Source organism: Pseudomonas sp. LF020, assembly GCF_053456425.1.
In genome coordinates, this window is the sequence record NZ_JBRFIX010000007.1 from 113,667 (window position 1) to 170,934 (window position 57,268).

51 protein-coding genes and 1 pseudogene (2 of these 52 only partly in view) are annotated in these 57,268 nt (G+C 59.4%); 16 read left to right on the forward strand and 36 right to left on the reverse strand.

Annotation, left to right across the window (positions count from 1 at the left end; all coding sequences use genetic code 11):
* Positions 1-123, reverse strand: the 5' end (the start) of a protein-coding gene (locus ACU680_RS17720; RefSeq protein ID WP_448180103.1) for an ATP-binding protein. It extends 2,694 nt beyond the left edge of the window; only the first 123 of its 2,817 coding nucleotides appear in the window; the start codon lies at positions 121-123; the stop codon falls past the left edge of the window.
* Positions 124-257: 134 nt separating this feature from the next.
* Positions 258-689: a helix-turn-helix domain-containing protein gene (locus tag ACU680_RS17725; protein ID WP_367085107.1), complete on the reverse strand. Its 432-nt coding sequence runs from the start codon at positions 687-689 to the stop codon at positions 258-260.
* A 181-nt stretch (positions 690-870) separates the two neighbouring features.
* On the opposite strand from ACU680_RS17725, the gene ACU680_RS17730 reads away from it, so the two are divergent.
* The 5 genes from ACU680_RS17730 to ycaC all read left to right on the forward strand — a co-directional run bounded on the left by ACU680_RS17730 (position 871) and on the right by ycaC (position 5,591).
* Entirely contained in the window at positions 871-1,794 is a 924-nt protein-coding gene (locus ACU680_RS17730; protein WP_448180104.1) for a LysR family transcriptional regulator, read from the forward strand.
* A 201-nt stretch (positions 1,795-1,995) separates the two neighbouring features.
* Complete coding sequence (locus ACU680_RS17735) at positions 1,996-2,412, forward strand: DoxX family protein (RefSeq protein WP_367085105.1); 417 nt, start codon at positions 1,996-1,998, stop codon at positions 2,410-2,412.
* The gene (locus ACU680_RS17740; protein ID WP_400763312.1) at positions 2,405-3,031 is read left to right on the forward strand and encodes an antibiotic biosynthesis monooxygenase; all 627 of its coding nucleotides are present in this window, start codon (positions 2,405-2,407) and stop codon (positions 3,029-3,031) included. Before ACU680_RS17735 ends, ACU680_RS17740 begins: the two co-directional genes overlap by 8 nt.
* A 30-nt stretch (positions 3,032-3,061) precedes the next feature.
* Complete coding sequence (locus tag ACU680_RS17745; protein ID WP_448180105.1) at positions 3,062-4,900, forward strand: amidohydrolase; 1,839 nt, start codon at positions 3,062-3,064, stop codon at positions 4,898-4,900.
* 67 nt (positions 4,901-4,967) lie between these two features.
* Positions 4,968-5,591, forward strand: a complete 624-nt coding sequence (gene ycaC / locus ACU680_RS17750) for an isochorismate family cysteine hydrolase YcaC (RefSeq protein ID WP_103520016.1) — start codon at positions 4,968-4,970, stop codon at positions 5,589-5,591.
* 199 nt (positions 5,592-5,790) lie between these two features.
* Here the strand turns inward: ycaC and ACU680_RS17755 are convergent, their stop codons facing one another.
* Both ACU680_RS17755 and ACU680_RS17760 read right to left on the reverse strand, forming a co-directional pair.
* The gene (locus ACU680_RS17755; protein WP_448180106.1) at positions 5,791-7,146 is read right to left on the reverse strand and encodes a mechanosensitive ion channel domain-containing protein; all 1,356 of its coding nucleotides are present in this window, start codon (positions 7,144-7,146) and stop codon (positions 5,791-5,793) included.
* A gap of 177 nt (positions 7,147-7,323) precedes the next feature.
* Positions 7,324-8,340, reverse strand: coding sequence for an alpha/beta hydrolase (locus ACU680_RS17760; protein WP_448180107.1), 1,017 nt, complete (start codon positions 8,338-8,340; stop codon positions 7,324-7,326).
* Between the two features lie 129 nt (positions 8,341-8,469).
* Here ACU680_RS17760 and ACU680_RS17765 point away from each other — a divergent pair, with 129 nt between their 5' ends.
* Both ACU680_RS17765 and ACU680_RS17770 read left to right on the forward strand, forming a co-directional pair.
* Positions 8,470-9,372 (forward strand): LysR family transcriptional regulator, encoded by a 903-nt coding sequence (locus tag ACU680_RS17765; RefSeq protein ID WP_448180108.1) that lies wholly within the window; start codon positions 8,470-8,472, stop codon positions 9,370-9,372.
* Between the two features lie 350 nt (positions 9,373-9,722).
* Complete coding sequence (locus tag ACU680_RS17770; RefSeq protein WP_448180109.1) at positions 9,723-10,529, forward strand: class I SAM-dependent methyltransferase; 807 nt, start codon at positions 9,723-9,725, stop codon at positions 10,527-10,529.
* Here the strand turns inward: ACU680_RS17770 and ACU680_RS17775 are convergent.
* The 18 genes from ACU680_RS17775 to ACU680_RS17860 form a co-directional block, all read right to left on the reverse strand.
* Positions 10,504-10,845, reverse strand: a complete 342-nt coding sequence (locus ACU680_RS17775; RefSeq protein ID WP_448180110.1) for a hypothetical protein — start codon at positions 10,843-10,845, stop codon at positions 10,504-10,506. The genes ACU680_RS17770 and ACU680_RS17775 overlap by 26 nt on opposite strands.
* A 261-nt stretch (positions 10,846-11,106) precedes the next feature.
* The gene (locus ACU680_RS17780; RefSeq protein WP_448180111.1) at positions 11,107-11,799 is read right to left on the reverse strand and encodes a GNAT family N-acetyltransferase; all 693 of its coding nucleotides are present in this window, start codon (positions 11,797-11,799) and stop codon (positions 11,107-11,109) included.
* A gap of 113 nt (positions 11,800-11,912) precedes the next feature.
* On the reverse strand, positions 11,913-12,704 hold the full coding sequence (locus ACU680_RS17785; protein ID WP_367085097.1) for a ChbG/HpnK family deacetylase: 792 nt from the start codon (positions 12,702-12,704) through the stop codon (positions 11,913-11,915).
* On the reverse strand, positions 12,676-13,860 hold the full coding sequence (locus tag ACU680_RS17790; RefSeq protein ID WP_448180112.1) for a GNAT family N-acetyltransferase: 1,185 nt from the start codon (positions 13,858-13,860) through the stop codon (positions 12,676-12,678). Before ACU680_RS17790 ends, ACU680_RS17785 begins: the two co-directional genes overlap by 29 nt.
* Before the next feature lie 4 nt (positions 13,861-13,864).
* Positions 13,865-14,554: a GNAT family N-acetyltransferase gene (locus tag ACU680_RS17795; RefSeq protein ID WP_007961305.1), complete on the reverse strand. Its 690-nt coding sequence runs from the start codon at positions 14,552-14,554 to the stop codon at positions 13,865-13,867.
* A 176-nt stretch (positions 14,555-14,730) separates the two neighbouring features.
* Positions 14,731-16,650, reverse strand: coding sequence for a hypothetical protein (locus ACU680_RS17800; protein WP_448180113.1), 1,920 nt, complete (start codon positions 16,648-16,650; stop codon positions 14,731-14,733).
* Positions 16,647-17,951, reverse strand: coding sequence for a lipopolysaccharide biosynthesis protein (locus ACU680_RS17805; protein WP_027611601.1), 1,305 nt, complete (start codon positions 17,949-17,951; stop codon positions 16,647-16,649). Before ACU680_RS17805 ends, ACU680_RS17800 begins: the two co-directional genes overlap by 4 nt.
* On the reverse strand, positions 17,948-18,949 hold the full coding sequence (locus tag ACU680_RS17810) for a polysaccharide deacetylase family protein (protein ID WP_448180114.1): 1,002 nt from the start codon (positions 18,947-18,949) through the stop codon (positions 17,948-17,950). The genes ACU680_RS17805 and ACU680_RS17810 overlap by 4 nt, the downstream gene beginning before the upstream one ends.
* Before the next feature lie 13 nt (positions 18,950-18,962).
* A complete protein-coding gene (locus tag ACU680_RS17815; protein WP_448180115.1) occupies positions 18,963-20,099 on the reverse strand; it encodes a glycosyltransferase family 2 protein in 1,137 nt (378 codons plus the stop codon).
* Positions 20,092-21,060 (reverse strand): glycosyltransferase family 2 protein, encoded by a 969-nt coding sequence (locus ACU680_RS17820; protein WP_448180116.1) that lies wholly within the window; start codon positions 21,058-21,060, stop codon positions 20,092-20,094. Before ACU680_RS17820 ends, ACU680_RS17815 begins: the two co-directional genes overlap by 8 nt.
* Positions 21,057-22,427, reverse strand: coding sequence for an O-antigen ligase family protein (locus ACU680_RS17825; RefSeq protein WP_448180117.1), 1,371 nt, complete (start codon positions 22,425-22,427; stop codon positions 21,057-21,059). Before ACU680_RS17825 ends, ACU680_RS17820 begins: the two co-directional genes overlap by 4 nt.
* The gene (locus tag ACU680_RS17830) at positions 22,424-23,515 is read right to left on the reverse strand and encodes a glycosyltransferase family 4 protein (protein WP_367085089.1); all 1,092 of its coding nucleotides are present in this window, start codon (positions 23,513-23,515) and stop codon (positions 22,424-22,426) included. The genes ACU680_RS17825 and ACU680_RS17830 overlap by 4 nt, the downstream gene beginning before the upstream one ends.
* Complete coding sequence (locus ACU680_RS17835; protein WP_007961331.1) at positions 23,512-25,104, reverse strand: GumC family protein; 1,593 nt, start codon at positions 25,102-25,104, stop codon at positions 23,512-23,514. Before ACU680_RS17835 ends, ACU680_RS17830 begins: the two co-directional genes overlap by 4 nt.
* Positions 25,105-25,121: 17 nt before the next feature.
* Entirely contained in the window at positions 25,122-26,147 is a 1,026-nt protein-coding gene (locus ACU680_RS17840) for a polysaccharide biosynthesis/export family protein (RefSeq protein WP_041066273.1), read from the reverse strand.
* A 21-nt stretch (positions 26,148-26,168) separates the two neighbouring features.
* A complete protein-coding gene (locus ACU680_RS17845) occupies positions 26,169-26,816 on the reverse strand; it encodes a CpsD/CapB family tyrosine-protein kinase (protein ID WP_007961335.1) in 648 nt (215 codons plus the stop codon).
* On the reverse strand, positions 26,816-27,562 hold the full coding sequence (locus ACU680_RS17850; protein ID WP_007961338.1) for a sugar transferase: 747 nt from the start codon (positions 27,560-27,562) through the stop codon (positions 26,816-26,818). Before ACU680_RS17850 ends, ACU680_RS17845 begins: the two co-directional genes overlap by 1 nt.
* Positions 27,563-27,580: 18 nt before the next feature.
* Positions 27,581-28,618 (reverse strand): NAD-dependent epimerase, encoded by a 1,038-nt coding sequence (locus ACU680_RS17855; RefSeq protein ID WP_448180118.1) that lies wholly within the window; start codon positions 28,616-28,618, stop codon positions 27,581-27,583.
* The gene (locus tag ACU680_RS17860) at positions 28,615-29,967 is read right to left on the reverse strand and encodes a UDP-glucose dehydrogenase family protein (protein WP_448180119.1); all 1,353 of its coding nucleotides are present in this window, start codon (positions 29,965-29,967) and stop codon (positions 28,615-28,617) included. The genes ACU680_RS17855 and ACU680_RS17860 overlap by 4 nt, the downstream gene beginning before the upstream one ends.
* 389 nt (positions 29,968-30,356) lie before the next feature.
* Here ACU680_RS17860 and ACU680_RS17865 point away from each other — a divergent pair, with 389 nt between their 5' ends.
* The 7 genes from ACU680_RS17865 (at position 30,357) to ACU680_RS17895 (ending at position 37,908) form a co-directional block, all read left to right on the forward strand.
* Entirely contained in the window at positions 30,357-32,054 is a 1,698-nt protein-coding gene (locus tag ACU680_RS17865; RefSeq protein ID WP_448180120.1) for a sulfatase-like hydrolase/transferase, read from the forward strand.
* 413 nt (positions 32,055-32,467) lie between these two features.
* Entirely contained in the window at positions 32,468-33,121 is a 654-nt protein-coding gene (locus tag ACU680_RS17870) for an ABC transporter ATP-binding protein (RefSeq protein ID WP_448180121.1), read from the forward strand.
* The gene (locus ACU680_RS17875) at positions 33,118-35,589 is read left to right on the forward strand and encodes an ABC transporter permease (RefSeq protein WP_448180122.1); all 2,472 of its coding nucleotides are present in this window, start codon (positions 33,118-33,120) and stop codon (positions 35,587-35,589) included. Before ACU680_RS17870 ends, ACU680_RS17875 begins: the two co-directional genes overlap by 4 nt.
* On the forward strand, positions 35,579-36,649 hold the full coding sequence (locus ACU680_RS17880) for a lipocalin-like domain-containing protein (RefSeq protein ID WP_448180123.1): 1,071 nt from the start codon (positions 35,579-35,581) through the stop codon (positions 36,647-36,649). The genes ACU680_RS17875 and ACU680_RS17880 overlap by 11 nt, the downstream gene beginning before the upstream one ends.
* A 152-nt stretch (positions 36,650-36,801) precedes the next feature.
* Entirely contained in the window at positions 36,802-37,044 is a 243-nt protein-coding gene (locus ACU680_RS17885) for a hypothetical protein (RefSeq protein ID WP_448180124.1), read from the forward strand.
* Positions 37,045-37,055: 11 nt separating this feature from the next.
* Entirely contained in the window at positions 37,056-37,238 is a 183-nt protein-coding gene (locus ACU680_RS17890; protein ID WP_448180125.1) for a hypothetical protein, read from the forward strand.
* 85 nt (positions 37,239-37,323) lie between these two features.
* The gene (locus ACU680_RS17895; RefSeq protein ID WP_448180126.1) at positions 37,324-37,908 is read left to right on the forward strand and encodes a hypothetical protein; all 585 of its coding nucleotides are present in this window, start codon (positions 37,324-37,326) and stop codon (positions 37,906-37,908) included.
* Between the two features lie 328 nt (positions 37,909-38,236).
* Here ACU680_RS17895 and ACU680_RS17900 read toward each other — a convergent pair whose 3' ends face one another.
* Positions 38,237-39,043: a glycosyltransferase family 2 protein gene (locus ACU680_RS17900; protein WP_448180127.1), complete on the reverse strand. Its 807-nt coding sequence runs from the start codon at positions 39,041-39,043 to the stop codon at positions 38,237-38,239.
* Positions 39,044-39,258: 215 nt separating this feature from the next.
* On the opposite strand from ACU680_RS17900, the gene ACU680_RS17905 reads away from it, so the two are divergent.
* Positions 39,259-40,071: a VanW family protein gene (locus ACU680_RS17905; RefSeq protein WP_448180128.1), complete on the forward strand. Its 813-nt coding sequence runs from the start codon at positions 39,259-39,261 to the stop codon at positions 40,069-40,071.
* A gap of 38 nt (positions 40,072-40,109) precedes the next feature.
* Here ACU680_RS17905 and ACU680_RS17910 read toward each other — a convergent pair whose 3' ends face one another.
* The 12 genes and pseudogenes from ACU680_RS17910 to ACU680_RS17965 form a co-directional block, all read right to left on the reverse strand.
* Positions 40,110-40,607 (reverse strand): hypothetical protein, encoded by a 498-nt coding sequence (locus ACU680_RS17910; RefSeq protein ID WP_448180129.1) that lies wholly within the window; start codon positions 40,605-40,607, stop codon positions 40,110-40,112.
* Positions 40,600-40,992 carry an Imm50 family immunity protein gene (locus ACU680_RS17915; RefSeq protein ID WP_448180130.1) on the reverse strand — a complete coding sequence of 131 codons (393 nt, stop codon included), beginning with the start codon at positions 40,990-40,992 and terminating at the stop codon, positions 40,600-40,602. The genes ACU680_RS17910 and ACU680_RS17915 overlap by 8 nt, the downstream gene beginning before the upstream one ends.
* A 274-nt stretch (positions 40,993-41,266) precedes the next feature.
* Positions 41,267-41,737, reverse strand: a complete 471-nt coding sequence (locus ACU680_RS17920; protein ID WP_448180131.1) for a hypothetical protein — start codon at positions 41,735-41,737, stop codon at positions 41,267-41,269.
* A gap of 226 nt (positions 41,738-41,963) precedes the next feature.
* Complete coding sequence (locus ACU680_RS17925) at positions 41,964-42,308, reverse strand: hypothetical protein (protein ID WP_448180132.1); 345 nt, start codon at positions 42,306-42,308, stop codon at positions 41,964-41,966.
* Between the two features lie 154 nt (positions 42,309-42,462).
* Complete coding sequence (locus ACU680_RS17930; protein WP_448180133.1) at positions 42,463-42,891, reverse strand: HEAT repeat domain-containing protein; 429 nt, start codon at positions 42,889-42,891, stop codon at positions 42,463-42,465.
* Positions 42,892-43,177: 286 nt separating this feature from the next.
* A complete protein-coding gene (locus tag ACU680_RS17935; RefSeq protein WP_064588107.1) occupies positions 43,178-43,468 on the reverse strand; it encodes a hypothetical protein in 291 nt (96 codons plus the stop codon).
* Positions 43,468-46,293 (reverse strand): annotated as a pseudogene (locus tag ACU680_RS17940) (RHS repeat-associated core domain-containing protein); the annotation flags it as partial. The pseudogene ACU680_RS17940 and the gene ACU680_RS17935, both read right to left, overlap by 1 nt.
* A gap of 27 nt (positions 46,294-46,320) precedes the next feature.
* On the reverse strand, positions 46,321-46,830 hold the full coding sequence (locus tag ACU680_RS17945; RefSeq protein ID WP_448180134.1) for a DUF2247 family protein: 510 nt from the start codon (positions 46,828-46,830) through the stop codon (positions 46,321-46,323).
* Positions 46,831-46,834: 4 nt separating this feature from the next.
* Entirely contained in the window at positions 46,835-51,637 is a 4,803-nt protein-coding gene (locus ACU680_RS17950; RefSeq protein ID WP_448180135.1) for an RHS repeat-associated core domain-containing protein, read from the reverse strand.
* Positions 51,634-52,377: a DUF4123 domain-containing protein gene (locus tag ACU680_RS17955; protein WP_448180136.1), complete on the reverse strand. Its 744-nt coding sequence runs from the start codon at positions 52,375-52,377 to the stop codon at positions 51,634-51,636. The genes ACU680_RS17950 and ACU680_RS17955 overlap by 4 nt, the downstream gene beginning before the upstream one ends.
* Positions 52,367-54,409 carry a type VI secretion system Vgr family protein gene (locus tag ACU680_RS17960; RefSeq protein WP_448180137.1) on the reverse strand — a complete coding sequence of 681 codons (2,043 nt, stop codon included), beginning with the start codon at positions 54,407-54,409 and terminating at the stop codon, positions 52,367-52,369. Before ACU680_RS17960 ends, ACU680_RS17955 begins: the two co-directional genes overlap by 11 nt.
* A gap of 135 nt (positions 54,410-54,544) precedes the next feature.
* The gene (locus ACU680_RS17965; protein WP_003226246.1) at positions 54,545-55,060 is read right to left on the reverse strand and encodes an Hcp family type VI secretion system effector; all 516 of its coding nucleotides are present in this window, start codon (positions 55,058-55,060) and stop codon (positions 54,545-54,547) included.
* 405 nt (positions 55,061-55,465) lie between these two features.
* On the opposite strand from ACU680_RS17965, the gene ACU680_RS17970 reads away from it, so the two are divergent.
* Positions 55,466-56,143, forward strand: a complete 678-nt coding sequence (locus ACU680_RS17970) for a type 1 glutamine amidotransferase domain-containing protein (protein WP_367085069.1) — start codon at positions 55,466-55,468, stop codon at positions 56,141-56,143.
* Positions 56,144-56,252: 109 nt separating this feature from the next.
* On the opposite strand, the gene hglS is transcribed toward ACU680_RS17970, so the two are convergent.
* Positions 56,253-57,268, reverse strand: the 3' portion of a protein-coding gene (gene hglS, locus ACU680_RS17975) for a 2-oxoadipate dioxygenase/decarboxylase HglS (protein WP_448180138.1). 373 nt of this gene lie beyond the right edge of the window; the window shows 1,016 of its 1,389 coding nt (coding positions 374-1,389); the start codon falls outside the window, past its right edge; it ends in the stop codon at positions 56,253-56,255.

The window sequence follows — 57,268 nt, forward strand, 5'->3', positions numbered from 1 at the left end:
CAGCAGAATATCCATGGCGCGCCGACCCAGACGCAGCGGCTGGTCACCTTCCATGACCAGCCGCTGCCCGGTGTAGATCCGATAGGGGCCGAAGCCGATGGCCTGATTCGGGGAAAGACTCAACAGCACACTCCTGCGGTGATGCGGCAATCCTGGCAAATGGACGCTGCGTGAAGATGCAGATCGTCGGGTGCAAGGTATCGCAGCATATTCCTCAGGTTTGGCCATCAGTGCAACGCCAGGCGCCTGCGTAACGCTCAAAAGGTCATGGACCGGGTCCGGGTGTCCTTGTTTTCACGCATGACCTGACAGCGCCAGGCGAATGGATTGATCCCTTCGCTGCGAGTAAACATGTGACAGAAATGTGCCTGATCGCAGAAGCCGCATTCCAGGCTGATCTGCGTCAGGCTCAGGCCGGTGTGGCGGATCAGCAGCTTGGCGCGGGCGATGCGCTGTTCGCGGATCCAGTCCTGGGGTGCCTGGCCGGTGCTGGCCTTGAACGCCCGGGAGAAATGGCTGCGTGACAGCGAGCAGGCGCGTGCCAGCTCGGCCACTTCCAGGCTTTCTCCGAGGCGTTCGAGGATCAGTTGTTTGACCTGCCGTTCCCGTTGCGGGCTGAGGCCGCCGATGAGCGGCTTGCGGGTTTCGCTGGCAGGGGCGAGGGCGACTGATTGCTGTAAAAGAGCCATGGCCAAAGTCCGTGTCGTGGGGGCAAAAACAACGCTGCGCAGAGGCCTTCATTGTTAAGACGGGAGGGGCAGGCTGACGAGTTAATCGTTGTTAATTCGCAGGCCTGACCCGGATGCAAACCGCCGTTGATCGGGTAAAGTGCTCAGCACTTGCGACTGGTCTTAGAAGGAATTGCAGCCCATGAACCGTAACGATCTGCGTCGCGTCGACATGAACCTGCTGGTGATTTTCGAAGCGCTGATGTTCGAAAAGAACCTGACCCGCGTCGCCGAAAAACTGTTCATGGGCCAACCGGCAGTCAGCGCCGCGCTGGGGCGGTTGCGCGACCTGTTCGATGATCCGTTGCTGCTGCGCAACGGCCGCAGCATGGAACCGACCGCCCGCGCGCTGGCGATTCTGCAGGAGCTGCAACCGGCGATGGACGTAATCTCGGGCGCAGTCAGTCGGGCCAAGGAATTTGACCCGGCGAGCAGTTGCGACGTGTTCCGCATCGGCCTGTCGGACGACGCCGAGTTCGGTCTGTTTCCGCCGCTGCTGCGCAAGCTTCAGCAAGAGGCCCCGGGGATTGTCGTAGTGGTGCGCCGCGCAAACTATCTGTTGATGCCGGCGTTGCTCGCGTCCGGGGAAATCTCGGTCGGGGTCAGCTACACCACCGATCTGCCGGCCAACGCCAAGCGCAAGAAACTGCGCGACATTCCCTGCAAGGTCCTGCGCGGCGACGACCGCCCCGGGCCGCTGACGCTGGACGAATACTGCGAGCGCCCGCACGCCATGGTCTCGTTCTCCGGTGACCTGAGCGGCAACATCGACCTGGATCTGGCCAAGGTTGGCCGGCGTCGGCGCGTGGTGCTCGGCGTGCCGCAGTTCAGCGGTTTGCGTGCGTTGCTCGCCGGCACTGAAATGATTGCCACCGTGCCGGATTATGCCGCCTGTGCGCTGGTCGAAGGCTGCGCGTTACGCGCTGAAGATCCACCGTTCCCGATCGACGCCGCCCAGCTGTCGATGGCCTGGAGCGGGGTGCACGACAACGACCCGGCGGAGCGCTGGCTGCGCTCGCGAATCAGCCAGTTCATGGCGGCGCCGCTGGATATCCCGCCTGCTTGAACACACCGCAAAACCCCTGTAGGAGTGAGCCTGCTCGCGAAGATACCTCCACAGTCACCATTGTTGGCGCCTGACACACCGCATCGCGAGCAGGCTCACTCCTACAGAAGTCCGGATGGCCTGAAAGAGAGCACATCCATTCAATTTTCTCCCGCCCGCACCGAGCATGATTCAACCCGATAAGGATTAAAGGGTAGGGTCATGAGCGCATCACCACGCGATGAACAGGCACAGGATATCGGTCTGCTGTTTCTGCGGGTCAGCGGCGGACTGTTCCTGCTGTGGGTCCACGGTTTGCCCAAGCTGTTGAACTTCAACGCGCAATTGCAGCAGATCGAAGACCCGTTCCACCTCGGCGCGCACCTCACGCTCTGTCTGGCGATTTTCGCTGAAGTCCTCTGTCCGCTGCTGATCGTCGGCGGGGTGCTGGCGCGATTGGCCTGCTTGCCTATTCTCTTTGTTCTGCTGGTGGCGCTGCTGGTCGTGCATCCGCAATGGAGTGTGGCCGAGGGGCAGTTCGGCTGGTTGCTGTTGATCCTGTTCGCCACTGTGTTCATCGCCGGGCCGGGACGCCTGGCGCTCAATGTTCGTCTGCCCGGAGTGCTGCGTTATGCCTGAAGCCCTGAGTCCAAAAGCACCGGGGGTCGGTGAAACCGTGACCCTGATCGTCAAGCACCGGGTCAAGGCCGGGTTTGAACAGCCTTACGAAGCATGGTTGCGCAACATCGTCCGGGTCGCCGGGCAGCGCGACGGCCACCTCGGGGTCGACGTGGTGCGCGGCAAGCTGGCCGGTCTCGACACCTACACCTGCGTCCTGCGCTTTTGCTCCACCGAGGCCATGCAGCTGTGGCTGGAATCGCCGCAGCGTCAGGCGCTGGTGGATGAGGCGGCGCCGATGCTCGCCGATGGCGACCAGACTGAAGTCGCACCGGTCAACGAATTCTGGTTCGCGCCGCTGGCCGATGCCGCGAAGCCGCCGCCGCGCTGGAAGCAAGCGGTGATCACACTGTTGGTGATTCTGCCGCACACGCTGCTAGTGCCGCTGATCTGGGGGCCGCTGCTCAAGCTGCACCCGCTGCTTGCCAACTACGTGGTTGCCACGTTCCTGATCACCCTGACCATCGTCCTGTCGGTGGTGTACGTGTTCATGCCCCGCGTGACCCGGTTGTTCGCGCCGTGGCTGGAAGCCGGTCAGGCCCATGCTCACGTCGACCCCGCCAAACAGCCGTCACGCTGACACCCATTCATCTACTCGAAAGGAACTGCGATGAACGCCGATCTGATTCTGTTCAATGGCCAATTTCATACCGTAGACCGCAGCAAGCCGCTGGCCAGTGCGGTGGCGATCAAGGACGGGCGCTTTGTCGTCGTTGGCAACGACACCCAGGCTATGGCCCTGCGCGGTGCAGCCACGCAAGTGATCGACCTGCACGGGCGCTGCGTGATCCCCGGCCTCAACGACTCGCACTTGCACCTGATCCGTGGCGGCCTCAACTACAACCTCGAATTGCGCTGGGAAGGCGTGCCGGGGCTGGCCGATGCACTGCGCATGCTCAAGGAACAGGCCGACCGCACGCCGACTCCGCAATGGGTACGCGTGGTTGGTGGCTGGAACGAATTCCAGTTCGCCGAAAAACGCATGCCGACCCTCGAAGAACTCAACCAGGCGGCGCCGGACACCCCGGTGTTCGTCCTGCACCTGTACGACCGCGCGCTGCTCAACCGTGCCGCCCTGCGCGTCGCCGGTTACACCCGCGACACGCCGAACCCGCCGGGCGGCGAGATCGTGCGCGATGCCAACGGCAACCCGACCGGGATGCTGGTGGCAAAACCCAACGCGATGATTCTGTACTCGACGCTGGCCAAGGGGCCGAAGCTGCCGCTGGACTATCAGGTCAACTCGACCCGGCAGTTCATGCGCGAACTCAATCGCCTCGGCCTGACCAGCGCAATCGACGCCGGTGGTGGTTTCCAGAACTATCCCGACGACTATCAGGTGATCGAGCAACTGGCCAAGGATGATCAGTTGACCGTGCGCATCGCCTACAACCTGTTCACCCAGAAGCCGAAAGAAGAGCTGACCGACTTCCAGAACTGGACCGGCAGCGTCAAGTTGCATCAGGGCGACGATTACCTGCGGCACAACGGCGCCGGCGAGATGTTGGTGTTCTCCGCTGCCGACTTCGAAGACTTCCTCGAACCGCGCCCGGACCTGCCGCAGACCATGGAGCAGGAGCTGGAACCGGTGGTGCGCCATCTGGTCGAGCAGCGTTGGCCGTTCCGCTTGCACGCCACGTACAACGAGTCGATCAGCCGCATGCTCGACGTGTTCGAGAAGGTCAATCGCGACATTCCGTTCAACGGTCTGCCGTGGTTCTTCGACCACGCCGAAACCATCACCCCGCAGAACATCGAACGGGTGAGGGCGCTGGGTGGCGGTATCGCGATTCAGGATCGCATGGCGTTCCAAGGTGAATACTTCGTCGACCGTTACGGCGCGAAAGCCGCCGAAGCCACGCCGCCAATCAAACGCATGCTTGCCGAAGGCGTGCCGGTGGGCGCCGGTACCGACGCCACGCGGGTGTCCAGCTACAACCCGTGGACCTCGCTGTACTGGATGGTCAGCGGCCGCACCGTTGGCGGTCTGGCCTTGTACGAAGAAGGTCTGCCACGCACCACCGCACTGGAACTGTTCACCCACGGCAGCGCCTGGTTCTCCTCCGAGCAGGGCAAGAAGGGCCAGATCAAGGTCGGGCAACTGGCGGATCTGGCGGCATTGAGCGCGGACTTCTTCCACGTCGAGGAAGAAGCGATCAAGTGGATCGAGTCGGTGCTGACCGTGGTCGGCGGCAAGATCGTCTACGCCGCCGGCGATTTCGAAGACCTCGGCCCACGCTCGATCCCCGTGCTGCCGGACTGGTCGCCGGTGGTCAAGGTGCCGGGCCACTGGCGCCCGAACTCGCCTTTGCAGGCGCAGGTGCACCAGTGCGTCGGTGCCTGCGCGGTGCACGCGCACAGCCATGAAAAGGCCCGACTGTCGAACGCACCGGTCAGCGACTTCGCCGGTTTCTGGGGCGCGTTCGGCTGTTCCTGTTTCGCTTTCTGATCCCTACAAAAAAGCGCCGGCCAACCGGCACGGCGCTTCCTGCAACATCCATCCCAAGGAGTTTCCCATGAGCGTTCCCTACAAGCGTCTGAACAAAGATGATGCGGTCGTGCTGCTGGTCGATCACCAGACCGGTCTGATCTCGCTGGTGCAAGACTTCACTCCCAACGAGTTCAAGAACAACGTGCTGGCGCTGGGCGACATCGCAAAGTTCTTCAAGCTGCCGACCATCCTCACCACCAGTTTCGATGCCGGCCCGAACGGTCCGATCGTGCCTGAGCTGCGCGAGCAATTTCCCGATGCCCCGTTCATTCAGCGCCCGGGCCAGATCAATGCCTGGGACAACGAAGACTTCGTCAAAGCGATCAAGGCCACCGGCCGCAAACAACTGATCATCGCCGGTGTGGTGACGGACGTCTGTGTGGCGTTCCCGACCCTGTCGGCCATCGCCGAAGGTTATGAAGTGTTCGTGGTGACCGACTCGTCCGGCACCTTCAACACCACCGTGCAACAAGCGGCGTGGGCGCGGATGTCGGCTGCCGGTGCGCAACTGTTGAACTGGTTTTCGGTGGCGTGCGAGCTGCAGGGTGACTGGCGCAACGACATGGAAGGTCTGGCGCATCTGCTGTCCGAGCGCCTGCCGAACTACCGCAACCTGATCAACAGCTATACCAAGTTCACGGCCAAGTAATTGCTTGAACTGAAAGTGCCCGCTTGATTGCGGGCATTTTCATGTGCAGTAAAAAGTGGCGCAATCCACCATCCTCTGTGGCGAGGGAGCTTGCTCCCGCTGGGCCGCGCAGCAGTCCCCGAAATCTTGTGAGCGCTGCGCACTCAAGCGGGAGCAAGCTCCCTCGCCACAAGGTTTGGCGATCACCTGTTTGACAGGGCTAGCGTTTTTGCAGCCAACCCAGAAAACCACCCTTGCGCACCGCCACCGGTTTGGCCATCAACGCCAGCCGGCTGTTCTGCTGTCGCACGGCTTGCAATTTGTTCAACGCCTGGCCGACTTCGCTGCGCTGTTCCATGCACTGACGGGTCAGGGCTTTGTCGAGGCGGTAGATGATGCTTGATGTCAGTGCGGTGAACGTCGCTTGCGACGGCGTATCGGCGAGGATGCTCTGTTCGCCCATGACCTCGCTCGGCCCCATGCGCCCGGCCTCGGTCTGGCCGCTGCCATCGGGCACGGTTGCACTGACCACGCCAGTGGCGATGACAAACAGACTGTCGGGCACTTCATCCAGATCCAGCACCACCTGACCGGCCGCGTACTGCTGCGCGACCATCGATTCGGCGAGGCGATCACGTTCCTCATGACTCAGCGAGCGGAAGATTTTCACTTCATCGAGCAACGCCCGGGCGCGGGTCGAGGGTTCGATCACGCCATCAGGGTGCCGGGAAATACCTGCCGCTTCGAGATGCCGGTGGGCGAGGTCGAACAGTTGATTGCGCACTTCGCCTTTCTTGCCCAGTTCACTGATGAAGCCGCTGGCAACGTATTCGGACATCTCTTCACCGGCCTCTTTCAACACGGCTTTGGGCGGCGGATTGAGCAGCAGGCTGCTGCTGCCCTGCAAGGTGCGGTCGAGGGCGTCGAGCACCCGCCGCGGGCGAATGTGATTCGGCACCTTGATGCTGATCGAGACGCCATGCAGGTTAGTCGGGCGACTCAGATTGACGATCTTCGCCTTGGCCGCCACCGAGTTCGGCACCACGGCCAGGGTGCCGGTGCTGGTCAACAGATGCGTGGCGCGCCAGTCGATGTCGATGACCTTGCCCTCGACACCGTCGATCACCACGAAATCGTCGACCTGATACGGCTTGGTGGTGTTGAGCACGATTCCCGAGAACACGTCGCTCAAGGTGCTTTGCAACGCCAGACCAACGACGATCGCCACCAGAAACACCAGCGCGCCGATCACGTCCTGCAACAGCCGACCGCTGTGGCCGATACGCCGCATCAGGATCAGGCCGATCACCTCGGTGAGCACCCGCGCAGCGTACACCCACCAGACAATCCCCAGCGCCGTCGCGCCCAGTTGCATCACCCGGTCATCGGCGAACAGCGGCGCCTGCAACGGGCTGATCTCGGCGTTGATGATCAATGCGCTGAACGCCAGAAACAGCGCCAGGCGAATGCCGACTCTCGGTGCGCGATGCCTGAACGGGGCGAGGTTCCAGAGCAGCGCGTCGAGCAGCAGCAGGGCGGCGCTCCAGAACAGTGGGTGGGTGAGGAGGATGGACATGATGTGCTCCACGATGGTGAGCGCTGTCGTGGCGAGGGAGCTTGCTCCCGCTTGAGTGCGCAGCGCTCACAAAAACTTGGGGCCGCTGCGCAGCCCAGCGGGAGCAAGCTCCCTCGCCACAGAATGTGGTCGGGCGAAAAACTCGCCACACCGTCAGGTGTGGCGAGGGAGGGGGACTCACTTCAGATGCGTCTTCAGCTCCGCCGCGGCCTGGCGCACGGCCGCTTTCACTTCCGGAATCTGACTCAGCGGATTGAGCAAGCCAAAGTCATGAATCATCCCGTTGTAGCGCACCGAGGTCACCGGCACACCGGCCGCATCCAGATGCCGCGCGTAGCCTTCGCCTTCATCACGCAACACGTCGAATTCGGCAGTCTGTACCAGCGCGGCGGGCAGGCCCTTGAGCTGTTCGGCGCTGGCGTTCAGTGGCGAGGCGTGGATCTGTGCGCGCTCGGCCGGGTGGGTGGTGTAGTTGTCCCAGAACCATTGCATCATGCCCTTGGTGAGGAAGTGGCCCTCGGCGAATTGCTGGTACGAGCCGTCGTCGAACTGCGCGTTGGTCACCGGCCACATCAGCAGCTGGAAGCGCAGGGCCGGGCTCTGCTTTTCTTTGGCCATCAGCGCCACGACCGCCGCCATGTTGCCGCCGACGCTGTTGCCGGCCACCGCCAGACGCTTGCCGTCGACCCCGATCTGCTTGCCGTTTTCCGCGACCCATTGGGTCGCCGCATAGGCCTGGTTGATCGCTGTCGGGTACTGTGCTTCCGGCGACGGCGTGTAATCGACGTACACCGCGACCGCTCCAGAGCCGACCACCAGATCGCGAATCAGGCGCTGGTGGGTCGGGTAATCGCCCAACACCCAACCGCCACCATGGAAAAACATGAACACCGGCAATTCGCCTTTGACCTTGGCCGGCCGCACCACTTTGAGGTTGATCGTCTGGCCATCGACCTTGATTGCCTTGTCACTGACTTCAACTCCGGACAGGTCGACTTGTACCGACGCTTGCGCACCGGTCAGCACCGCACGAGCATCCTTCGGGCTCAGTTGCTCCAGCGGTTTGCCACCGCCGGCGGCGAGGGCTTCGAGAAACGCCTGGGTGTTGTGTTCGACACCCGGGCTGCCGGCGGCGAATGCGTTGCCGATGGACAGGGCGAGGAGGGATGCGGTCAGGGTCTTTTTGATGTTCATGCTCAATTCCATTTTCGAAAGTTATTGGTGTTATGTCGGGTTGTTTTCAAACCGTGGACACAGATTAATGAGCTGTCGAAAAGTGAAAAAGCGGCTATAAAGCGTTTGACTGTCTACCAGAGAGTGACAATGAACCCGTTCGAAGACATGCGTATTTTTTGCCAGGTCATGGACTCCGGCAGCTTCACTGCCGCGGCCGATCAGTTGGGCCTGTCCAAGCAGTTCGTCAGCCGCCGTTTGATGCAGCTCGAAGAGCGCCTCGGTGTGCGCCTGTTGAACCGTTCCACCCGACGCCTCGACGTCACGCCACTGGGCCAGAGCTACTACGAATCGGCGCTGCGTCTGCTGGGCGAAGTGGAACATGTCGAGCAGGGCATCGCCGGGCAGACCGCCGAGCCGCGCGGGACCATTCGCGTCAGTGCGCCGCTGTCGTTTGCCGTCGCGCATCTGGGCTGTCTGCTGCCGCTGTTCCTGCAGCGCTATCGTGATGTCACCGTGGAGGTGGATTTGAGCGACCGTCCGGTGGACCTGCTCGGCGAAGGCTACGACCTGGCGCTGCGCATCGGCGTGCTGGAAGACTCGACCCTGATCGCCCGGCGCATCGCCGCCATCGAACGGGTGTACTGCGCCAGCCCGGCATATCTGGCCGAACGCGGCACGCCGCTCAATCCCGAAGACCTGCACAGCCACGACTGTCTGCCGTACGGCCATGGTCGTTCGGTGCAATGGCGCTTCAACGCGGGGCAGGGCAAGCCGCTGCTGGTCAACGTCACCGGGCGCATGCGCGTGAACAATGGCGAGCTGCTGCGTGATGCGGCGGTGCAGGGCATGGGGATTACCTATCTGCCGACGTTCATCGTTGGCGCGGCGCTGAAGGACGGGAGGCTGGTGCCAGTGCTCGACGACTACCGCCCCGAACCGCTGACCCTGTCGGCGGTGTACCCGCAGCATCGCCAGGCCTCGCGGCCGGTGCAGGCGCTGGTCGAATTTCTGCGCGAACGCCTGAACCCGACGACCACCCACTCTCTGTAGGAGCTGCGGCACGCTGCGATCTTTTGACTTTGTTTTTTTGAAGCAAGATCAAAAGATCGCAGCGTGCCGCAGCTCCTACACTGGGTGTATTTCAATTCGGGTTGGCATTGCGCATGTGGTGAACAAGGCACTGGATAACGTCGAACTGCCCGCATAACCCGTGTAGGAGTGAGCCTGCTCGCGATAGCGGTGGTTCAGGCACTGACGATGTTGGTTGTGCCGGCGCCATCGCTAGCAGGCTAGCTCCCACAGTGGAACGGCGGTGTGGCTTACAAAGTCGCAACAACCGTACTGATCGGGCTGTTCTAGACTCGGGGCCGCTCAATCACGAGCATCGCCCGGAGTGCGCCATGGAAGTGCCCGACAATAAAACCGCCATCGACAGCAATCGACAGGCGTGGAACGATTCTGCTCGCCATCATCGTGAATCGGCGGAATGGCGAGCGCTGTTGAACGACGTATCAAAGGCTGATTTCTCCTGCCTCGACGACACCTTGCGTGGCGTGCTGGAGCAGGTCGGCGTCGACGGTAAAGCGCTGATTCAGCTCGGTTGCAACAACGGCCGCGAAAGCCTGTCGCTGTACGCCCTCGGTGCGCGCAGTGTGGTCGGCGTCGATCAATCGGAAGCGTTTCTCGAACAGGCCCGCGAGTTGAACCAGCGCTCGCCACACCACGCCGAATTCATCGAAAGCGATATCCATCACCTGCCGGCCGCACTGCACAACCGCTTCGACGTGGCACTGATCACCATCGGCGTGCTGAACTGGATGCCCGACATCGGCGAGTTCTTTCGCCATGTCGCGCTGACCCTCAAACCGGGCGGCAAACTGGTGATCTACGAAACCCATCCGTTTCTGGAAATGGTCGACCCCGACGCCGAAGACCCGTACCGCCTCGCCAGCTCCTACTTCCGCGCCGAGCCATTCGTGCAGGAAGAACCGATCGTCTACGTCGGCAAGGTCGAGCAGCTGGCTGCCAAGTCCTACTGGTTCGTGCACACCCTCGGCGCCATTTTCAGCGGTGCCATCGCCGCCGGCCTGAACATCGCGCATTTCAGGGAATATGCACATTCGAACCGGGAAGAGGTGTACGACCAGTACCTGAATCAGCCAGCGCAGATGCCGCTGTGCTTCACCCTGGTCGCCAGCAAGGCCTGAAGTTTTCCATCGATCCAACGGGCCTCATCGCTGGCAAGCCAGACTCCCACAGGTTTTTGGGTCTTGCACAACACCCTGTGGGAGCTGGCTTGCCAGCGAAGGCGTCGATAAGGTCACAAGTCTGGCTGAAAGAATCTGAACCAACTTTGCCCGTTTGACCCTTCTGAATGTTCGAGCAAGCCTCTGCCACATAGCCGATGGCTCGAAGCAACTCTTCATCGTCGTCATCGCTTAGCACTTGTTTCAGATATTCACGAATGGCCGCGACATCTACGAGTAATGACGGCAACTCCAGGCTGATGAGTTTGTGGCTCAACGTTCTGCTCCCTTGTGTTTTTGCGCCAATTTACTTGATCACGCCATTGGCAACAGTCAGGCATAGCCTTTAGGTCAGGAGGGCGATTCTTTTTCGGGTGTGGGCAAAGTCCTGTGTTACGCACAAAACATAGCGAACAGCTACCTGCCTCATCGCGAGCAGGCTCACTCCTACACTTGATCGGTGTCGTACACAAATCCACTGTGGGAGTGAGCCTGCTCGCGATGGCGGCCAAATGGCCGCCATGCCTCTAACGATTGATCACGCCTGCGCCGTCGCACTCACCACTGGCCGCCCGGGTTTGCGCAGGGGTTCCAGGCGTGAGCCTTGATAGCCGGTTTCGCGGTAGAAGCGCCAGCGGCCGAACAGGCCGTAGACGTGGGTGACGCGGCCCTGTTCGTGGTAGCCCATGCGGATGTGCAGTTTCAGCGCCGGGATGTTATGGGTTTCGCAGACGTCGACGACTTTGTCGCAGCCTTGGGCGGCCATCGCTTCCCACAGCGCGACTTGCACGTCCACCGACAGGCTGGTGCCGAAATACGGCCGGGCCATTTCGCCGCCGAACTCGAAGAACTCGCCGGGTTTGACCGGGAACCAGCAGCCGTAATAGTGACGGTCGTGATAGTCACGAATACTGCCCCAGATGAACGCCACCGCGTGGCCGTCGGCATCCAGGTACATGTGCCCGGTGTGGCCTTCGGCGGCGAGTTCGGCCATGGTCTCGACGCGGTCGCCGAAGTGTTTGGCGAAGGCGCCAGTGTTGAGCTGGGTGATATCGACTTTGCGCAAACCTTCGTACGGACGCAGCTTGTGCGGTGGCACCGGGGAGACCAGATCGCGCTCCATCCACAGCAGCTCCCAATGGAAGAACACGTAGCGCTTCCACAAGGTGGCGAAGAGTCGGCCGAGGCCCTTTTGACGAATGCGTTCGCGCAGTTTTTCGATAACACTCATGTTGCCCTCCGTGGCCGAAGCCCGGTGTGGTGGATGTTGCTTTTGTGGGTATAGATCACACCTGCAACGCCGTTTCGAAGCGCCATCTTCGAAAGTATTGCAAGTTATGTAGATCAATCGAGTGCCGCAGCACCGCGTAGAAAGTCCTTGTTCAGGTCGGCATAGGAAACCCGTGGAACGCCCGGCAGCCGCTGCTCTAGCACGCGGCTCAGGGACTCTCCGGGATTGAGATAGGCATCCCCGAAATCGCTCCCGAGCTCATTCGGGTGGGCAACGATTTCCAGCACGCCGTCGGTCGGCGCGGGATCGTTGCGCAGGTCCACCGGCGTGCACACATAGTCCGCCGTGGCTCCGGCCAGACTCTGCAAGCGCCAGTTGAGCAAGCCTTTGAACACGCGTTTCGGCAGGCTGAGGTTCTGCCCCAGGTTGCGCGCCAGGCGAATCGGCACGCCTTGATGGGCAGCAAAGCGCGCGACGATTTCGCCGATCGGCCAGATGTTGTGTACGTGCTGATGCGAGTCGATATGGCTAGGTCGCACGCCATGTTCGACACAGCGCTGCCACTGCGCCTGCAACTCTTCACGCACCGCGTCACGATCTTCGCGACTGAGCAAAAAGCTGTGCCGTGGCAGGCTCAGATCGAACACGCCATGGCCATCGCAGAAGGTGCGACTGCGCAGGATCGAGCTGCTCAGCGGCCGCCCGTAAGTCAGGTTGAAGTGCAACCCGACCCGACCTTGCAGCGACGGATGCCGGGCCATCGCGCAGGCTGCTTCGAAGGCCGGCATGTTGGCCATGGCCGTGGCCGAGCTGATGACCCCGGCCTGAAACGCGGCGAAGATCGTCGCGTTTTCGTTCGGGCTCAAACCGAAATCGTCAGCGTTGACTATGACTTGGCGAGGCATGATCGCCCTCCGTGGTGATGACGACAGGTGTGGGCGCCGATGCCGGTCTGGCCGCACGTCGCGCGCGCCATTGCTGCACCGTCGGTTTCAAGCGCTGCCAGAGCCGCAACCCCAGCCCCAGCAACATCCCGCTGGGGCGCCAGGAATAGAAACTCCAGCGCCAGTGTTCCAGTTGTCCGGTCATGCGTTCGTGCAGTTGGTGGCTGGAGTTTTCCAGACTGACCCGCGAGGCATCGATCCAGCGCCAATGCTCGTCCAGCCCCCAGCGAATCCATTCCTCCAGCAGCACCCGGCCGCTGCCCAGATCGGCGTATTGCGGCAGGAACGCAAGGTTGTAATCGTAGAGTCGGCCCTGTTCCAGCAAGCCGAGGCGATAGCTGATACAACGCCCGTTGAGTTCCAGCGTTACCACCCGCACCAGTCCCTGGCCGGCGAGGGCGGTGAAGGCGCGTTCGATCCATTGCCGACTGCGCTCGCTGGCAAAGATCCCCACGCCTTCGTCGCCTTTCCAGCTCACCGCTTCGACTTCGCTGATCGCTTGCAACAGTGGACCCATGCTCAGCGCGTCGGGGCTGATGCGCCGCACCTGGGCGCCACACGCGGCAATTCGTTTGCGTGCGCGCCGCAGCTTGTAGCGTGGGTCGCCGGAGACCTCCTGATGATCGGCGTCGCTGATCAGATGCACCGGCACCCGGCAACTGAGACGGCGTTCGCCCGCAGAACTGTGGGCCATCCATGCGGTCAGGGCGCTTTCCTCACCCGCCGGCTCGGACAATTCGTTGAGCTGCAGCAGCGCGTGCGGCAGCTGTCGGCGGATCAGGCGCAAGGCTTCGCGCATGTCTTCGCCCTTGAGTAATGACAGCAGCGCCAGCCGGTCCGCCAACGGATAGCCCAAGTGATGCAGCACGCGGAATGGCACGCCGGCAAAACGCTCGCGGCCCGCCACCAGTGGCAGGCACAGGCGCAATTCGTCCGCATCCCAACCGAGCAGGATGTGCAGGCGCTCACCCGCGCCCAGTGCCTGCTCCGCCGCGCACAACCAGCCCAGGTGGTTGAACGGTGTGTGATCCGTCACCCGCAGGCGCAGCGCTTCATAGGCGGCTGCCGGGAAGTCGGCCGCGCACAGTGAAGTGCGCCATTCGAATCGCGCCGTCATGGGCTCAGGCCGCCGTGGCTGTGACAGGTGGACGGGACGGTTTGCGCAGCGCATCCAGTCGCGAACCGCTGTAGCGGGTTTCGCGGTAGAAGCGCCAGCGCCCGAACAGGGTGTAGACGTTCATGATCCGGCCTTGCTCGGTGTATCCCATGCGCAGGTGCAGCTTGAGCGCCGGGATGTTGTGGAACTCGCAGACGTCCACCACCTTGTCGCAGCCCTGGGCGGCCATGGCTTTCCACAGTTCCAGTTGCAGGTCCACCGACAGTTCGCTGCCCCAGTAGGCACGGGTCAGTTCGCCGCCGAATTCGAAGAACTCGCCGGGTTTCACCGGGAACAGGCAGCCGTAGTAATGCCGGTCGAAATAGTCCCGCGCGCTGCCCCAGATGAACGCCACAGCATCGCCCTGATCGTCCAGGTGCATGTGCCCGGTGTGCCCTTCGTTGGCCAGCTCGGCCATGGTCCCGACGCGATCGCCGAAGTAGCGGGCGAAGGCGCTGGCGTTGTCGGCGGTGATCTTCACCACCCGCAGTGGCGGATACGGTTTGAGGCTGTGCGGTGGTACCGGACTGACCAGATCGCGTTCCATCCACAGCAATTCCTGATGGAAAAACACGTAGTGCTTCCACGCCTTGGCGAGGGTGGCGCGCAGGCCTTTTTGTTTGATGTGCTGGCTGAGTTTGCTGACGGTACCCATGTTCTGTACTCCGGCGATATCGCAGGGCGAACGACTGTGGCGAGGGAGCTTGCTCCCGCTCGGCTGCGCAGCAGTCGCCAATGGGGGCGCAAGTATCGGGGCCGCTTCGCAGCCCGGCGGGAGCAAGCTCCCTCGCCACAATTTTGTTTTCGCCATGCATTGTCTGAAATTGGGGTTCATGACGCGCTCCAGCTCAACGCGAACAGGGTTTCCCCCGGCAAGTCGAAGCTGACGCGTCCGTCGCGGCAGGCGAAGGGCGCGTCGCGACTGCGGTTGTCTGCGCCGAAGTAACGCAACGCGCCGCTGTTCAGCGGGCACCTGGCGCCGTTCAGGTCGACACGCTGCAACCGCGTGCCTTTGTTCACCCCGAGCAGGCCACGCTGGTCGTCACCGGCCATCGCCAGCACATCGACTTCAAATGCGTCGTTCTCCAGCCACAGCACCTGATGCAGCCAGTGCTGAGCGATGAACTGCTGGGTCAGACCCACCGGTTTCAGCTCGAAACGCTCAGCGCCCAAAACCCGGATCATGCCCTTGGGGTACTGCGGCTCGTCGGCGGCCTGAAACCAGTTGAGCATCGTCAGCAAACCGTCCTGCGAAGCGTTGATCACCACCGAGGCCCACCACAGCGAGGCGTAGTGGGTTTCCTGATCGTAGGGGCTGAGGCTGGAACCACTGGACATATTGGTCTGATCCAGCAGCAAGGCCTTGCGCGGCTGGCCGTGGCCATCGAGGCCGACCAGTTCGGCGGCGCGGCGCACGCTGTCGCGGTAGACCCGGGTGGCGAGCAGGTCGCGGATCATCCATTCGTGCCACGCCAGTGCGTCGATCTGCTCGGCGGATTCGCCGAGCAGGCGCCGCGCCCAGTCGATGCCGCGCTTGTCTGCGGCGTTGTCGGCAAACGGCCCGTTGACCAGCCGTGAACTGGCCGGCATGGCGATGCGCACCCCGGCCCTGGCATTCGCCGGATCGCTGCGCACTTGCTTCGCCATGCTGGCGAAGATCGCCCGGTATTGCTCGAAGCTCGAATAGTTGAGGTTCGGTTCATCAGCAAAACCGATGTAGTGCGTGCCTTTGCCGCCGAGCGCGCGGGTGCCGGCCAGCCATGCATCGAGGCCGCCATTGCTTTGCACATCGGCGCGCAAGTCAGCCTGACGCTGGCTACCGGCGAGCAGAGTGATGTCCTGACGGATGCCGAAGCGCTCCTGATAAGCCAGACGAAACGCGTCTTCGAAGTGCGGATTTTTCGCCGTGACATCGACAAAACTGTAGTAGCTGGCGGCGCTCGGCTTCAGCGCATCCAGCACCGCATGGCTGGCGGCGGGCGGCATCACGTAGGGCAGGGCGATGCCCAGATCCGGCGTGCGCCCGAGGATTTTGTCGTGCAGGGTCAGGTGGATCTGGCCGGTCTCTTCGCGTACTGGTTTGAGTTGCTGCGGAGTTTGCGCAAACCGATTGGCCGTGCCGTCGAGCCAGAACGCCGCTTTGCCGCTGCCTTGCAGACGCAGGCGCCAGACCTGTTCGCGCTCGCTGACCGGCAACGCCAGTTGATCGAACTGCCAATAGGCGCGATAGGGTTTGAGCGTTAGCGTCAGTGGCTTATCGTCGCCGACCCGTTGCGCTTGCAGAGCGTTCACTCCGCCATGGAACTTGCCGGCGAGCACCGCGTGTTCCCCCGGCGCCACCTTGAAATACAACTCGTCGCCGTTCTGCGTCTGCGCGCTGAAATGCACCTTGGCCGGCTCGAACAGCGCTACCGTGTGCTCATCGTGTTCGACCCGGTAATTGCGGAAGCTGTAGCCGGGAATTTCCAGACGATAACTGGCGGCGCCCGGCAACAACGGCCAGCTCTGGCTGCCACGGGTTTCGCTGGCCTTGATCCAGCGCTCGCCCTGCAACTTGCCCTGGCCATCGAGCAGGTACAGATGCTCTTCGTTGGCGTCGGCCTGCCACGCCGGGGTCCAGCGCACGGTCACGCTGTCCGGCCGATCGGTTTGCAGGTACAGGCTGCCGTCGCGGATCTCGCCCCAGCGCATCGACGCGGCAAAGGCGTCCAGCGACAGGCCGAGACCGAGCAGCAGGACCAGGCGTTTCATGCGGCCTTCCGTTGCAGCATCTGCCACATCGGCGCGATGTCGCTGGGCAGGATGATCAGGGTTTGCCAGAACGCCACGCCGCTCAAGCGGCAGTACAACACCAGCATCGCCACGGTGACGGCCAAATAGGCAATCGACGAAGCCGCTGCTGCGCCGACGATGCCGTAGGCCGGAATCAACACCAGGTTCAGCGCCAGATTGAGCAGGGCGCCGAGGCCCATCAGCAGCGACACCGTGCCGGGGCGGTTTTTTCCCAGCAGGTCCAGGCGCAGGATGCTCGCGTAGCACAGGCCGAGCAGCCCCGGCAGCAAGGCGAGCAGCGCCGGATACGCCGGTTGGTAGGCGATGCCGAACAGGGTGACGATCAACCAGTTGCCGATCACTGCCATGCTCAGGCACGCGCCGAGCATCACCGTGGCGGTCAGGCGCAGGGCCAGCGGAGTGACCTTGTCCATGCCTTCGTCCTGTTGCAGCAGGCGTTTCATCAGCGGCGTGGTCACCGCTTCCGGCACGATCAGCAGCAGTTCGGCGGCGGCACTGGCCATGGCGTAATGACCTAGCGCGGTGCTGCCGAGCAGGGCGCCGATGAACAGGTAATCCGAGCGCAGGATCACTTGCTGGAACAGCAGGTCCGGATGGCTGCGCGCGCTGTAGCGCAGCAGTTCGTTCTGGCTGGCGCGATCCCACTGCAACTGCAGCGGTTGCGCGCGCTTGAGCCAGACCCAACCGGCCAGCACCACCAGGCTGATTCCGGCCAGCCAACTGATCAGCGCCGCTTCCAGCGCCGCGCTTTTCCACATCCAGAACAGCGCGAGAAACAGCAGCAGCGGCGCCAGTGATTCGGTCAGGCGCAAGGCGTTGAACGCGACCACGCCGCCGGAGGCGTTGTGCAGGGTCAGCAGGCCACTTTTCAGCACGGTCAGCGGCACCGCCAGCAGCAACAGCCACGCCAGCAGACCGAGCTGCACGGTGACATCCAGCTCACTGCCGAACTCGCGTACCAGCGCCACCACCAGCAGAGTCAGCAGACCCGCGAGCAGGCAACCGAACACCAGCACCTGACTCAGCAGCAGGCCCATCGGCCGTTGCTTGGCAGCCTGATAACCCACGGCCGAGTTCAACCCGCCACTGGTGGCGGCGCTGATCAGGTCGGGCAAGGTGCTGAGCAGCGCGAACAACCCGCGTTCACTGGGGCCGAGGATCCGCGCCAGCAACACGTTACGCAGCAAACGCAGGGCGATCATCGCCAGTTTGGTGCCCATGCTCAGCGCCAGGTGCTTGAGGTAATGGCTGCGGCTCATGGCCGGTTTCCGCGAAAGATGCGCCACGACAACAACTCGGGATTGCGCGCGGTGCGCTGGCTGACGCCGAAGCGCGGCAGGTTCAGCGGATCACCTTCACCGCGATAGATGCCGGTGCCGGTGCCCAGGGCGAACGGGTAATCGTGCGCGGCAATCTGCTTGCGCACGCGCTCGTCGTTGTTGCCGTTGGGGTAGCAATACACCGGCAGCGGCCGGTTGCAGCCGTTGTACAAGGCATCGCGGCTGCGGCTGATTTCTTCGCTCAGGCGCACATCGTCCAGTTCTGTGAGGATCGCGTGGCTGGCGCCGTGCGGGCCGAAACGCACCAGCCCGGAAGCTTCCATCGCGCGCACCTGATGCCAGTCCAGCGCTTGTGGCTGCGCTTCGGGCGGACATTCGTCGGTGAGGCGTTCGAGCATCGCCGGTTCAAGGGTTTTCAGGCCTTGCAGGTAATGCAGCAGCGACAGGCTGCGCCGGTCGACGTCGATGTCGTCGACCAGCACCGGCACCGGGTGATGAATCGCGTGCAGGCATTCGATCAAGTGCATGCGGGCCTTTTCGCCGTGGCTGCCCCACAGGGTTTCGCCGAGGGTTTCCCACCAGAAGCGCTGACGGCTGCCGATGAAATCGGTGGAGAGGAAAATACTCGCCGGCACCTGGTGTTTTTGCAGCAGCGGGAACGCATTGACCGCGTTGTCGCGCCAGCCGTCGTCGAAGGTCAGCGCCACCCGTGGGCGTTCGCTGCGCAGGGAAGTGGGCGTCAGGATGTCCATCAGCGGCACGCAATCGAAGTGCCGGCGTAGCCACACCAGCAGGTGTTCGAAGGCTTTCGGCCCGACACACAGCTCATTGCGGTGCGGCAGGTCGGCGGCGCGGTCGTTGGTCAGCACCCGGTGCAACATCAGAATCACCCCGGCGCCGTGTAACTGGTTTCGTCCCACGGGCGAGTTGAGGTAAAGCCAGCCACTGGTGCGTTTTATCAGTTGTTTGATCGCCATGGCTTCGCTCCTCTCAACGGTTTTGCTCAGGGTTCCATTGGGCATAACGGTGGCCGCGCAGGAACTGCCACAGGCCGATGCTCATGCCTGCCAGCGTCACCAGCAGAAATGCCGCAAGGCGGAACGGTTTGGGTAACCGGTGTTGTGAATCCAGCAGCCCGGCGATCGCGACGGCGTAGCCGAACAGTTGCGCGATCAGGGCCAGTCGATAGAAACCGTGGTCGTTCCATAGCCAGAAGTTGCTCAGCAGCAACGGCAGCAGGAGGATCGGCGCCAGGCGGCGGATCAGCTTGTGGCTGATCAGCGCGATCGAATACAGGCCATGCTTGAGCGGGTTGAGCAGCTCACTGCGCTGGGCGAGGCTTTGCAGGCCACCGACGGTGACGCGTTGACGGCGGCGGAACTGTTTGTCCGCCTCGTCGACACCGTGGTCGATCACTTGCGCCTCGGGCACGTACACAATGCGCTTGAAGGCCACCGGTGCACAGGTGCTGAGAAAGAAGTCGTCGTTGACCTCCGCCGGCACGCTCTGGAACAGCTCGCGGCGCAGGGCGAGCAGGGCGCCGTCGGCCGAGACCATGCAGCCGGTGCGATTCTCCACCCGACGCAGCCAGCCTTCGTAATGCCGGTACAGGCTATCGCCGACGCTCAAGCCGCCGCCGGTGACCGGAATCACCATGTGCCCGGCGCAGGCGCCGACGCTCGGGTCACTCAGCGGAGCGAGCAGGTAGCCGAGGGTTTCTCGCGACCATTGGTTATCGGCATCGGTGAACACCAGAATATCGCCAGTCGCCAGCGCCACGCCGGCATTCAGCGTCGCGGCTTTGCCCTGGCGCGGCAGGTCGAGCACGGTGATGCGCGAATCAACCACCTTGTGCGCGCAGGCCACGGTGTCATCAGTGGAGCCGTCGCTGGCGAGAATGATCTGCAGCGTGGCCGGCTGATAATCCTGCGCCAGCAGCGTGCGCAATTTGTGCTCGATGTGCCGCGCCTCGTTGTGCGCGGCGATCACGATGCTGATGTTCAGCGGCGGCGCCGGGCTGTGGCGCCAGGCCGGGAACAGCGGCGCCAGCACGGTCAGCAGCAGCGGGTAACCCAGGTAGGCGTACACCGGCAGCAGCAGGCACAGCCAGAAAATGAATTCAGCCACGGGCAGGCCTCCTGGCGTTCCAATGACACAGACTGAGAATGAACGCCGCCCCGGCCAGGTGCAGACGCAGCCAGTGCAGGCCCCACAGTTGCAGGGTCAGGCCAACGTCGTGATGGCGTGAACTCTGGCGAATGCTCAGCACCAGCGCCGGAATCAGGGTCAGCGACACCATGATTGCCGCGTGATGCGGAAAACCGTTGAGCAGCGCGGATATCGCCAGCAGGTCCAGCAGCCAGGCCATCAGCGACAGCAGCGGAAAGCGCAACAGCCGCAGGCTGAAACCGTGGGTGCGCAGCAGTTGCAGATGACTGCCCTGACGCCACATTTCCTTGCCCATCCACTCGCGCCAGTTCATCTCGTAGCCCCAGTGCTGGGCCACGTTGTTGTTCACCGAGAGCAGCCGTGCGCCTTGTTCGTGCAGGCGCAGAGTGAATTCCTTGTCTTCGCCGGTGCGCAGGTGTTCGTTGAAGCCGCCGACCTTTTTGAACCAGCGCCGGCGCATCAGCAGATTGGAGCTGGGCAACCAGTCCACTGCGTGCGACGCCTGACTCGTCGGGCTCAGCGTGCGCCGTTGCCAGGCAGCGGCGTACCACGGCGCGGCGGCGGGGGTTTGCAGGTCGAGGCCGAACACGTCGGCCTGCGCGCTGGCCTCCAGTTCGAACAAGGGCTTGAGCCAGTCTTCGGGCATTTCGACGTCGGCATCGATGAACGCGATCCACTCGCCGCTTGCCAGCAGCGCGCCGCGATTGCGCAGCGCACCAATCAGCAGGCCTGGCAGCACCAGCACCTGCGCGCCGAACTGGCGGGCGATGTGCGGGCCGTCGTCGCTCGAACCGTTGTCGACCACGATCAACTCGCAGTCGACATCGGCCGCATGTGCGGCTTTTTGCGCGGCCAGCAGCGTGCGGCCAATGTGCCGGGCCTCGTTGTACATCGGGATAACGATACTGATCCGGTTCATGCCCGGGCCTCCGTCGATGGCGCTTGCTCGGCCTTGAGGCGCAGCACACTGGTCAGCGCGAGCATGATCCACACGTATTTCTGGTTCGGTGCGCTGAGGAACATCAGGAACAGGGTCAGCGACAGGAAGCTCACCCCGAGGTGGGTCATCAGGTCCGCCTGTTGCCAGTCGCGCCGCAGCATCCACGCGGCGCGCGCGCGGATCAGGTTGTACAGGCCGAGGCCGAGCATGCCGACAAACAGCAGGCCGGCGGGAATCCCCAGTTCACTGAAGATTTCCAGGTAGGTGTTGTGGGCACGGCGGTACAGGTCGCCGATCTTGCGGTTGGCGGAAAACGCCTTGGCGTAGCCAGTGGTCGCGTAGTGCAACGGGAAGGTGCCGGGGCCGGAGCCAAGCAGCGGGTTCTCGCGGATCATCTGCCCGCCGACCACGATGTACGAGGCGCGGCGGCCGAGGGATTCGTCATCGTGACCCTTGGCCCCGGCGCTCAATACGCTCAGGGACTGGATGCGCGCGAGGTAACCGGCGGGCATCGCGTAGATCGCCAGCGGAATCACGATGGCTGCGCCGAGCATGGCAAAGCCCAGGTGCCGTGGACGAATGCGGGTCAGTTGCGTGCGGTAGTGCCAGCAGCCGATCAACAGACTCAACGCCACCACCACCAGCCCTGAGCGCGATTCTGTCTTGGTCATGCCGCCCAGCAGCAACAGGCAGCAAGCGCCCCAGAACAAGCGGTGCAGCAGATTCGGCCCACGAATCACCAGCAGCAGCGCCAGCGGAATGGCGAAGGCGATCAGCAGGGCGAAGGCGTTGGGGTCTTCCAGCAGCCCGGCCGCGCGGCCCTGATCCTGGAATTTGGTCGAGAACATCGCCATGGCGCAGGTGGCGCTGACGCTCAGGGTCACCAGACGGGCGAACAGGTCGAGGTTCAGTTCGCGGCCGATCAGCAGGGTGATGACAAACAGGATCAGGCCGACGCTCAGTTCACGCAGATGCCCCAGCGACATGCCCAGGTCATCGGTGTTGAGCAGACTGAGGAAATACAGCACCAGAAACCACAGCAGAAACCGCCAGATATTGCTGCGCAGACGCTCGGACGGAATCTGATGCATGGCCAGTTGCAGCATCAGGATCACCGCCAGCGAGGCGCCGATCAGTTTGCTCCCGGACAGCGCGCTGTCCTTGAAGAAACCTTCGAACGGCACCAGCGCGGCAATGCCCAGCAGGCCCCAGGTCGGCTTGCGGTACAACACCGTGAAAGCCACCAGACCAATGACCGCGCCCGGCGCCAGAAACGGATAAGGGCTGGCGAGCAGACCGATGCAGACCATGCCGAGCAGGGTGACGATCGAGAGCGGGAAAATCATGCGCGTGCCTCCCGTGCCGTGCGGATGTACAGCTGCGACCAGCGTTCGGCCAGGGCCTTGAGGTCGTAGCGATCCTGTTGCGTACGCTTTGCGTTGTCGCACAAATGCCGGGCCAGCTTCGGCTCGCTCAGCAGGTTGTCGAGCTGACGGGCGAGGTCGGCGCTGTCGGCGGGTGTCGCCAGCAGACCGTTATGCCGGTGCTCGAGCACATCGGGAATGCCGCCGACAGCGAACGCCACCACCGGCACGCCGGCCTGCATCGCTTCGAGCAGAATCATCGGCGTGCCTTCGGTGCGTGAGCTGATCACCAGCGCATCCAGGCGCTGCCACCACGGTTGCATGGCGGTCTGGTAACCGGGCAGGCGAATTCGTTGCTGCAAACCTGCGGCGTCGATCCGCGCCTGCAGCGCCTCACGTTCCGGGCCGTCGCCGAGCATCACCGCGTCCAGTTGCGGATGCTGGTGACACAGCGGAATCAGCGCATCGAGAAACAGGTCCGGGCCTTTCTCGCTGCTCAGGCGCCCGACGTAACCGGTGAGCCAGCGCTGGCTGTCAGTGGTGCTGATCAGCGCGTCGGCGGCGGGCAGTCCGTTGGGGATCACCTGGAGTTTGTCCGCCTGCACGCTGGCCTGACGATGCAGCACGGCAATGCTCTCGGCCACACACACCACCCGATCCACCGACGCCGTGCGGCACAACTGCAGACTCAACCAGGTGTAGAACTTCTGCTTGCGGCTGCGCGGGGTGAAGCCGTGTTGGGTAATGACCAGCGGCAAACGCAACAGCGTCGCCGCGACCCAACCGAACAACAGCCCTTTGAAATTGTGCGTGTTGATCAGCGGCCGTTCGCTGCGCCGGGCCCGCAGGTGGCGCAACAACTCGCCGAGCCCGGAGCAGCCACGGCAATCCACCCCGGCCTCACGAAAGCGCGCGATCAATGCCGGCGGCGCATCGAGAAACAGCACCTGATGCTGCCCCGGTGTCGCCAGGCAGTGATCGAGCAACATGCGCTCGGCCCCATAGAAGCCGCCGCTGCTGAGCAAATGAATGATCGGCAGCGCGGCATTCGGGGTGGAGGGCGTGTTCAATTGCGCACCCAGTGCACGAAGCTTGGCACGGTCCAGTTCTTGTGCGGATTGCTCGGCAGCACGTTCTCGTCGTTGATCACCAGCAGCACGGGCAGGCCCAGCTCATGGGTGATTTGCGCCGGATGTTTGAAGCGGTGATCGAAGAACTCACGCACATAGACCAGGGCAATCGCCAGCAGCAGACCGGTGAACAGTCCGAACGGAATGATCAGCAGCGGTTTGGGGAACGCCGGTTCGGTCGGCTCGAACGGCGGGCTGAGCACCTTGGCGTTCGACAGATCATCGTTGAGCGAACCCGCGGTGCTGCTTTCGGCAAAACGTTGCGCGTAGGTCGAGAACGCCGTGTGCAGCGCGTCGATTTCCGTGTCCATCTGCCGCAGCTTGCTCTGGGTCTGCTGCAAGGTGTGGATGCGGTTCTTGAACTCGGCGATGCGCGCGGTTTTCTGATCGATCACCTGTTGCACCACGGCCAGGTCGTTGGTGCGTTCCTGAATGCGGTTGCTCACCACTTTGAGGAACTGCTGGCGGGTGCGGGCAATCTGCTCGCGGGTCAGCAGCATCGGCTCGCTGCCGGGCTGGAACACCGCGAGGTCATTCATGTAGCGGCTGACTTGGGTGGTCAGTTGTTCGCCCAGCTGTTTGATTTCCCGATCCTCGAACGCCACGTTATCGACGGTGGTGGTGAAGGTGAAGGGGAAGGTGTAGTCGTTGAGCTTGTTGCTGCTGGCGGCCGTCAGCGCGGTTTTCAGGTATTCGAGCCAGCGCTGGCTCTGTAGCAGACGATCCTGGTACAGGTTCAGGGCTTGCTCTTCGGTGTTGATCGCGTTCAGGCGGAAGGTGATTTCTTCCTTCGGATCGGATGATGCAACACTTTCCAGCAGCGCTTGCCGATTACCTTCCAGCCCGTCGAGTCGCACCTGATACAGGTGCTTCTTGGTTTCGTAGAAGGATTGCGGCAGGTCGATCGATTGCAGCGCCTGACGGCTGCCCAGATAGTTCTGCAACAGCGTGGCGACGAACGTCGTGCCCTGATGCGGATCGGGGAAGCTGTAGACGATCGAGATCACGTTGGAGCCGGGCAGGGTCTCGATCTTCAGGCTGTTGATCGCATCTTGCGTGAGGCCGTCGAGCACGGTGTCACGCACCGGATCGGTTTGCAGTCCGAGCATGTTGCGCAGCGGGTTGATCAGGTACTGCCGCAGCGGCGACGTGACATAGCGGCGGAACGGTTCGCTCACCAGTTTGGCGAACACGCCCACCGGCGGGTTGTACTCGCCCTTGTCGCGCAGCTCGCTGATGGTCTGGCGGATCAGCGCCGGCGACCGGAGGATGTTGCTTTCGGTTTCCATGTCCGCCAGCGACGGCGGAATGAAGGTGGCGTTATCGACCGTCAGTGACGTGGTGGCGTCACCCTGGGAGAGTTTTTTCGACTGCACGATCACCTGGGCGGTGATATCGAAGCTCTGTTTGAGCACCAGCGGCAGCAGCAACGCGATGACTGCAAAGATCAGGAAGACCCGTTTCACCAATTGCTTGTTGGCGAAGAAGATCCTGAAGAACTCATGCAGGTAGTTTTCCTTTGGATTCATGATCGGTCACCTGAGAGTCAGTTGTTGTTACTGCCTTTGTTGTCGACGCGGTAGCCGAAGCTGAAGCCCACGCCCTGGAACAGCACCACGTCGGCCAGTTGCCGGGCCAGATCGCCGGCACTCGCCAGTTTGGTTTTCGGCACGAACAGCATGTCGTCCGGTTGCAGGTAGGCGATCTGCGACGCATCGCCCGACAGGGCTTTTTCCACGTCGTAGTGCACGGCCTGCACCTGGTTGCCGTTGCGCCGCATGATCACCACCGAGTCCAGGCGCGCCTTGACGTTGGTGCCACGGGCCAGGGTCAGCGCCTCAAGCACCGACACCGGACGGCGGATCGGGTAGGAACCCGGTTGGCCGACTTCGCCGAGCACGTAGATCTCGTTACCGGCGGTGGACTTGAGCATCACATCGACGCTCATCCGCCCCGGCAATTGCGCGTACTTCTGGTTGAGGAAGGTTTCCAGTTGATTGATGGTCATGCCTTGCAGCGGCACGGCACCGATTTCCGGAAAACTCGCATAACCATCATTGCCTACGGTGATCTCGCGGCTCATGCCGGTGGCCGGGTGATTCAGCGCGCTTTTCAGGTTCTGCTCGTTGGTCAGCGGGCTGATGACTTGCACCGTCAACTGATTACGGTTGGGCTGGAACAGTTGTTTGCGCTGGTAGGCACGCTGGATTTCATCGCGCGCCTCGTCGGCAGTCAGACCGGCGATTTTCACCGAGGTGTTGGCGCCCGGCAGGTTGATGGTGCCGTCGGGCAGCACCAACTGGTTGCCGTTGAGCTGGCTGGCGGCGGTGAAGTTCAGGCCGATCTGGTCACCCGACTGCACGCGGTAGGCGTCCGAACCGCTGGTGCTGATGTGGAAGATCACATCCAGCACGTCTTGCGGACGCAAGGTCTGCTCGATCTTCGGCATGTCGGTGGCCTGGGCGTTGGCCGGGGTGGCGGTGAGAATGTTCACCGGCATGTTCTGGGTTTCGGAGTTGCTGGAGCAGCCTGCAAGCGGCAGCATCAGCAGAACAAGTATCTTGGCGTTCATGGCGTCATCCTTCGCGTTTGCTTACAGGTTTTTGTAGAGCCACTTGGGCATGTAGTACTTGCGCCGGTTGAACACGCTGCCGACCACCTTCGCGCCGGCCTGGGTCAGGCGTTGCACGGCGGCCTGGGCGACTTCCCAGCGGGTGTCCTCGGCGCGCACCACGAACACCACGCCATCGACCTGAGTGGCGAGTACCAGCGTGTCGGCGGCGGAATACACCGCGTCGCCGTCGATCACCACGAAACGGTACTGGGTGCCCAAGCGGTCGAGCAGCGGGCTCAGGCGCTCGGCGGTCAGGTGTTCCAGGGTGCGGATCGGCCGGCCGTTGGGCAGCACATGGAAAGGCAGGCTCGAGACCTGCACCACGCAGTCCTGTAACAGCGGCGGGTTGTCTGGGTTGAACAGCAGGTCGCGCAGGCCGCGCTCCTTGCCCAGGTTCAATTGCTGCGTGAGGTTGCCTGCCGACTGGCTGGCATCGACCAGCAACACCTGGCCGCTGCTCATCTGCGCCAGTTGGCTGGCCAGCGCCAGGGCACTGGTGGTGGTGCCCGCACCGGGGTTGGCGGCGGTCAGGAACAGGATCCGCAGATCCAGATCCAGCACGGTCGAAATCAGGTTCGATTCGCTGGGGTTGGCAATGCTCAGGCTTTTGTTGGTTGAACCGTCCATTAGCTTGCTCCGTGGCCGCTGAATACTTTGAAGGGGGTTTTCAACAAGATCTTCAGATCAAGCAAAAGGCTCTGCTCGGCGATATAGCTGAGGTCCAACTCAACGCGCTGGTCGAAGTCGATGTTGCTGCGCCCGGAGATCTGCCACAGGCCGGTCATGCCGGGGTAGATGCTCAGGCGCGCGAGGTGACTGTCCTTGTAGCGGTAGGCGTTGAACGAGGTCGGCCGCGGGCCGACCAGGCGCATGTCACCGCTCACCACGTTGAACAGGTTGGGCAGTTCGTCGAGGCTGGTGCGCCGCAGGAAACCGCCGATGCCGGTGATGCGTGGATCCTTGTCGATCTTGAAATCGATGGCGTCGACCCCGTGCTTGTTGAGGTGGCGCAGCGATTCCTTGAGCTCTTCGGCGTTGCAGACCATGGTGCGGAACTTGTACATGCCGAAGGCGCGACCGCGATAACCGGTGCGTTTCTGCACGAACATCACCGGCCCCGGGCTGGTGAATTTGATCGCCAGTGCCAGGCCCAGCAGCAGTGGCGAGAACACCACCAGCAGCACCAGCGCGCCGAAGCAGGCGAGCACACGATTGGTGCGCGACAGCGTCCATGGCCGGCCACCGTCACGGCCGGTCAGCCAGCCACGGCCCTGCCGGTGGATGGCGCTATCGAGGCGCATTCGGTGCTCGGGATCCATGCGCTTGTCGCGGCGCATCTGATTGATCGGTACACCTTGTTCATGTCCAGTCATGGGGTCCTCCGCTGATGTTCAGCCGCGAGCGGCGCGTGGGCGACAGGCAGTGGGGTAGTAGTCGCGAAACCAGGCGATGAAACGCCCCAGTCCTTCATCCAGCTCGATCCGGGGCTGGAACCCGGTGGCCTGGGCCAGATCATCGGTCTCGGCACAGGTGTTGAGTACATCGCCCGGTTGCAGGGGCAAAAGCTCGACAATGGCTTTCTGGCCGAGGTGTTTTTCCATCAGCGCCAGATAGGTTTTCAGCTCCACCGGGTGGTGGCCGCCAATGTTGAACAGGCACCACGGCGCCATGCTGCTGCCGGCGTCGGGATGTTCACGATCCCACTCCGGGTGGTTGTGCGGCGGATGATCGGTGAGCCGGGCGATGCTTTCGACGATGTCATCGATGTAGGTGAAGTCGCGCTGGTGCTCGCCGTAGTTGAACAGTTTCAGCGGCGTGCCTTCGGTGATCGCCCGGGCAAACTGAATGGGCGACATGTCCGGCCGACCCCATGGCCCGTAAACGGTGAAAAAGCGCAGGCCGGTGCTGGGAATGCCGAACAGGTGGCTATAACTGTGGGCCATCAGCTCGTTGGCTTTTTTGGTTGCGGCATACAGCGACAGCGGGTGATTCACCCCGTCATGCACCGAGTACGGCGTGTGCTGGTTGGCGCCATACACCGAGCTCGACGAGGCGTAAATCAGATGCTCGACCGGATGGTGCCGGCAGCCTTCGAGAATGTTCAGGAAACCGCAGAGATTACTATCGAGGTAGGCCTTCGGATTTTCCAGCGAGTAGCGTACGCCGGCCTGCGCCGCGAGGTGGATCACCACTTGCGGTTGCTCGCGGACAAACAGCGCTTCAATGGTGGCGGCATCGGCCAGATCGATCCGCGCCAGCGGGAAATGCCCGACCTGATCGCGTACCCATTGCACGCGGTCGTGTTTGAGCTGCGGGTCGTAGTAGCCGTTGAAGTTATCCAGGCCGACCACCGCATGCCCGTCGCGCATCAGCCGCAACACGCAATGGGCGCCAATGAAGCCGGCTGCGCCGGTGACCAGGATTTTCATGGGCGCAATCCTTCCGGAGCGATGTGGCGCAGGCCGATGCCGCTGTAATGCAGACCGGCGGCGGCCACGTGTTCCGGGTTGTAGAGGTTGCGACCGTCGACAATCACCTTCGAGCGCAGCTTGCTCGCCAGCAGCTCGAAATCCACTACGCGAAAATTCTTCCACTCGGTGCAGATCACCAGCGCATCGGCATCTTCCAGGGTGTCGTCGCGGGTGGCGCACAGGTGCAGGTCGTTGCGATAGCCGTACAGGCGCCGGCATTCGGACATGGCTTCCGGATCGTAGGCCTGCACGCTGGCGCCTTCGGCCCACAGCGCGTCCATCAGATAGCGGCTGGGGGCTTCGCGCATGTCATCGGTATTGGGTTTGAATGCCAGACCCCAAATCGCGATCGACTTGCCGGCCAGACCCTGCGGAAATTGCGCCTTGAGTTTGCCGAAGAGGATGTGCCGCTGGCTGTCGTTGACGTCGGTGACGCTGCGCAGCAATTTCAGTGGCATGCCGTTGTGTTCGGCGGTGTGCAGCAGGGCACGCAGATCCTTGGGGAAGCACGAGCCGCCAAAACCGCAACCGGGATAGATGAAGTGATAGCCGATGCGCGGATCGGAGCCGATGCCTTTGCGCACCGCTTCAATGTCGGCGCCGAGCAGTTCGGTGAGGTTGGCCAGTTCGTTCATGAAGCTGATGCGCGTGGCGAGCATCGCGTTGGCGGCGTATTTGGTCAGCTCGGCGCTGCGGTTGTCCATGAACATCAGTTTTTCGCGGTTGCGGCAGAACGGCGCGTACAACTCGCTCATCTGCTCCCGGGCGGCTTCATCGCGAGTGCCGACGATGATCCGGTCCGGGCGCATGCAATCGGCGAGGGCGCTGCCTTCCTTGAGGAATTCGGGGTTGGACACCACGCGTACCTTGAGGCTGCTGCGGCCACGGCGCTGCAACTCTTCAGTGGCCTTGGCGGCGACCTGATCCGCCGTACCGACCGGCACCGTGGACTTGATGATCAGGGTGCGATCAGCCTCCATGTGCGAAGCGATCTCACGGGCGACGTTGAGCACGTGGGTCAGGTCGGCGGAGCCGTCTTCATCGGCCGGCGTGCCCACGGCGATGAAAATCAGCTCGGCATGCTCCACCGCGTCGCTGGCTTGGGTGCTAAAGAGCAAGCGGCCGGCCTTGGTGTTTTCTTCAAGGGTGCTGGAAAGACCTGGCTCACTAATAGGTGGCACAGCTTGTTGCAGTTGCTTGATCTTGTTGGGATCAATATCGACACATAAAACCCGATGCCCTACATCTGCAAGTGCGGCGGCTTGAATTAATCCGACATAGCCGGTGCCAAATACGCTCACGTCCATCTGCGCACCCTCGATAGAGCGAAAAGAAGAAGTTCGGAAGAAGACTGTAAAAGGGGTATAGCGCAGCGTTTGGAAAGCGTGTCAGCAAAATGACATGTTGCACCTGTATAACACTTGAGCGTTTTTTGGCGATTGGCCATCAAGTCATTGCTGCGATTGGATTTGTTGTTTTTCTGCAGATTTGTTCAGATTTAAAATAAGCGATAAACGGTTGTAAGCCGCTAATTTAAGGGCTTGCAGCGTTCGGTGTGTGTCAGATTTGAGTCACCGGTTTTTTGACGCTTTCTGAAGAAAACAGTCAATTCTTGCGCTTTGATGGCTGGGTGCTAGTGTCAGGATCTGACCGACAAACCTTTGACTCCCTGCCGTTTTGCACGAGCGGTATCGCCATGTTCAGATATGCCAAAGAAGTACTTTTAATTGTTTATTTGCTGCTTTATTCCGAATATTACATTGAGCGGTTAAATGCTATCGGCGTCGGTTTTGCTGTACTTCTTTTTGGCGCGATGTTTTTGGCGCTTACTTTAGCGTTATATCTAACGGCTTATATTCGTCAGGCTCTCATTCGCCACTTGTTCGCAATGACACTGTTTGTCTCGGCGGTGTTTTTCGATGTGTATACCCGGGTCACCGCGGATTACCTGAGCTACAGCAGTTTTGTCTCGCTGGTGTACTCCGGCGGCTTCATCCAGGAGGCCGCCTACCAGTATCGCGACGCGATCATTCATGGCGCGCTCAGTGGGCTTTTATTACTGTTCGGTGTCGGGCTCAAGCCGCGCCATGCGCTGGCGGTGCCCAATGCAGTTCGGGTGGCGGCGCCGGTGTGTGGCGTGTTGTTGTTGAGCGCGGTGCTGTTCCTGCGGGCGGGCGAGGGCGCGCGCGGTTTGCCGATCATGTACACGCCGCTGGCCTATCTGAACCTGTTCGCCTATGAAGCGCTGCACAACACGGTCGGCCCGCGCGAGCCGGTGACGCTGGCGCGCAATGCGGTGGCGGTCAATCACGATATCGTGCTGATCATCGACGAAAGCATCTCCGGCAATTATCTGGATATCAACGCGCCGTTCGGCGTGCACAGCAACCTTAATCAGGCGCATCCGGGCGTCGACATCTTCAATTACGGCTACGCCGCATCCATCGCCAATTGCAGCGCCGACACCAACGTTACCCTGCGCTACGGCGGCACCCGTGCCGATTACATGCGGATCAACAGCACGCTGCCGTCGATCTGGCAGTACGCGAAAAAGGCCGGTTTGCGCACGGTGTACATCGACGCCCAGCGCACTGCCGGCAATCTGCAGAACCTGATGACCGACACCGAGAAAAAGGACATCGACGAGTTCGTCCAGTTTGACCAGACCAGCGTGCGTGATCGCGACATGGCCGCCGCCGCCAAGCTGATCGAGCTGCTCAACGATGAACAGCCGGAGTTGGTGGTGATCAACAAGGTCGGCGCGCATTTTCCGGTGCACGACAAATACCCCGACGCCTTCATGGCCTACCGTCCGACCCTGCCGCGCGGGCAATTCACCGAAGTGGCGGATACCGGTAAGCGCGATGGTTTCAACGGCCAGCCGGATGACTGGGTGCTGTACCGCAACGCCTACAAGAACACGGTGTTATGGAACGTCGGCGAGTTCTTCGCCCGGGTGTTTGCCCAAGCCAATTTGCACAACGCGCTGCTGATCTACACCTCCGATCACGGCCAGGACCTGCATGAACGCGGCAACCCCGGGCTCAATACCCACTGCGGCGGCGATCCGGTGGAGGAAGAAGGGCTGGTGCCGCTGGTGGTGATTCAGGGCGATCAACTGCACGGCCCGGACTGGGCGCAAGCGTTGCCGACGAACAAGGACCGCTCCAGCCACTACAACATTTTTCCGACGCTGCTGCAGTTGATGGGTTACGACCTGGCGGGAGTCGAGGCGCTGTACGGCAAACCGTTGACGCTGCCGACGGCGGACGACTTCACCTTCAACTACCGCTTCAATGCACGGCTGGGCGCCAAGCCTGAGTGGAAGCACATTGATCTGAAGACCATCGTCACACCGGGTGCGGCGGCGACCAGTGTGGCGACCGGGGAGTGAGATTTGTGCCGGTTTCACTGGCCTCATCGCTGGCAAGCCAGCTCCCACAGTGTTTTAGGGTGTACTCAGTATTTGTGGACAACCTCAATCCCTGTGGGAGCTGGCTTGCCAGCGATGGGGCCAGTTCAAACACCTCTGATCTGAAGAGGCCTCCCACAGTGTTTGATGGTGAAACCAATATTTGTGAACCACCTCAATCCCTGTGGGAGCTGGCTTGCCAGCGATGGGGCCAGTCCAAGCACCACTGATCTGAAGATGCCTCCCACAGCGTTTGATGGTGAAACCAATATTTGTGAACCACCGCAATCCCTGTGGGAGCTTGCCTGCAAGCGATGGGGCCAGTGCAAACAGCACTGATCTGCTCAGGCCGCAATCCGCTATCCTTGCCCCACACTGACCCAACGGATGGCGGCATGCTTCAGGTTCAAGGCGTGTTCAAAAGTTACCTCACCCCCCAAGGCCCGCTCCCGGTGCTGCAAGGCGTCGACCTTACGCTCGAACCCGGCAGCAGTCTGGCGCTGATGGGCGAATCCGGCAGTGGCAAAAGCACCTTGCTGCATCTGATCGCCGGCCTCGACAAGCCTGATCGCGGCAGCATCCACAGCGGCGAGCATCGGCTGGAGCAGATGAACGAGGCGCAACTGGCCAATTGGCGCCGCACGGAAATCGGTCTGGTGTACCAGCAGTTCAACCTGATCGGCAGCCTGCGGGTCGAGGACAATCTGGCGTTTCAGGCGCGTCTGGCCGGGCGCCATGAACCGCGCTGGCAGGCGCATCTGGTGCAGCGATTGGGGCTGGGCGAATTGCTCAAGCGTTATCCCGAACAGTTGTCGGGCGGCCAGCAGCAGCGGGTCGCACTGGCCCGGGCCTTGGCGTCGCGGCCGAAATTGCTGCTCGCTGACGAACCCACCGGCAGCCTCGACGAAGCCACCAGTGATGAAGTGCTGCGCCTATTGCTCGAGTTGCTGGACGACACGCCGACCACGCTGCTGATGGTCACGCACAGCCCACGCGTGGCGGCGCGACTGGCGCAGCGGGTGGTGTTGTCGAGCGGCCGTCTGACGTGAACGTATTCTGGCAAACCCTGCGTGCGCTGCTCAGCCACTGGCGGCGGCATCCGGTGCAATTCTTCAGTGTGCTGACCGGGTTGTGGCTGGCGACCAGTCTGCTGACCGGGGTCGAGGCGCTGAACAGTCAGGCCCGCGACAGTTATGCCCGAGCCAGCCAGATGATTGGCGGCGAACCCCAGGCCAGTCTGGCCACACCGAGCGGTGCGATGTTCACCCAGCAGTGGTTCATCGATCTGCGCCGCGCAGGCTGGCCGGTGTCGCCGCTGCTGCAAGGCCGGCTGATGCTCAAGGATCACCCGGATCAGCGCCTGCAACTGATGGGCATCGAACCGGTGTCGCTGCCGACGGATGCTGCGGTGGCCGGGCAGGCGATGCCGATCGAGCGCATCGTCGAGTTCTTTTCGCCGCCGGGCAGCACCTGGATTTCCCCGGAAACCCTGCACGCCTTGGGCCTGAGCGAAGGTGCCACGCCGCAAACCGCCAGCGGCCAGACGCTGCCGCCGCTGCACGCGCAAAAGGACATGGCGCCGGGCGTATTGCTGGTCGACATCGGTGTCGCGCAAACCGTGCTCGAACAGCCCGGGCAACTGTCGCGTTTGTTACTGGCGAAGGATTTTCATGCCGAGCTGCCGGCCGCGTTCAATGGCCGGCTGCAGCTCAAAAGCAGTGCCGAGGAAAACAATCTGGCGCGCCTCACCGAGAGCTTTCACCTCAACCTGGATGCCTTGGGCTTTCTCTCGTTTCTGGTCGGGCTGTTCATCGTGCACGCGGCCATCGGTCTGGCGCTGGAGCAGCGTCGTGGCCTGCTGCGCACCTTGCGCGCCTGTGGGGTCAGTGCGCGGATGCTGATCGGCAGCCTGATCGTCGAACTGGGCGTGCTGGCTCTGGTTGGCGGGGTGTTCGGGGTCATCAGCGGTTACTGGCTGGCGAGCGTGTTGCTGCCGGATGTCGCCGCCAGCCTGCGCGGTCTGTATGGCGCGGAAGTGGCGGGGCAGTTGCGCCTGAGCCCCTGGTGGTGGTTCAGCGGTATTGGTTTGAGCCTGTTCGGTGCGTTGCTTGCCGGTGCCAACAGTCTGCTGCGTGCGGCTCGTTTGCCGCTGTTGGCGGTGGCAGATCCGCAAGCCTGGCATCAGCAACATGCGCGCTGGTTGCGCCGTCAGGGTTGGCTGGCGGCGCTGCTGGGCTTGATTGCGCTGCTGGCGTTGCTGTTCGGTAACAGTCTCGGTAGCGGTTTTGTGTTGATGGCCGGGCTGCTGCTGGGGGCCGCGCTGGCGTTGCCGGTGTTGCTCAGTGCGGTGCTTACTCCTTTGCTCGGGCGCAGCCGTTCGGTACTCGGTCAGTGGTTTCTCGCCGATTGCCGCCAGCAACTGCCGGCGCTGAGTCTGGCACTGATGGCGTTGCTGCTGGCACTGGCGGCCAACATCGGCGCCGGCAGCATGACCGCCGGGTTTCGCCAGACCTTCGACGACTGGCTCGAACAACGCCTCAGTGCCGAGCTGTACCTCAACCCGGTCAATCCGGCGCAATCCCGTGAAATGTACGTTTGGCTCAAGCAACAACCGAACGTCAGCGCGGTGCTGCCCAACTGGCAGGTGGCAGTGACCCTGCAGGGCTGGCCGGCGGATGTGTTCGGGGTGATCGATCATCCGCACTATCGCCAGCACTGGCCGTTGCTCGAGGCGATTGCCGGTGATCCGTGGGCGCATCTGGCAACGGACGACGCGGTGATGCTCAGCGAACAACTGGCGCGACGGCTGAAGGTGCGCGCGGGGGACCATCTAAGCGTGCCGACACCAGGCGGGGCGTGGTCGCCGCGGATCGTCGGGATCTACGCCGACTACGGCAATCCCAAGGGACACGTGTTGGTCAACAGCAATCATCTGCTGCGGCTGTGGCCGTCACTGACACCGAACCGTTTCAACTTGCGCATCGCACCGCCCGACATCCCGCCGTTTTTGCGCGCATTGCAAACGCGCTTTCAGCTCGATGACAGCCGCATCGTCGATCAGGCGCGGCTCAAGGGTTGGTCGGTGCAGGTTTTCGAACGCACTTTCGCCGCCACCGCCGCGCTCAACAGCCTCACTTTGGCGGTGGCTGGTGTGGCGCTGTTCATCAGCCTGCTGACCCAGAGCCAGAGCCGCCTCGGGCAACTGGCGCCGCTGTGGGCCTTGGGCGTGACGCGCCGCCAGTTGATGCTGCTCAACCTCGGTCAGACCTGGCTGCTGGCGGTTTTGACGCTGGTGCTGGCGTTGCCGTTGGGGATCGCGTTGGCGTGGTGTCTGGACGCGGTGATCAACGTACAGGCATTCGGCTGGCGTCTGCCGTTGCGGATCTTTCCGCTGCAACTGCTGCAGTTGCTCGGGCTGGCGTTGCTGGCGACGCTATTGGCCTCGGCATGGCCGCTGTATTCGTTGTACCGCACGCAACCGGCGGATCTGCTGAGGACGTTTGCCCATGAGGATTAACCGGGTTGCGCTGCTGTTCGCACTGCTGCTGTTGGCCGGTTGCGATCCGCCTGTGCCTGAGCAGAAGGGTTTTGCCGGGCTTGGCGATCAGGCTGCGCAGTTCACCGCCGTGGTGCCGGGGCGGGTGTTCAGCTTCCCGGCGGATCATGGCGCGCATGATGGTTTTCGCATCGAGTGGTGGTATGTCACCGCCAATCTCAAGGACCGGCAGGGTCACGATTTCGGCGTGCAGTGGACGCTGTTTCGCAGCGCCTTAAAGCCTGCGGCAGAACAACCGGGCTGGGCCAACCAGACGATCTGGCTCGGACATGCCGCGGTGACATCGGCCACCGCGCATCATGCCGCCGAGCGCTATGCCCGAGGCGGAGTGGGGCAAGCCGGGGTGAACGTCGCGCCGTTCGAGGCGTGGATCGATGATTGGCGCTTCGCCAGTCAGGCGCAGGATCCGCTGACCGATCTGCAACTCAGCGCCAGCGACAAAGCTTTCAGCTATCAATTGCACCTCACCTCCAGTCGGCCGCTGGTGTTGCAGGGTGACAACGGTTTCAGCCGCAAATCCGAACAAGGCCAGGCCTCGTACTACTACAGTCAGCCGTTCTTTCAGGCCAGCGGCACCCTGCAAATCGACGGCCAGACCTACACCGTCAGCGGCCCGGCGTGGCTGGATCGTGAATGGAGCAGTCAGCCACTGGCAGCCAATCAGACCGGGTGGGACTGGTTTTCCCTGCACCTGGACAGCGGGGAATCGCTGATGCTGTTTCGCACCCGCCAGACCGATGGGGCGCCGTTTCTGACCGGCACCTGGATCAGCACCGACGGCCGGGCCGAAACCCTGGGCGGCGAGCAGATCAGACTCACCCCTCAGGACACCGCCAAAGTCGCCGGACGCCAGATGCCGGTGCGCTGGTCGATCAGCATTCCCGACAAACACCTCGACATCAGCCTCGACGCGCTCAATCCCGACGCCTGGATGAACCTGCGCATCCCTTACTGGGAAGGGCCGGTGCGGATCAACGGCAGCCATGGCGGGCGCGGCTATCTGGAAATGACCGGGTACTGACTGCTGATTGCCATTCATGTAGGAGCTGCCGCAGGCTGCGATCTTTTGACTTTGATCTTTAAAAAGATCGCAGCCTGCGGCAGCTCCTACATTGGGTTGAACTCCGTTTCGTCGCGCAGCCTCTACAAGGTAATACTCGCGGAGGATTGACCATGAGCGACGACCTGCAACCCCCAGACCTCACCACCTGGCAGCGTCTGTTCGACGATCAGACCTACTGGCAGCAATCCCCCGATGCTCACTATTTTGACCTGCAACGCATCGCCGACGACCTGCTCGGTCAAGGTGCGATCGATCTGGAGCAGTGGCAGATCCTGCGCGCCAAGGCCGACGACCTGCACAAGGATTCGCCTGCCGTGAATGTCACTAATGAACTGGATGACCCTGAAGCCTGAGGAGACCCGCCATGAAACCCGTATCCCCCAGCGAGCACCCCGACGAACCCCGGCCACCGGGAGAAACCGAACGCGACAACGACGCCCTGCGCCCGACCGACCCCAAGCAACGCAAGGACAGCGGCAAGGGCACCGCCAGGGGCGAATCCACCGCGCAGGAGACCGCCGCGTCAGAAACCAAAGCCAAGCCCTGAACAGCGTCTATGCTCAGTGGCACATTCGGCGCCAAACACGCGTTGGCGCCGGTTGCTGCCATTCATTACAGGGAAAGTACTGCTTATGAAGCTCCACGCTCTGGCCAAGGCCATCACCCTCGCAACCGTTCTGTCCGCCACCAGCTTCGGCGTAATGGCGGCCGATATACCGCTGTCTGCCACCGTCGAGGCCGATCAGGTCACCACCAAAGTGCTGGCCGTCGATGCGGCCAACCATCAGGTTGTGCTCGAAGGTGCTGAAGGTCGTCAGGTTCACGTTCAGCTCAGCGACAAGGCGAAAAACCTCGCCAACCTCCAGGTCGGCGACCTGGTAAAAGTCGAAGTGCAGCGTTCGGTGGCGGCTTACCTCGATACCGATGTGGATAAAGGTCTGCCTGGCACCGTCGAGCGCAGCGGCGAGCTGCGCAAGGCTCCCGGCACGGATAACCCGGGCGGTGAGGCCTATCGCCAGATTCAGGTGCAACTGAAAATCACCAAAATTGATTTGAAGAAAAACGAAGTGACGCTGGAAAACCCGGCGGGCCAGTCGAAAACCCTCGACGTGAAAAAGCCTGAAATCCAAGCCAAGCTGAAAGATTTGAAAGTAGGGCAGAGCGTAGTTGTCACTTATACCGATGTATTAAAAGTGACCAGTCAGCACGAAAGCTGAGCATTAACTCTACAAGATGATTGTTCTTGTACAGATTATTGTATGAGAACAATCATCTGAAACGAGTGATGCAGCAGCTTGAAAGTTTCGCGAAAGCATTCGTCGATAAATATCTATTAACTTCTTCGTACATAAAATTTACCTTTATGCATGACGACATATCCGCCAACTTCTATTAAAATCCTTCCCGTTCGCCCAGTGTCAGGGCTCTTTACCGGTGCATGGATTGCCAGGCCATTACACTGGGCGAACACCTCCTCGGAGCTGATGTATACAATTTCAGATAAAAAAAGGGCGACTATAAAGTCGCCCTTTTTTGTGTCCGCGATTATGCCGATGCCTGCCCCTCAAAGCGTTTGAGGGTGGCTTCGTACATCCTGGTTCGGCGGTGGTTTTTGCCGTAGGTGCCGGCGGCTGCGACGGTTCCTGCCTGAATGTGATCCAGATAGCGGAAAATCTTGCGCGGTGACAACAGCTTGATGCCGTAGCCCAGAGCGACCATTCGATCCTGCAGGGTGTAACCGGGCACCCGGTCATCCATGCAATAGTGCAGTCCGTGGGACTTCATCAACTTGGCGTTCCACAATGTGCAGAAACTCTTCAGGTGAGTTTCCCGATAAGGTTTTGGCTCTTTACTGCGCAGACCCAACGCAGTTTTCACCCGGCGAATATAGTGTTTGCAAAACCGCGAAGTAAGTCGCCAGGTATCTCTGACAATCCCTCGATTTATTTGCTCGACACACCCGACTGCGGCGATGTCCGCAGACTTTGTACACTCGCGCAGCATCATCGCGAAGACTTCCTTGTCGTAGACAAAGGTGTCGGTGTGCAGCAGAAACAGATAGTCGGTTTCAACTTTCTCCAGCGCCAGATCCAGCGCCTTGCCATGGGCAATATGTCCCGCTTCTTTACCGAGGGAGGGGCGCTCGATCAGATTGATCCAGTCCAGCGAACGCAAGTAATCCAGGCTGGTGTCCGCCGAATCATTGTCCACCACCCAAACCGGAATGCGCTGTTCCTGGACATGCTGGCGCAACAACTCCAGGCACATCCGGGTGATGTCCGGGGTTTTGTAATTTACCAATACAAGACTGAAATTCGGCTGCGTAACGGCTGGTAAATCAAACTGGCTCATTCGGGAAGCTCATCCGCGGTTGATCGGCGACAGGTGTCTCTCGGGCCGGGATGCTAGCGACGCAAGCTTAGTTGAAGCTTAATTTGCCGTTCAGCAAGCCATTCGAAGTGTGTCGAGCCACGGCATCTCGCGCACGACGCAAGCCGTCCCACAGGCTAAACTGCGCGCCCCTCAGATGCTTCAAGGAAGAAACGGCACCTGCCGTCGCCCCACGGATGAAACCACTTTCCCTCTACCACCCGGCCCTGTACTGGGTGCGCGTGTGGCAAAAAAGACTGTTCCGCCAGATCGCCTGGCGCTGCTCCAGCAAACGCTATTCGCGCCTTGTTGCCGACGCTGACCGTCTGCCATTTCGCTACCTCAAACACACCTCGAAACTCATCCGCAAACTCGGCGACTCCGACCTCGCCCTGCAACACAACAAAGTCATCAACCTCAAACTCGCCGTCGCCGCCATCGACGGCCTCATCATCGCCCCCGGCGAACACTTCTCCTTCTGCCGCCTCGTCGGCCGCCCAACCCGCAAACGCGGCTACGTCGAAGGCATGGAACTGTCCTTCGGCGAAGCACGACGGGGTGTCGGCGGCGGAATCTGCCAACTGAGCAACCTGATCCACTGGATGGCGATCCACTCACCACTGATCGTTGTCGAGCGCTCCAACCACAGCTTCGATCCATTCCCGGATGAGGGGCGGGTGCTGCCATTCGGTTCCGGCGCGGCGATTTTCTACAACTACGTTGACCTGGTACTGCACAACCCGACGGATCGGAGTTTTCAGTTGAAGTTGAATGTGGGGGAAACGCAGTTGGAGGGGGAATTGTTGTGCGATCGGGTGCGGGAGTATCGGTATCACGTGTTTCAGGAAGGGCACCGGTTTGTGCGCGAGGGCGAGCGGGTGTATCGGGAGAATGAAATCTGGCGGGAAGTGCGGGAGAAGGGGCAGGTGGGGGAATTGGTGGAGAGGGTGAGGTTGTATCGGAATCGGGTGGTGGTTAAGTATGAGGTGATGGACGAGTTGATCGGGTAGGGCGCACAAATAGCTACGATGATATTGGCGCCCACTGATCAGTTTCTGAAATAGAGCTCATCCAGTTGGCGTTTGCGTATGGATAGATACTCTTCCCATACCTTGGGGAAGTCTTCATCTTTGGTCAGCGGGAAGGTCAGATAGATGTACCTTCCAACCACACTGATGTATTGCCTCACACGCTTGAAGGCGGGTTGTTCGTAAGCTGCCACGCTTTCGTCATAGGCTTCATGGTAGTGATGGATGCTCACTCGGTGCGGGGCGATCATGCACCGCGAGAAATCGATCACCCAGCAGCTGTCAACGGCTGTGCTCAAATAACCGTAGATACCGTCGCTGGATAGACGAATGCACGAATTAGCCTGAGTGCCGTCGTCATCGTTGACCAATATGACCTTGTCCGAAAAGTATTTGATATTTCTGCCGTCAGGTCCTTGCAGGACTAAGCTCCAGCCTTCGGCTCCCATGCGGAATTCACCGTTGTTTTCGAAGGTGGCGATCCAGTTGTTGGCGAGTGTGATTTGATGTTTATTCATGGGTGCTCATGTAAACCGAAGGGCCGCAAAGTAATGGGTATTTTGTTTTGAACTCCAATAGAGAGCTTTCATTTTCTGCACGGATTAAAAAATACTCGTCAATTTTCTCTATTTTGATAGTGAGGCTCTCTTGAGTAGGTATGTTTTTTAAGAATAATTCCTTGACTCCGTTGCAGCTCAAGCCAATGCGGCAAGTGTTGAATCCCATCTTTATCCATTTTTCAGGTGCGGAGTCGGGGATTTCTGCGATATCGAATTCGAAGGTTATGTTAGATCTGTTGTTGTCGATGGTTATTTGGAATAACTTTATTGTGTTAATTTTAATAGGTTTGGTGAACACTCTATTGAATAAGGTGTTGCCATCAAGTTCATTCCAGGTTTTCATTTTTTTTCCTTGAAGGGGTAGTGTTCTTTGGTGCCGGGGACCTTTCCGGTCCTAGTGTCATCGAAGGCAAAAGAGGCAAAAGGGAACAGATTTATTTTGATTGCTTTTTTGGGCTGCCTACACAAAAAATCTGTGCCCTTTATTCGTTTTTCTATCGTGTCGGGTGGTCGCTGATATTAATGCGATATTTTTATGGGATTAGCAGAGTTTTTAGACTTTGAATTCTTTAAGTGTCTATCATCAGCTGTGCCGAAGTCGTGATCTGCATGCTTTTTCAAAGCTGTTCAAGATTAAGAGTGCATCCCTTGAGCTTTAATCGTTTGATTTTCTCATCAAAAGTGTACTTTGGCAGATCTTTGTTTTTTAAGTCGTACTGTTGCCTAAGCAAACGAAATAGTTTTCCTATATCTTTCTTGCTTCTCTCGTCAAGACTTTCGATTAAGTCGTAACTATTGCTCGATAAAAAGGCTATTTTATTTTTAAGTGTGTAGTAGGCGCTTATATTTGAGAATAATCTTTCGGCATCTGAATAATCTTCCTTCAAATATTTTGCGTAATCTTCAAATATCGATGTGAGTAAATTTTGTGCGGCTTTCTGATTCTTTAAAACGCTGCACATTTCCTGCCAGTTGCTGATAAAAAGATGGTCTCCCCAGTCGGAGCCTCGAGCAAAATATTGTCCATTTCCTTTAAAGAAATCAGATATTTCGTGAAGGTCTAAAGCAGTTTCAAAAGTGGTCTTCATTGAAGCTTTTCCCAGTCATCGAAATTTTTCAACAGTGTTCCAATATCACTGTTGTGAGTGACGTTTTCTGAGCCGATTAGAGCTGCTTCCTTATCTGCAAAGACTTCGAGAGCATCTTCTTCGTTAAGTACTATCTTTTTTGTTGGTTTCTAACATTATTTCCGCCGATTAAATGTGTGGTTTAAAGCGTCGTATTGGTGAGTGCTGGGTTTTAAATGTCTGCATCTCAAGATTCGATCATGAATGATTCAATTTTTTTAATGAATTCAATTTTGCTTTTGGTTCTGAACTCACCAAGAAAAACTTCGGAGTTTTTAACCGGTTTTCCTCTTTGGTCATAATCGATTTTCAGGAAATCAATTACAAACTCTCCGTTGGGGTCGCCCTCTGGTTCTACTCTAGAATCGAAGCAGTGCCCGCTACTTCGACGCACTCCGCCCAATAGTACTGAGCAGGTGAACCAGTCGCTGGTTTCTGGCGTTAATTCAACTTCAAAAAGGTTGTTGATTGTTACTGTCCAACCGCTTGGTACTCTAATTGGTTGAAGCTTATATTGTAGTTTGGGTCTCATTTGAAATTTCTACACTTGAAAAATTGCGTCAAAGGGAAAAATTTTTCAAGTTTTTGTGGAGTGTGTTTGGGTAATGAGTTAATGGTCTTTATTCTCATTTTTTTCGGAGAGGGGAAAGTAATTTTTTTGTCTGAAAAATAAGACTTTATGTTGTTTATTTTGAAGAAGGCTGGCCTTGTGATTTTCTTAGCAAGTTTATGATTTCTGGGTAAGAGTCGATTTCTTCGTCGGACAGGTTGTTTATAATTTCCTGTATGTTATTAGAGTATTTTTCCTCAATGACTGCTTCCGTCCAGTCAAGTTCGGAAGCTGCGGCGATTGCTACCTCTGAAAACTTGGATTCAAGAAGTTTTTTTAGAATTTCAATTGCTTCGGGCGATCGTAGCTCTCCGAGAGCAGCGGCGCTTCTTTCTTGCCAGTATTCTTCTTTCGAAAGTATTGCTTCATTAAGTAGTTGCCAGTCCATGGCGCCGAACTTTCTTAGAATTCCATGGGCTACTTGTTCAGTAATGTACTCATTCCAATTTGAATCTTCATTTGGTCCGAGCCAGTAGTTGAATTCTTCGTAAGCTTTGCTATTCATAAGCACAGTAAAAGAGGTCGGATTTATTTTTGCGTACTTCTACGTCGATATGAATTTAGTAAAAAATAAATCTTTCATCTTTTTGTTCTCTTCTATAGTTTTTAATTGGTTGCAGATTGAAATTTCGCAAAAGGTGACGGATTTGTTTTTCAATATCTTTGGAGGCTATGGAAAATAATCTCTCTCCTTTGATCACTGTCCGGATAGCTGTAAGCGTATGGGAGCTCAGCTGCGGGTTACATCTATATAAACAAATCTGTTGAGAATTATATGTTTTAAGATTTAATTAGGGTTTCCAAAATTTAATGCCTTCCATGTGGCGCTCAATGTCATCCATATCATCATCCCCTAGTGTCGAATCAAAATTCTTGCTTATGATTTTTCTTACTTTGGCAAGTCGCTGGGTGACTCCTTCGTTATCAATGAAATCAGTGGTGGCTTTTTGGTAGTCTTCGATTGGTTTGTCGGAGTAATAGCTGCCCATTTTGTGCAGTGAAATTAATATGAACTCGATATCTGCAAGGACTTCGAGAGCGTCTTCTCCGTTAAGCACAATTTTCTTGTTGGTTTCTAACATTATTTCCGCCGATTAAATGTGGGGTTTTCAAGCGTCACATTTCCTTTGATTGTAAGCTCCATGGTGCCGTATCTAGGGTTCTTGACCCATTCAAGTTGAGAATCGGGCACGTCTGTTTCAATATAGTCTCTGCCGCGCCCTCTGCCAATTTGATACTTATCTTCAGCCTCGAGTTGGCTCAAAGGTTTTTTATTGGCAGGTTCTACGTAGACACGATTGTTATCCTGCGCTTGGATTACACCATCATTCTCGATGCCAGTAGAGCCCTTTCTGTTGGTGTAATGCCGGACTCGAGTTGTGCTTTCTCCGTGTGCTGCTGGAGCAGGGGCGGTAGGTGCGCCTTCATTGACTCTCGCTTTTTCTGTAGGGTTACCGACATTACCGGTAGATTTTGATTTTTTCTTTGGGCACTCACTATTCAGCCCCAACGGATCCACCCATCCCGTAGGGTTGGGCACGTACTGATAGTTATTCAAACCACCTGCAAGCTTGATCGGATCCGGCGTCAAAAACCGTCCAGTGCCCGGATTGTAGTAGCGGTGCCGGTTGTAATGTAACCCTGTCTCAGCATCGAAATACTGACCCTGGAAGCGCAGCGGATTGTCAATCTCGCTGACGTCCAGCGCAGCGAGGTTACCGTACGCGCGGTACTTCGCTGACCACATGATCTCGCCACTGTAGTCGGTGAGTTCCTGTGGCGTGCCGAGGTGGTCGAGTTGGTAGTAAAACGGCGTGGCTTTACGCGGGCCTTCGCCATCGAGCATCGCCAATGGACGGAAGCTGCCCGGTTCATAGATGTAGCTGCGGTAACGGTCGTCGGCGCTTTCAGCGATCAGACGTTCGCCTTGCCACAGGAATTCCGTGGTGTGGCCGTCGACGGTTTTTTCGACACGACGGCCGAAAGCGTCGTATTTGTAGGACGCGGTGCTGCCTCCAGGCAGGCTGACGCCGATCAGGCGGTGCTGGCAGTCGTAGCGGTATTCAGTAACGAGTTTCTGGCCGGTGCCGCGACGTTCGCGGATCAGGTTGCCATAGGCGTCATAGTCGTAGTGCCGATCACCCTGCATCAGCAGGCGGTTGCCTTTGACGTTGGCCAGGTTCGCTGTGCCTTCATTGTTCTGACCGAGCAGGTTACCCGCCGGGTCGTGGGCGAAGCTTTCCGGTGTAGCACCGCGCACGCTGATCAGGCGATCAAGCGGATCGTAGTGATAGCTACGATTGCCCTTGCGGCTGTCATCGATGCCGGCGAGATTGCCGTTGGCGTCGTAGTTGTAGCGACGCTGGAACAGGTTTTTATCACGCTGGCCGACGGTGTGTGCTTGCAGGCGGCCTTGTTCGTCGTATTGGTATTGGCTGAGCAGCAGGCCTTGTTGACGCTGTTGTTCGCGACCGGCGCTGAACTGGTGAGCGGTCAGACGTGAGCCGTTGAGGTCGATGCTGCTCAGGCGTCCGCCGGAGAGGTGGCGATAGTCGAGTTTGCTGCCATCCGGGAGGCGGCAGTGGCTAAGCTGGCCAACGCTGTCGTACTCGTAGCGCAGGGTGCCCCAGCCTTGGTGTTCCTCGATGAGGCGGTCTTGCAGGTCGTACTTGTAGGCGAGCGGCCAGTGGCCGTCGTCAACGTTTACGAGGCGACCGAGGGAGTCGTAGCTGTAGTGAATTTCTTCGCCATCGGCGAGGGTTTTTACCAGCAAACGGCCAGCGGCATCGCGTTGGTATTCGGTAACGAGTTCGCTGCCGTCATCACCGAACTCGGTTTTCTTCAACAACTGGCCGTTGAGGTCGTATTCGTAGGCGGTACGACGACCGTCGAAGCCGGTTTCCTGCTGGATCAGGCCGTTCGAGTAGTAATCGAGTTGGTAATGCTCGCCGCGCTCGTTTTCGATGTCAGTGAGCAACAGACGCGAGTTGTCGTAGCGGTAGCGCAGTTGGCTGCCGTCCGGATTGATGCGGCGGCTGACCAGGTGCAGGTTGTCCGCATACTCATATCGCGTGACGCGACCGAGTTCGTCGCGTTCGGCGGTGACGTTGCCATAGGCGTTGTAGGTGAAGGCACGTGTTGCGCCGCCCGGCAGCGTGACTTGTGCCAGGCGGTTGGCCGCATCCCATTGGTAGTGGGTGATGGCGCCGGATTCTTCCTGACGGGTAATCTGCCGACCCAGTGCATCGTAGCGATATTTACGCTGGCCGCCGTCCGGCAGGCGTTCTTCCAGTAACTGCCCGAGGTTGTTCCAGCCGAGTTGATGGCGGCTGCCGTCAGGGTGGCGGATCTTCAGCAGGCGACCCTGGGCGTCGTAGCTGTATAGCGTTGCATTGCCGTCCGGGTCGATTTGCCGGGTGATGTCGCCCTGACGGTTGCGTTGGTACTTCCAACTGGCTTTGCCGCGATGAACATCGCTGACGAAACCATTGATGTATTCATACGTGGTCGTCTTCCGGCGGGATGACAGCAGTCATCAGTCCGTTGTCGTCGTACCGGTATTCGGTTACGGCACCCAAAGGATCCTTTTCCGCGATCAACTGACCTTTGTCGTTGTACGCCTTGAGGTGTTCGGCGCCGTCCGGGTCGATCTTGCTGATCAGTCGCGCCTGGTCGTCGTGGGTGTAGACCTCTTCGCTGCCATCGGCGTGGTTACAGTTACGCTGCCTTTATCGTCCCAGGCGTAATGCGCTTCCATCTGCGAGAAATTGGCCCAGTGACGGATGCAACGAGACAGTTTGCCTTCGTTCTCCCACTCCCAGTAGAAGGCCGCGCCGCCTGCCAGTTGGCGCTCCAGAATCACGTGCTGATCGTTGTAGCGATAGCGCTCGGCTTCGCCGGCGGCGTTCTACATCTCGATCATAGATGCTGAGCATCAGTGTTGTTTGAGCCTGTTCTGAAAGTAATCTTCGTAATTGGATAATATTGTTTTCCAGTTTTCGTATAGTTGTTCCTCAGAGCCGACTACACCTTCAGGTAATGGCATATATCTAACTATTGGTGCAATTTCTTCCGGGTAGTCAAGATCTGCATATAATTCTTCTATGCTTTCAAAGGGGTCTTTTGATAGGTCTTTATTCTCGTATAAATAAGAAAGAGTCAAATAAATCCAAGGTTTGATTGCTTCTTCTTCACTTTCTACTTGATGCGAGTCTTTGTTGATGAGGGTTTGCAATAATTCTCGCAGTAATTGATGCTCTGTCGCGTTCAAAGTGGCGATTTCATAGGCCTCTGGAGGAGAGGTTTTTGTCAGTCCATTGCAGATATAGTCAGAAATACCTTGCTCATTGATGAAGCCTTTTTTCAGGCCAACGTTTAGTTGAGACCAATTTAACCAAGGGGTTTTGGAAAATATGTAGTTGCCGTTTAGGGGTAGTAGATTCATTTGTTTACTTTGGAAGCCTCGATGGTATTTGATTCGGGGTGCCGGTTATTCTTCCGTCAGGTATGAATCTTTGATGTGTTAATTCCATCTTTGAATTAACAATCCACTCAAAGATTCCGGGTTTGTTATTCATCGATCCCGGCATTTGTGTGAGGGTGTTATTTGTACCGTCACCTCCGCGGAGAGGAAATACTCTCCCTTTATCAGGTATTTGGTCAACTACGTAACTAGGCGCTCGGTGCATAGGATCGTCTTTTAAAGCGCTGCCGACGGGTTTAGCACTTTTAATTTCGTCGGCGGCATATCCCGCGCGAAGGCGCTCAAAGCGTGCCGCGTTGTAACCCGATTGATCCTGAGGTTTAGGTGAATTCGGAGTGCCTTCATCAATAGTGGCTGCGGTCGATGGGTTTTTCGCACTACCTGTGGATGAGGAATTATTATCGGGACAGACACTCAACCCCAACGGATCCACCCACCCCGTAGGGTTAGGCACGTACTGGTAGTTATTCAACCCGCCCGCAAGCTTGATCGGGTCCGGCGTCAAAAACCGTCCAGTGCCCGGATTGTAGTAGCGGTGCCGGTTGTAATGTAACCCTGTCTCTGCGTCGAAATACTGACCTTGGAACCGCAGTGGGTTATCGATTTCACTGACGTCCAGCGCCACCAGATTGCCGTACGCACGGTATTTCGCCGACCACATGATCTCACCGCTGTAGTCGGTGAGTTCTTGCGGTGTACCAAGGTGGTCGAGTTGGTAGTAAAACGGCGTGGCCTTGCGCGGGCCTTCACCATCGAGCATCGCCAATGGACGGAAGCTGCCGGGCTCATAGATGTAGCTGCGGTAGCGGTTTTCGGCGCTTTCAGCGATCAGTCGTTCGCCTTGCCACAGGAACTCGGTAGTGTGGCCGTCGACGGTTTTTTCGATGCGTCGGCCGAAGGCGTCGTATTTGTAGGACGCGGTGCTCCCACCCGGCAGGCTTACGCCGATTAGGCGGTGCTGGCAGTCGTAGCGGTATTCGGTAACGAGTTTCTGGCCGGCGCCGCGACGTTCACGGATCAGGTTACCGTAGGCATCGTAGTCGTAATGGCGGTCACCCTGCATCAGCAGGCGGTTGCCTTTGACGTTGGCGAGGTTGGCTGTGCCTTCGTTGTTCTGACCCAGTAGGTTACCCGCCGGGTCGTGGGCGAAACTTTCCGGGGTTGCACCGCGTACGCTGATCAAGCGATCCAGTGGATCGTAGTGATAGCTGCGGTTGCCTTTGCGGCTGTCGTCGACGCCGGCGAGGTTGCCGTTGGCGTCGTAGTTGTAACGACGCTGGAAGAGGTTTTTGTCACGCTGGTTGACGCTGTGTGCTTGTAGTCGGCCCTGTTCGTCGTACTGATATTGGCTGAGCAGCAGGCCTTGCTGGCGTTGCTGCTCGCGACCGGCGCTGAACTGGTGAGAGGTCAGGCGAGAACCGTTGAGATCGATGCTGCTCAGACGTCCACCGGACAGGTGACGGTAATCGAGCATACTGCCATCGGGCAGGCGGCAGTGACTCAATTGACCGACGCTGTCGTATTCGTACCGGGTGGTGCCCCAGCCTTGGTGCTCGGTGATCAAGCGGTCCTGCACGTCATATTCGTAGGCAAGCGGCCAGTTACCGTCGTCGACGTTGACCAGGCGACCTAGGGCGTCGTAGCTGTAGTGGATTTCCTTGCCGTCGGGCAGGGTCTTTACCAGCAGGCGCCCTGAGGTGTCGCGCTGGTACTCGCTGACCAGTTCACTGCCGTCATCGCCGAACTCGGTTTTCTTTAGCAACTGACCGTTGAGGTCGTACTCATACGCCGTGCGGCGGCCGTCGAAGCCAGTTTCTTGCTGGATCAGGCCGTTGGCGTAGTAATCGAGGTGGTATTGCTCGCCGCGTTCGTTCTTGATTTCAGTGAGCAACAGACCTGCGTTGTCGTAGCGATAGCGCAGTTGACTGCCGTCCGGGTTGATACGGCGGCTGACCAGATGCAGGTTGTCAGCGTATTCATAACGGGTGATGCGTCCGAGTTCATCGCGTTCGGCGGTTACGCGGCCGTAAGGGTTGTAAGTAAAGGCGCGCGTGGCGCCTCCGGGCAGGGTGACTTGGGTCAGGCGATCAACAGCATCCCATTGGTAATGAGTGATGGCGCTGAATTCGTCTTGCCGGGTAATCAGCCGGCCCAAGGCGTCGTAGCGGTACTTGCGTTGGCCACCGTCCGGCAGACGTTCTTCGAGCAATTGACCGAGGTTGTTCCAACCTAATTGATGGCGGCTGCCATCGGGGTGACGAATTTGCAGCAGTCGGCCCTGACGGTCATAGCTGTACTGGGTTTCATTGCCGTGCGGATCGATTTGCTGGGTGATGTCGCCTTGCGGGTTGTAGTCGTACTGCCAGCGACCTTTGCCTCGTCTGACCTCGATCAGTTGGCCGTTGTAATAGTTGTAACGCGTAGGCTCGTCTTCTGGGGGAATCACTGCCAGCAACCGGCCAGCATTGTTGTACTGATACTCGGTGATGGCGCCCATTGGGTCTTTTACAGCGATCAAACGGCCCTGATCGTCGTAGGCTTTTTGAGTTTCTGCGCCATCCGGAGCGGTTTCGCTGATCAGACGCGCATTTTCGTCATGCACGTAAACCTGTTCACTACCATCACCGTTGTAAACCGTTACCGTACCGTTGTCGTCCCACTCATAGCGTGTTTCCAGTGGCGAGTAGTTTGCCCAGTGCCGGACGCAACGGGAAAATTTGCCATCACGCTCCCACTCCCAGAAGAAGCTGGCGCCGCCTGCCAGTTGCCGCTCGAGAATCACGTGCTGCTGGTTGTACCGGTAATACTCGGTTTCACCGGCGGCGTTAGTTGCCGAAACGAGTTGATGTTGAGCGTTATACGCGTATGAGACTAGCGTCTTCAGGGTTAGCCATGGATCCTGGCGTTTCCCGGACTCGTCATATTCCGAACGTTGTTGCTGTTGATCCACGGCAACGATATGCCGGTCGTCGTAGCGCAGCAGTAAAGCCCGGCCGGCGCCATTGTCGATGCGCTGAATGCGCCCGACCAAGTCATAGCTGATGTGCACCTGGTTTTCATACGAATCACTGATGGTGGTCAGCCGGTTTGCGCGGAAATGATAGAAACGCGGTTTTGCCCCGGCCTGCGTAAGAATCAGTTCACCGGGTGCATCCCCTAGGAAAATCGCTGCTTGAGCAAGGCTGTTCGTGATGGCAGGTTTTTGTTCGGTCGGTATCGGGAACCGGGTTTGACGGTTTTCGTTGTCCGTCCACAGCACGCCTTCATCATTGATCTGCAGGCGATGAGAAAACGAGTGGCTCCAGCCCGGCCCCATGCGGCTATCGATTTCGACGGCGCTGCTGCGGTAGAGACGGGTCCACTCCAGCGGTAACAGGCCGCCCAGCTCACCGTCGGTGAGGGTGAGCATTTCTTCACCGGTGACCATGGAAACGGGGTCACCGTTAGTGCAGGTTTTGTTGGCACACTGAGCGGGTTGATCAGCCTGGTTCTTGGACTGGGCGGGCGCGTTTTCAACCTTCTCCTGCTGCTCGAGGCGGGTTTCGTTCTGGGTTTTGTTTCGTGCGTGGATTTGCGCGTCGTTTTCGACTTTCCCTCCTGTCGTGGGAGAGGGGCGCTTCGGAGCGGTGGCTGTTTGTGCAGGCGTATGATCAGCGACAGTAGCCACTGCTTTTTTGCCTGAATTGGTGACACCGTTGCCGTGAAACCTCAATGAAGCGGCTGCATCCGCATGGGCTTTGGAGCGAATCCTGCTAATTTCGATGAGCTTGGCGGTGACTTTCTCAACCATGTTGATCGCTTTTTGCGCTTGCAACGTGCCCTTGACCGTTTTAGCTCCTGCGCGCAATGCAACGCCCAGTCCACCTGTGAAAATGATCCCCAGCACGATATAGAGGATTTCCGACTTCAATCTGGCCAATACTTCGGTGCGGGTCTGCGGTGGCAGCATCGACACCCACGTCCAAACGGAAGAGACATAAACCCAAAGCAACGGCTCATCACTTGCGATTAGAAAACTGGTGCGAAGTGCTTCCGTGGAAGCGTTATAGATCTTCTTGATATTTTCGTCGGTGAAGAATTTTTTGAGCGTTTCATAGTTCTCGCGAGGGTGAGTCACCAGATGAAATAGCGACTTGATATCGCCCCAGATACCCATGACGAATTTCCAGAAACCATCCAGTTCGGATTGCAACTGCTGCCAGAAGCGCCCAGCGATCGAAGCGTCGTTATGTTCTTTCCACAACGGCAAGCAAGTGGTTGTCCATTCTGAAGACAACCACTTGCTTAGATCGCCGATGACGTCGTCGTAGGATTTGAACAGTCGATCGTTGTCTGCGCTGGTCAGGCCAGGGAAAAAGCTAATCCGGTACAGCTGGCGAGGCTTCAGGTCACTGACGACTTCAATTCCGGTTGCCCCGATGGTTTTGCGCACGACTTCCCCTGCCACAGGGTTGTTCTTCGCATCGACGGGAGTCAGGACTACTGGCGTGTTGCCAATCGGTACAAAACGCGCCGATTCGAAACTATGAATCAGCGTGAGTTTTCCATTCTCGGGACAGGTAGCGAAATACACGGCTTTGTTCTTGCTGTCCGCCGCGACGGGTTTTTTGACCTCGTCCCCAACTTGAAATTGCTGCTCCATTTCCAGGCCAGGAATGACGCGGGCAGTGGAACGGTAACTTTTCAGGCAATTCTTGAACTCGGCAATGAGCGTGTTGAAGTCAGGCTGTTTAGCGGTGACATGAGCGATCGTATCCAATGGGGTCATACCACCACCTCTTTTTCCAGATAGGCCTTCAACAGCCCGGTAAAATTTTCTTCCGTGAGTGGCGTGCGTTTTACGAACCGCGCCACTTTTTGTTTCAGGTTTGATTCGGGGAAGGAGAAATACAGATCAGCATGTTCTTCTTGCAGCCACTGCAACATATTGCCGATGACGGTCGACGGATTTTCCGCCGTCAACCCATCCAGCAACTCCTTCGGCACCTCCCACCACGGCCAATCCTTCACCTTCGGCAACACCCGCGTCCCGACCTCCAGCGTCTGCCCATTAATCAAATACCGCTCAAACATCGGCATTACTTCCCCAGCCTTCTCCCCAAGCCCCTTCAGAATCGGGTAGATATGCCGCCCATCCCAGAAGCGGAAAAACACCTCGGTTCCGTCCGGCATCTTCACCTGTGTCAGGCTGCGCAGATGTTCGAACACCTCGTTTGGTTCGGCGCGTGAGATGGCCAGCCAGCCCCAGTCGAGGGCGTCGGTTTCGGCGATCCATGGCAGGAATGCCGAGTTCGGTGTGAGTTCGGTGACGTAGGGCATCACTGGTTGCCATGTGGAGTAGGGCGTGCCGCCCCAGATTGGCAGGAGTTGGGCGGTGGGTTCGGTCAGGTACAGGGTTTTCAGCGCGTCGGCATCGCTCGCCGCGCTGATGATCAAGTACAAACGCTCGCCATTTTGCAGCGGCTGTTGCGCCAGCCAGTCCTTGGGTGTCAGTCGATCAGATGGCACAGGCACCTGCCTTGCATTTTTCGCATTCTTCGCAGAACGGCGCGTTACGTTTGAGGGTGTTGATCTGGGCCGGGGTCAGGACCTGGCCGGCTTTGTCGGCGTCGGCCTGTTTGAGAATGCCGGGCATCAGCGGCGCGGCGCCAGTGCCGCTGCCGGGGCTGCCGCCGGAGTTGATGTTGATCGTCGGGCCGCTCATGGTCACGCCGCCGGCGTCGATCTTGATGAAGCTGCCGCCGCCGACCAGGGTCAGCTCGGCGCCGGCTTCGAGCACGACTTTCATGCCGCTGCTGAGGTGGATTTCCTGGCCGGCGTCGATGAACTGGCCGGTGCCGATCTTGATGTGCTGGTTCACGCCCACGGTCAGGTGGTCGTTGGCGCGGGCTTCGACTTTGCGGTCTTCGTAGACGGTGTGGTGTTCTTCGGCCTTGAATTCGGTGTAGCTGTTCTGCTCGACGGTGTCGTGGCGTTCGTTGCCGACGCGGATCTTCTGGTCGTGCTCGATGTTTTCGTCCCAGTCACGCTGGGCGTGGAGGAAGATCTGCTCCTGACCTTTTTTGTCTTCGATGCGCAGTTCGTTGTAACCGCCGCCGCCCATCGAGCTCAGGGTCTTGAACGTGCTGCGGGTCTTGTTTGCCGGCAGATCGTACGGGACGGTGTTTTCCTTGTGGTACAGGCAGCCGCTGATCAGTGGTTGATCGGGGTCGCCTTCAAGGAAGGTGACCAGCACTTCCATGCCGATGCGCGGGATGGCGATGCCGCCGTACTGGGCGCCGGCCCAGGCGCTGGAGACGCGCAGCCAGCAACTGGTCTTGTCGTCAGCTTGGCCTTCGCGGTCCCAGTGGAATTGCACTTTGACGCGGCCGTACTGGTCGCAGTGGATCTCTTCACCTTTGGGGCCGGTGACCACGGCGCTCTGGCTGCCGAGGATGCGCGGTTTCGGGTGGCGCAGCGGTGGACGGTTCGGCACGTCCCACGGGGTGGCCTGGAAGCGGTTGCGATAGCCCTGATGGAAATCGTCTTTGAGTGCGGTGGTGTCGCTAGTAACCGACTCTTCGAGCACCTGCGGCTGCTTGCCTTCGTGCAGGACTTCGGTCAGCAGCCACAGGTCGTTCCACTTGGCCTTCGGGTGTTCGGTCAGGGCGAGGAAATGGCCACTGACCAGCAGCGGCTGGTCGCTCTTGCCTTCGGCGAGCTGGAAGTCGCTGCGGTGGCGTTCGAGGGCACGTTTGGCCAGGTGTTTGCCGCGCTCGCGGTCGATGAAACGGCCCGGGTAGTCGTAGTCTTCGAGGTCGGGCAGGGCGTCGCCACGGTTTTCGCTTTCCAGGGTCAGGCGCGGTTTTTCGAAATCGTAATCGCGGCGCGTGGTGCGGCTAGTGCGGGTTTCCAGGCGCAGGTCGAAACGCTTGATCACCGGGTTGCTGGCGACCATGCCGGAGTCTTGCTGGTAGGCCACAGGCTTGAGTTTCGGGAACACCGTCTGGTCATCGCCGAAGACGAGCTTGTGCGCTGTGGCGCTGTGCTGGAAGTGGTAGTGAATACCTTCTTCCTCGCACAAACGCTGGATGAAATGCAGGTCCGATTCATCGTATTGCACGCAGTAGATGCGCTCGGGATAGATCGAACCGGTCTTGAATTCGTAGGCGTTGCTCTGGATGCCGTGCTCTTCGAGAACCATGCCGATGATTTTCGGCACCGTGAGGTTCTGGAAGATGCGTTGGTTGACGCGGTGCGCCAGGTACGACAGTTGCGGGCGCAGGGTTACCGAATAACGCGTCAGGCGCTTGCCGGAATCGCCTTGCGCGGCGCGGTAGATCTGGCCGTGGATGCCGCTGCCATCGGGCGACAGCTGCAGGAAGGCCGGTTTGTGCAGCAGGGTTTCGAGGTCCAGCGACGGCTGCTCACTGACCAGCTCCACCTCAAAGACAAAAGGCTGGCTGATGGCTTCCCGGCCGGTCAGGGTGAATACCTGAAAATCGGCGGAGAGCCCTTCGATGGTCAGGGCAAAGTGGGTTTCATTGGCCGGCGCGAACATCCCTTGTTCCTCGTGCTGTACAGCGGCGCTCGTCGACGGCCGCAAAAAAAGCGGCTCAACGTACGCGAAATTCTGGAGGGGCGTAAACAACATCGACCAGCAGGGCTGGTCGATGCTTGTAACGATCAGCCGTAATTAAACGACTGGAGCACGCCAGTCATCGGAACCCGAAGTACCGGATACTTCGTGGGTCCAGGTGATTTTGCGGTAGGTGAACTGCACTTCTTCCAGGTGGGTGAAGTGCGAGTTGCCTGGATCCTGGCAGTTGTGCATTTTGTTGTTGATGGCGACGATGATCGCGTCTTCCAGTTTGGTGGTGTAGTAGTGCTCTTGAGTACCTTGAGCAGAAGTACGGTACCACTGGATAACGATTTCGCTCATACGCTCGCCGGAGGTCAGAGCAGCTTGCAGCAGAGGCGAAGCCTTGTCGTAGACCTTGGTGATGATCACTGGCTTGTGAACGCGCTGACCGGTTGGCTGACCGGATTGTGGGTCACGCGGGATGATCACGTCGTGGCTGAAAGCCTGAACCATGACCTGGTCTTCGTGGCCTTCCTGGTAGGTGTTGCCAACGGAGTCGGCGGTGAAGGCGCCGGCAGTGATCAGGCCTTGTTTTTCGCCGGTAACCGACATGTACGCTGGTGTTGCCATGGGGTGCTCTCCTTGCGGATAAATTTAGGGTGCCCGGGGCGAAATCGCCCGGTGGGTGCCTGACTGTTATCAAGGAGCGTGCCAGGTTTGTCGAAGGTCCCGGCAGCCGGGGGTGGAGTGGCTCTAGCCTGCGGTTTGGCCGATGTTTTTTGCTGAATAGAGAGGGAAAGTGCGCAACTTCTTGCGCAGTACTGCGCAAGAAGTTGCGCACTTGGCTGTAAGCCACGCCAGTCAAGGCCTGTAGCGAGATGATCAGGTTTTTTTGCTGAACAAGTGCGCAAGAAGTTGCGCAGTAAGGCCAAGGGCCAGCGTCGAGCGCTTGAAACGATTCGTCCTGCACGACGGTCAATCACTCACGAGCGCGCCGACGGCGTCTGCACATTCCCCCTATCGAGTGAGAACGACATGAAAATCCTGATGGTTTTAACGTCCCACGATCAATTGGGTGACACCGGCAAGAAAACCGGCTTCTGGCTGGAAGAATTCGCCGCGCCGTATTACGTGTTCAAGGACGCAGGCGCGCAACTGACGCTGGCCTCGCCCAAGGGCGGCCAGCCACCGCTGGATCCGAAGAGTGACGAGCCGGACGCACAGACTGCCGCCACCGATCGCTTCCGCAAGGACTCCGCCGCCCAGTCGGCACTGTCCTCCACGGTCAAACTGGAGACGGTGAAGGCTGCGGATTTCGATGCCGTATTTTATCCCGGCGGCCACGGCCCGCTATGGGACCTGGCTGAAGACCGCCATTCCATCGCCTTGATCGAAGCGTTTTACAACGGTGGCAAGCCAGTCGCAGCGGTGTGCCATGCGCCCGGCGTGTTGCGCCATGCCAAAGGCGCTGACGGTCAGCCGCTGGTCAAGGGTAAGCAGGTGACGGGGTTTACCAACAGTGAAGAGGAGGCGGTAGGGCTGACCAATGTAGTGCCGTTTCTGGTGGAGGATGAGCTCAAGGCCAAGGGCGGGATTTTCTCCAAGGGCGCAGATTGGTCGAGCTACACCCGTGAAGATGGATTGTTGCTGACGGGGCAGAATCCGGCGTCGTCGGAGGAGACGGCGTTCGCGTTGTTGTCACGATTGCGCTAGAGGCAGCATTTGATTCTGTGGCGAGGGAGCTTGCTCCCGCTGGAGTGCGCAGCGCTCCCAAAACGAGGGCCGCTTCGCAGCCCAGCGGGAGCAAGCTCCCTCGCCACAGTCAGAACAGTTTCAGGTTTAAAACCTGGGCACACTCTTCGATCGAACGCCGCTGCGTCTCGGCATACAGCTCCAGCTCATCAATCGTCGCACGCCCCAGCGCCTGTTCGAATGCCTGGCGGTTCGAGTGCTCGCCATAGTGCGTCTGCGCGGCATCCCCAAGGTTCGACTGAAAAATCCCCGCCGCACTCACCGGCAGGAAATCTTCGTACACCAACGGTTCAGCTTTCACATGGCCCTCGCGGAGCAAATCCTCCAGCGATGCCGACTTAAGGCTACCCGCCGCCAAGCCTTTTTCCGTAGGGAAATACCGAAAGTACGCCAGCTCCTGTGCGCGCATGCCCTCGACGCTGTCAGGAAATTCGCCAAAGTGCTGGGTCATCAGCGCGTTGTAGCGTGCGGCGTTGCCTTCGTTGGGGAGGTCACCGAGTTCATCGCGCGCGGCATTCAACAGGCGGTCATACAGCGCCCGGCCCTTGGGCGTCAGCGCCGCACCACGTTGTTCGATCTCGCCGAAACGCGCGCTGTGGCTGCCGTGGGTGTCACTCTGGTCGGTGAAGGCAATCGGCTCGTCGAGCGCCTTGAAACTGGTCTGGCGCAGGAGGATTGGACATTGCCGGCGCGGTGGCCCTTCGATCACCGCTTTCGGGGTGATGCCGTGCACCGGCATTTGCGCTTGAACCCTGTCGATGTCCAGCGTGCGCGGGGTCAGGTGATTGATGTGCGGGCCTTTGAACGCCACCACATCGGCGATCAGACGGTGCTGGGCGCTGAGGGTCTGGTACTGCGCGGCGGTGACGGTTGCGCTGTGATGCCAGCGAAAGGTCTCCAGGGCCTGCAGGACAAATTCCTCCGCTTCAGGCTCATTTAGCCCACCCGCTGACTCAGCCTGCTCGATCAGACGCAATGCCGCAGGGGTGAAGATCGAACGCTGGTTCAACACCGATTCAGCAAACGCCCGCAGCTCGGGATCTTCGATCAGTTCCAGACGCAGTAACGATGTGAACACCCGAAATG

What these genes read in the sequence shown, in the direction of transcription:
- ACU680_RS17725 (WP_367085107.1), bottom strand. Translation starts at nt 689, where the DNA reads ATGGCTCTTTTACAGCAATCAGTCGCCCTCGCCCCTGCCAGCGAAACC.
- ACU680_RS17730 (WP_448180104.1), top strand. Translation starts at nt 871, where the DNA reads ATGAACCGTAACGATCTGCGTCGCGTCGACATGAACCTGCTGGTGATT.
- ACU680_RS17735 (WP_367085105.1), top strand. Translation starts at nt 1,996, where the DNA reads ATGAGCGCATCACCACGCGATGAACAGGCACAGGATATCGGTCTGCTG.
- ACU680_RS17740 (WP_400763312.1), top strand. Translation starts at nt 2,405, where the DNA reads ATGCCTGAAGCCCTGAGTCCAAAAGCACCGGGGGTCGGTGAAACCGTG.
- ACU680_RS17745 (WP_448180105.1), top strand. Translation starts at nt 3,062, where the DNA reads ATGAACGCCGATCTGATTCTGTTCAATGGCCAATTTCATACCGTAGAC.
- ycaC (WP_103520016.1), top strand. Translation starts at nt 4,968, where the DNA reads ATGAGCGTTCCCTACAAGCGTCTGAACAAAGATGATGCGGTCGTGCTG.
- ACU680_RS17755 (WP_448180106.1), bottom strand. Translation starts at nt 7,146, where the DNA reads ATGTCCATCCTCCTCACCCACCCACTGTTCTGGAGCGCCGCCCTGCTG.
- ACU680_RS17760 (WP_448180107.1), bottom strand. Translation starts at nt 8,340, where the DNA reads ATGAACATCAAAAAGACCCTGACCGCATCCCTCCTCGCCCTGTCCATC.
- ACU680_RS17765 (WP_448180108.1), top strand. Translation starts at nt 8,470, where the DNA reads ATGAACCCGTTCGAAGACATGCGTATTTTTTGCCAGGTCATGGACTCC.
- ACU680_RS17770 (WP_448180109.1), top strand. Translation starts at nt 9,723, where the DNA reads ATGGAAGTGCCCGACAATAAAACCGCCATCGACAGCAATCGACAGGCG.
- ACU680_RS17780 (WP_448180111.1), bottom strand. Translation starts at nt 11,799, where the DNA reads ATGAGTGTTATCGAAAAACTGCGCGAACGCATTCGTCAAAAGGGCCTC.
- ACU680_RS17785 (WP_367085097.1), bottom strand. Translation starts at nt 12,704, where the DNA reads ATGCCTCGCCAAGTCATAGTCAACGCTGACGATTTCGGTTTGAGCCCG.
- ACU680_RS17790 (WP_448180112.1), bottom strand. Translation starts at nt 13,860, where the DNA reads ATGACGGCGCGATTCGAATGGCGCACTTCACTGTGCGCGGCCGACTTC.
- ACU680_RS17795 (WP_007961305.1), bottom strand. Translation starts at nt 14,554, where the DNA reads ATGGGTACCGTCAGCAAACTCAGCCAGCACATCAAACAAAAAGGCCTG.
- ACU680_RS17800 (WP_448180113.1), bottom strand. Translation starts at nt 16,650, where the DNA reads ATGAAACGCCTGGTCCTGCTGCTCGGTCTCGGCCTGTCGCTGGACGCC.
- ACU680_RS17805 (WP_027611601.1), bottom strand. Translation starts at nt 17,951, where the DNA reads ATGAGCCGCAGCCATTACCTCAAGCACCTGGCGCTGAGCATGGGCACC.
- ACU680_RS17810 (WP_448180114.1), bottom strand. Translation starts at nt 18,949, where the DNA reads ATGGCGATCAAACAACTGATAAAACGCACCAGTGGCTGGCTTTACCTC.
- ACU680_RS17820 (WP_448180116.1), bottom strand. Translation starts at nt 21,060, where the DNA reads ATGAACCGGATCAGTATCGTTATCCCGATGTACAACGAGGCCCGGCAC.
- ACU680_RS17825 (WP_448180117.1), bottom strand. Translation starts at nt 22,427, where the DNA reads ATGATTTTCCCGCTCTCGATCGTCACCCTGCTCGGCATGGTCTGCATC.
- ACU680_RS17835 (WP_007961331.1), bottom strand. Translation starts at nt 25,104, where the DNA reads ATGAATCCAAAGGAAAACTACCTGCATGAGTTCTTCAGGATCTTCTTC.
- ACU680_RS17840 (WP_041066273.1), bottom strand. Translation starts at nt 26,147, where the DNA reads ATGAACGCCAAGATACTTGTTCTGCTGATGCTGCCGCTTGCAGGCTGC.
- ACU680_RS17845 (WP_007961335.1), bottom strand. Translation starts at nt 26,816, where the DNA reads ATGGACGGTTCAACCAACAAAAGCCTGAGCATTGCCAACCCCAGCGAA.
- ACU680_RS17850 (WP_007961338.1), bottom strand. Translation starts at nt 27,562, where the DNA reads ATGACTGGACATGAACAAGGTGTACCGATCAATCAGATGCGCCGCGAC.
- ACU680_RS17855 (WP_448180118.1), bottom strand. Translation starts at nt 28,618, where the DNA reads ATGAAAATCCTGGTCACCGGCGCAGCCGGCTTCATTGGCGCCCATTGC.
- ACU680_RS17860 (WP_448180119.1), bottom strand. Translation starts at nt 29,967, where the DNA reads ATGGACGTGAGCGTATTTGGCACCGGCTATGTCGGATTAATTCAAGCC.
- ACU680_RS17865 (WP_448180120.1), top strand. Translation starts at nt 30,357, where the DNA reads ATGTTCAGATATGCCAAAGAAGTACTTTTAATTGTTTATTTGCTGCTT.
- ACU680_RS17870 (WP_448180121.1), top strand. Translation starts at nt 32,468, where the DNA reads ATGCTTCAGGTTCAAGGCGTGTTCAAAAGTTACCTCACCCCCCAAGGC.
- ACU680_RS17880 (WP_448180123.1), top strand. Translation starts at nt 35,579, where the DNA reads ATGAGGATTAACCGGGTTGCGCTGCTGTTCGCACTGCTGCTGTTGGCC.
- ACU680_RS17885 (WP_448180124.1), top strand. Translation starts at nt 36,802, where the DNA reads ATGAGCGACGACCTGCAACCCCCAGACCTCACCACCTGGCAGCGTCTG.
- ACU680_RS17890 (WP_448180125.1), top strand. Translation starts at nt 37,056, where the DNA reads ATGAAACCCGTATCCCCCAGCGAGCACCCCGACGAACCCCGGCCACCG.
- ACU680_RS17895 (WP_448180126.1), top strand. Translation starts at nt 37,324, where the DNA reads ATGAAGCTCCACGCTCTGGCCAAGGCCATCACCCTCGCAACCGTTCTG.
- ACU680_RS17900 (WP_448180127.1), bottom strand. Translation starts at nt 39,043, where the DNA reads ATGAGCCAGTTTGATTTACCAGCCGTTACGCAGCCGAATTTCAGTCTT.
- ACU680_RS17905 (WP_448180128.1), top strand. Translation starts at nt 39,259, where the DNA reads ATGAAACCACTTTCCCTCTACCACCCGGCCCTGTACTGGGTGCGCGTG.
- ACU680_RS17910 (WP_448180129.1), bottom strand. Translation starts at nt 40,607, where the DNA reads ATGAATAAACATCAAATCACACTCGCCAACAACTGGATCGCCACCTTC.
- ACU680_RS17915 (WP_448180130.1), bottom strand. Translation starts at nt 40,992, where the DNA reads ATGAAAACCTGGAATGAACTTGATGGCAACACCTTATTCAATAGAGTG.
- ACU680_RS17920 (WP_448180131.1), bottom strand. Translation starts at nt 41,737, where the DNA reads ATGAAGACCACTTTTGAAACTGCTTTAGACCTTCACGAAATATCTGAT.
- ACU680_RS17925 (WP_448180132.1), bottom strand. Translation starts at nt 42,308, where the DNA reads ATGAGACCCAAACTACAATATAAGCTTCAACCAATTAGAGTACCAAGC.
- ACU680_RS17930 (WP_448180133.1), bottom strand. Translation starts at nt 42,891, where the DNA reads ATGAATAGCAAAGCTTACGAAGAATTCAACTACTGGCTCGGACCAAAT.
- ACU680_RS17935 (WP_064588107.1), bottom strand. Translation starts at nt 43,468, where the DNA reads ATGTTAGAAACCAACAAGAAAATTGTGCTTAACGGAGAAGACGCTCTC.
- ACU680_RS17945 (WP_448180134.1), bottom strand. Translation starts at nt 46,830, where the DNA reads ATGAATCTACTACCCCTAAACGGCAACTACATATTTTCCAAAACCCCT.
- ACU680_RS17950 (WP_448180135.1), bottom strand. Translation starts at nt 51,637, where the DNA reads ATGACCCCATTGGATACGATCGCTCATGTCACCGCTAAACAGCCTGAC.
- ACU680_RS17960 (WP_448180137.1), bottom strand. Translation starts at nt 54,409, where the DNA reads ATGTTCGCGCCGGCCAATGAAACCCACTTTGCCCTGACCATCGAAGGG.
- ACU680_RS17965 (WP_003226246.1), bottom strand. Translation starts at nt 55,060, where the DNA reads ATGGCAACACCAGCGTACATGTCGGTTACCGGCGAAAAACAAGGCCTG.
- ACU680_RS17970 (WP_367085069.1), top strand. Translation starts at nt 55,466, where the DNA reads ATGAAAATCCTGATGGTTTTAACGTCCCACGATCAATTGGGTGACACC.